This window comes from Sphingomonas asaccharolytica NBRC 15499, assembly GCF_001598355.1.
Lineage (GTDB): Bacteria > Pseudomonadota > Alphaproteobacteria > Sphingomonadales > Sphingomonadaceae > Sphingomonas > Sphingomonas asaccharolytica.
On record NZ_BCYU01000018.1, the window covers coordinates 1 to 57,074 of the forward strand.

The following is a 57,074-nucleotide window of genomic DNA, read 5'->3' on the forward strand; positions in this document are numbered from 1 at the left end:
CGGCGCGGCCGCCAATGCAGCGGCGGGTGCCGGTGGCAACATCACTTTCCCCGGCGCGCTGACGCCGGGCGAGAACAAGGTGGCTCCGGCCAGCAACGGCGCGGTTCCCGTCCGCTAAATCCATTTCGTTTTAATCGCCCGCGCGGACTTTTTGTTCGCGCGGGCGGAGTCGCGTGCTTGCGGCACGCCCCCATTCCAAGCTAGGCGATGATTCCCATGGCGCGGTTTATTTTCATTACCGGCGGCGTGGTCTCCTCGCTGGGCAAAGGTTTGATGGCGGCTTCCCTGGCTGCCCTCCTTCAGGCACGCGGATATCGCGTCCGCATCCGGAAGTTCGATCCCTATCTCAACGTCGATCCGGGCACGATGAGCCCCTATCAGCACGGTGAGGTCTATGTGACGGACGACGGGGCGGAAACCGACCTCGATCTCGGCCATTACGAACGCTTCACCGGCGTCGCCGCGCGGCAGTCGGATAACGTCACCTCGGGCCGGATCTATCAGCAGATCATCCAGCGCGAGCGGCGCGGCGATTATCTTGGCGCCACGGTCCAGGTAATCCCGCACGTCACCGACGCGATCAAGGCGTTCGCGCTGGCCGAGACCGACGATTTGGATTTCGTACTGTGCGAAATCGGCGGCACGGTCGGCGACATCGAATCTCTGCCGTTCATCGAGGCGATCCGCCAGATCCGCAACGATTTGGGGCGCGGCAATTCGGTCAGCATCCACGTCACGTTGGTGCCGTACATCGCCGCTGCCGGCGAGCTGAAGACCAAGCCGACCCAGCATAGCGTGCGCGAGCTGGCGGCGTTGGGCGTGCAGCCCGACGTGCTGGTGTGCCGCTGCGAGCAGCCATTGCCCGCGAGCGAGCGCGCCAAGATCGCGCTGTTCTGTAACGTGCCCAAGGAAGCCGTCATTCCGGCGCTCGACGCCAAGAGCATCTACGCCGTGCCGGTTCAATATCATGAGGAAGGGCTCGACGACGCGGTCCTCAACGCCTTCGGGATCGAGCCCGAAGCCCGGCCCGATCTCGCGCGATGGACCGACATCATGGACCGCCTGACCAACCCGGAAGGGGAGGTGACGGTCGGCGTGGTCGGCAAATATGTCGGCCTGCAGGACGCGTACAAGTCGCTCAACGAGGCACTGGTTCATGGCGGCATCGCCAACCGGGTCAAGGTCAACGTTCGCTGGATCGACGCCGAATTGTTCGAACATGCCGATAGCGACGTCACGGCTAGCCTCGAACCCTGCCATGCCATCCTGGTCCCCGGCGCGTTCGGAGAGCGCGGCGCGGAAGGCAAGATCGCCTCGGTCAAGTTCGCGCGCGAACGCAATGTCCCCTATTTCGGCATTTGTTTCGGCATGCAGATGGCCTGTATCGAAGGCGCGCGGAACCTGGCGGGGATCGCAAAGGCCTCATCGACCGAATTCGGTCCGACCGAGGAACCGGTGGTCGGCATCATCACCGAATGGATGTCGGCCGAAGGCGTCCAGAAGCGCGAGGCCGGTGGCGATCTGGGCGGCACGATGCGGCTCGGCGCCTATGACGCCAAGCTCGACGGCAACAGCGTGGTCTCATCGATCTACGGCTCGACGGACATCAGCGAGCGCCACCGCCATCGCTACGAGGTCAATACCGGCTATCGCGAGCCGCTCGAGAAAGGCGGCCTGGTGTTCAGCGGCATGTCGCCCGACGGCATGCTGCCCGAGATCGTCGAGCGCCCCGACCACCCCTGGTTCGTCGGCGTCCAGTTCCATCCCGAGCTGAAGTCCAAGCCGTTCGACCCGCACCCCTTGTTCGCAAGCTTCATTGCGGCGGCGGTGCGGCAGAGCCGGTTGGTCTAACGGTCACGGCTTCTCGGCCTCGCCCTGCGTCATCACGGTCAGCGCGCCGGGGCGGATGCGGAATTCGAGTGGGGAGTCCATCCGCTTCAATTCGCCGTCCAGCGCGATTTCGATCGACCCGCTGCTCGAGCTGACGGTCAGCGTCTCGCACTCGCCGAGCGTCTCAAAATCGAGCGAGCGTTCGGCGCGTCCGACCAGCGCACGCATGGCGAACCAGATCAGTGCGGCGCGCCGGCGATGGGCGACGGCATAGACTGACAATTTGCCGTCGGTCAGGCTGCCGCGCTTGCCGACCTCGCCACGATCGAGCGAATAGACGTTGTTGCCGACGAACAGCAGCGGCGTGACGATCGCGCGCTCGCCCTTGCCCCAATCGAGCCGCAAGCGGTGATGCGGCAACCGCTCGAGCACGGCGAAGGCTGCAGGCAATGTCGACAGCCATTTGGGCCAGCCCTTGGCACGCTGCAGCCCTTCGCGCTTGCGCACCAACAACGGGTAGAGCCCGATCGACGCGTTGTTGACGAAGACATGGCCGTTGACCTCGCCGACATCGATCTGCGCGGGCTGGCCATTCGCCGCGACGTCGGCCGCCTCGTTCAGATCGGCCGGGATGCCGAGGTCGCGCGCCAGATGGTTAAGCGTGCCGAGCGGCAGCAGACCTAGTTCGGTATCGCTCCCCGCCAGCACCTGCGCCGCACCCGCGGCGGTGCCGTCGCCACCGGCGACGATCACCCGGCCGGATTTCGCGGCAGCCTCGATCGCGTCCGGAAGCTGTTTGCCGTCCAGCAAGCGGATGTCAGGCGTGGTGCCAGCGGCCGTGAACGCCTGTTCGAGCGCCTCGGACAGCCCGTCGCCCATTTTGGCCGCGGTACCGCCGCTGCGGTTTACGATAACGGTCATGATGGTCATTGATGCGGCGTAGCAGCGTAGGGCCGCGGGTCGAAGCGCTAAGGCAAGAAAAAGGCGCCCGGACCTGTCGGCCCGGACGCCCATCGGCGCTTTCGAGGGAGCGATAAAGCGCCGGTCGGTTAAGCCGCCTTGGTTTCATCGGCAGCCGGACTGGTCTCGATCGCGGCGAGCGGGGCGCCCGTCTTGATCGCGATGGTCTGCGGCTTCAGCGCCTCCGGCACTTCGCGCACCAGGTCGACGGTCAGCAGACCGTCATTGATCCGCGCATCGTCGACCCGGATGAAGTCGGCGAGTTCGAAGCGGCGCTCGAAGCTGCGCGTCGCGATGCCGAGGTGAAGATAGGCCGACTGGTCGGCGTCCTTGTCCTTCTTGCCCTTCACGGTCAGCAGGTTCTGCTGCGCGATGATCTCGATCTCGTCGCGGCGGAAACCGGCGACTGCGATCGTGATGCGGTAATGATCCTCGGCGATCCGCTCGAGGTTGAAGGGCGGGTAATTGTCCCCACCAGTTTGCCGCGCCGAGGCTTCGAGCATGTCGAACAAGCGATCGAAACCGATCGTCGAGCGGCGGTAGGGAGTAAGGTCGAACTGTCGCATTTAATCATCCTCCATTGAGCGATGTCACATCGACGCGACCCCGGATGGGCGTCGCGTCATCGCATATCTGGGGCGTTCCGGCGCCGGTTCAAGAGCGGCCAGAGGACAAAATACCCTTATCTTTCAAGGGCGATAAAGTTTGGCTTGCGTGGCTGGTCAGACGATCTTGCTTTTAATCCCAGCAACTCGGTGGGGATTAAGGCGTTAATCGATCGTCTAGGGGATTACCGAATCATGCTCGCAGCGTTTCCGCTCCTGCTTGCCGCCGCATCGCCACAAAGCGTCGCGCTCGCCGACAACGCCGCTCGCCCGGCAGCGCCGGTCGTCGCGCCAGACGATACCGCCGCCAACGCGCCCGCACCAGCGCTTGAGCCCCAAGCCGATCCGCAAGCCGCGCCGACGCCAGGGGGTGACATCGTCGTCACCGCACGGCGCCGGTCGGAGCGCTTGCAGACGGTGCCGCTGGCCGTGGCGGTGCTGAGCGGCGAGACGCTGGCCAATGCCGGGGCATTCAACGTCAACCGGCTCCAGCAATTCCAGCCCGCGCTGCAATTCTATTCGAGCAATCCACGCAATTCGGCGATCAACATCCGCGGTCTCGGCGCTCCGTTCGGCCTGACCAATGACGGCATCGAACAGGGCGTCGGTCTCTATATTGACCAGGTTTATATCGGCCGCGTCGGTGCCTCGACCTTCGACTTCGTCGACATCGACCGCGTCGAGGTGCTGCGCGGGCCGCAGGGCACGCTGTACGGCAAGAACACCACTGCCGGCGCGGTCAACATCACCACCAAGAAGCCTAGCCTCACCTCGCCCGAAGCGACGTTCGAGGTCAGCGCCGGCAATTATGGCTTGGTCCAGCTGAAAGCCTCTGCCTCGGCGCCGATCGCCGACGACAAGCTCGGCGTGCGCCTATCGACCTCGGTGACTAAGCGCGGCGGCTCGATCTACGACACCGCGATCGACAAGAACCTGCAGAAGCAGGACAATTTCAGCGTGCGCGGGCAGTTGCTATGGCAGGCGACGTCCAATCTCGATTTCAATTTTTCGGCCGATTTCAGCCTGCAGAACCCCTATTGCTGCGTCCAATATTACGCGCGGACAGGGGCGACGCAGCGGCCGCTCAACCGCCAATATGCCGCGCTTGCCGCCGCTTTCGGCTACAAGCCGCCGAGCTTCGACCCATTCGACCGCGTCACCGATCTCGATGCCTCGATCAACTCGCGACAGGAGGTCGGCGGCGCGTCGCTGGTCGGCAATTGGGATGTCGGCGGCGCGACGATCACCTCGGTGACCGCCTGGCGCTATTGGGACTGGCAGCCAGCCAACGACCGCGATTTCGTCGGCTTGCCGATCACCACCGTGTCGCAGAATCCGTCGCAACAGAAGCAATGGTCGCAGGAATTGCGGATCTCCTCGAACGGCGATCGCAAGCTGAACTATACGCTGGGCGCCTTCTTCTTCGATCAGACGATCGATACGCAAGGCTCGCAGGTGCAGGGCCCCGCGGCGAGTCGGTGGCTGCTCAATCCCGGCAACGTACCGGTCGGATCGAGCGGTTGTGCGACGCCGACGGCCAATGCGTGCAACCCGCTGGTGTTGGATGGGCTGACCTCGACCAATTCGATCCATTTCAGCAATCAGAGCTTCGCGGTGTTCGGCAAGCTCAATTGGGAGGCGGCGCCTGGTTTCCATATCCAGCCCGGTCTGCGCGTCAATTACGACAAGAAATCAGGCTTTTACGAGTCGGTCGTCAGCATCCACAACGCGCAATACAATTTCGTCGCGACGGCGGATAATGTCGCGACCTTGTTGAAGAACGGTACAGCGCTCGCCGACCAGCTCAACACTTTGGCGCCGCAGCGCTACAGGCCGAAATTCAGCGCCTGGAACCTGTCAGGCGATCTGACTTTGTCCTACGACTTCTCCAAGGACATTCACGGCTATGCGACTTATGCGCGCAGCTTCAAATCGGGCGGGATCAACCTGTCCGGGTTGCCGCTCAATTCCACCAATACCGGCGTCGATCTGGCGACCCAGACGGTGAAGCCGGAGAAGGAAAATCACTTCGAGCTCGGGTTGAAGACGCAGTTCCTCGACCGTCGCCTGACGTTCAATCTCGCGGCGTTCTGGACCGACATAAAAGATTATCAGGCGACGGTGAATAATGGCCAGACCACCGTCATTCGTGGGTATCTGGCCAATGCGGCACGGGTTCGCGTGCGCGGAGTCGAGTTCGACTCGTCGTTCCGGCCCAGCCCGCGGTTGAGCCTGTACACCAACGGCGCCTTCAACGATGCCAAGTACGTCCGCTTCCGCAATGCGCCATGTCCGCCCGAATTGTCCGGCGGCAATGTGGCGTTGCCCGGGCAAACGCCGGCGGCTCCCGGCACGCCTGGCCTCAGCCCGCTGGTGTGCGATATTTCGGGATCGATCCTGCCGGGCATTTCGAAATGGTCGTTCTCGTTCGGCGGCGAAGTGAACGCGCCGGTTAGCGGCGGCCAAGTCTATCTTGGCTATGACGGCAGCTATCGCTCGAAATTCTCGTCCAACCCGTCGCGCTCGCTCTACACTGACATCAACGGCTATTCGCTGTCCAACTTCCGGCTCGGCTTCCGCAAGGACAAGTGGAACCTGTATGGCTGGGTGCGCAACGCGTTCGACCAGCATTATTTCGAACTGTTGAGCACGCAATCGGGCAGCACGGGATTGATTGTAGGCCAGCCGGGCGACCCGCGGACTTATGGCGGGACGTTCCGGATTAGTTTTTGATCGAAGCGTCGCCCCAGCGAACTTACCGTCACCCCAGCGAAAGAGCATCGGGTTGAGCACGCCCCGCATGCTCAAGGATCGTCCGCGGGACGATCCGGGCCGATGTTGGTCTCAGGCAGTGGCCTCCTCGTGAGGTGCCAGCTTTCGCTGGCATGACGGAAGAGGCGGCATGACGGCGTGAGGGCAGGCGGGGCGCCGGTCGACGAAAGGACGCCGGTCGGCGAAGCCGCCGTCGCTCGGGCCGCGTTGCGGCCCGGCGGCCGTTTGGGGCGATGCGCTTCGCGCACCGGCTCACAGCTTCGCTGCTCGCCTTCGCCCCAAAACAAACGCCCGGGCCGTTTCCGACCCGGGCGCCTGCGTGACGATTGCTCGTCAGCCCCCTTGTAACTTCCGCCCGCACGCCTCTTTTAAGGCGGAGCTGGAAGCGATCCCCGAACCACGGCCATTGACCTGCGTTTCGCGAAGCAAACTGCTAAGCGGCGGCTGGGGTCTTGTCATCGCCAAACAACGGGTCGCCGCACGATTGCGGCAGGCGTGTGTCGAATCCGCCACAGCGTCGCCTTGGTTGCCAGTAATCGCGATACACCCTAGGCACCCGACATTCCGGGGGCGGATCGCGAGGCCTGATTGATTCTCCTGTCGAGCTACGAACGCCTGATCGCCAGCCGCTATCTGCTGCCGGGCAAGGGCGAGCGATTCATCGTCCTTGTCGCCGGGTTCAGCCTTGGCGCGGTCATGCTCGGGGTCGCGGCCCTGGTCATCGTGATGAGCGTGATGAACGGCTTTCGCGCCGAATTGTTCGACAAGATCGTCGGACTGAACGGCCATGCCGTGATCCAGGGTTATGGCGGCCGGCCGCTCAACGACTGGCGCCAATTGCTCGAGCGGGCCAAGGCGACGCCGGGCGTCACCAGCGCGGTGCCGATGATCGAACAGCCGCTGATGATGACCAATAATGGCCGCGCGGAGGCGATCATCCTGCGCGGGCTGACCGTCCCCGATATTCGCGGTAACTCGACGATCGCCGGTCATGTCATCGCCGGTGATCTCAACAACGTGACTGCTGGCAGCAACCGAATCGCAATCGGATCGCGGCTGGCCGAGACGCTGGGCGTCGATATCGGCAGCCAGGTCACGATCTGGAACCCGGCAGGGCAGTCGACGCCATTCGGGACGGTCCCGCGAATGGTGTCGTACACGGTCGGCGCGATCTTCGAGATTGGCGTCTACGATTACGACAAGGCCTATGTTGTCATGCCGATGGAGGACGCGCAGACCTTGTTGCTGCTCGACCCCGACACGGTGGGGATGGTCGAGATCAATACGAGGGACGCCGATCAGGTCGGCCCGATCCTGGCGCCGCTGCGCGCGTCGCTTGGCCAGACCGCCGCGGTCAGCGACTGGCGCCAGATGAACGCGCAATTGTTCGAGGCGCTGGCGATCGAACAAGTGTCGATGTTCGTCATCCTGTGCATCATCATCCTGGTCGCGGCGTTCAACATCGCCTCATCGCTGATCATGCTGGTCCGCGCCAAGACGCGCGACATCGCGATCCTGCGCACGATGGGCGCGCCACGCGCCGCGATGGTCAGAATCTTCATCACCGTCGGTACGACGATCGGCATCCTCGGCACAATCGCGGGGCTGATCCTTGGATTCGTCTTGCTCTATTTCCGCCAGCCGATCGTCGACCTGGTACAGAAACTGTCCGGGCAGAATCTGTGGGACCCCTCGATCCGCTTCCTGACCGAACTGCCGTCCAAACCCAATCCGGTTGAGATTGCGATGGTCGTCGCGATCACCTTGCTGCTGACCTTCCTCGCAACGCTGTATCCGGCATCGCGTGCCGCCAGCACCGATCCAGTCCAGGTGCTTCGCTATGAGTGAGGCCGTGCTCGCCACTACCGGCCTGACCCGCAGCTTCGAGCAAGGCGGGGAGACTATCCACGTCCTGCGCGGCGTGAATTTGTCGATCGCTCCGGGCGAGATCGTCGCGTTGCTCGGTCCTTCGGGATCGGGCAAGTCGACCTTGCTGCAGGCAGTCGGCTTGCTCGAAGGCGGGTTCGGCGGATCGATCCGCATCACCGGCGTCGAAGCCGCGCAGATGAGCAGTTCGGAGCGCACCGCGACGCGCCGCGACATGCTGGGGTTCATCTATCAATTCCACCACTTGCTGCCCGACTTCAATGCGATCGAGAACGTCGTGCTGCCGCAATTGGTGAAGGGGACCTCGCGCGCCGATGCGGATGCGCGAGCCAGCGAGCTGCTGACGACGCTCGGCCTAGGCCACCGCCTGACGCATCGGCCAAGCCAATTGTCGGGCGGCGAGCAGCAGCGTGTCGCGGTCGCCCGAGCGCTCGCCAATCGGCCCGCCTTGATCCTGGCCGACGAACCCACCGGCAATCTCGATGAGGCGACCGCGGAGATCGTGTTCGGCGAATTCCTGCGGCTGGTGCGTCAGGAAGGATCGGCGGCGGTGGTGGCGACGCATAACGAGCGGCTGGCCGCGCGGATGGACCGCGTCCTGCGCCTGCACGACGGGCATTTGAGCTAAGTCAGGGATTACGACGGTCAGGTGAGCGAACAAAGGACTTCCAGCGACGCCTGGCGCTTGACGCCGACCTTGATCGGCAACCACGTCACCTTGTCACCGATGACACGCGCCGACCGGGACGGCATTCTGGCGGCCTTGGCGACGGGTCTCGAAAGCGCGTTCCACACGACCGTGCCCAACCCTGAGACGATCAACGCCTGGTACGAGCGGATCGAGCGCGAACAGGCGGTCGGTCGCGCGATGCCGTTCACCGTCCGCGATGCCGCCGGAGAGATCGCCGGCGTCACGCGCTTCCTGCGCATGGCGAAGCAGCACCGCCGGGTCGAGATCGGCGGCACGGTCTATGCTCCGCGCGTCCAGCGCACCGGGCTCAATACCGAGGCGAAGATGTTGCTGCTGACTCACGCATTCGAGGCGCTCGGCTGCTTTTGCGTCCAGATCCGCACCGATTTCCTCAATCGCCAATCGCGCGCGGCGATCGAGCGGCTGGGCGCGCGGATGGACGGGGTGATCCGCGGCCATCTCATCCTCAACGATGGCCATTATCGCGACAGCGTGCTCTATTCGATCCTCGAACATGAATGGCCTGGGGTGAAGCGCAACATCGCCGCCTTGATGGCCCGATATGAGGGGAAGGGCGCATGACCGCGATCACCGAGTTTCACGTCAAGGCGGCAGATGGCAGCGACGCCGACCTCTCGGCCTATGCCGGCAAGGTCCTGCTGGTCGTCAACGTCGCCTCGAAATGCGGCTTCACGCCGCAATATGAAGGGCTGGAGTCGCTCCATCGTAGATACGCCGATCGCGGGTTCGCGGTGTTGGGCTTTCCCTGCAACCAATTCGGCGCGCAGGAGCCCGGCGACGCGGAGGAAATCGCGAAATTCTGCTCGCTGACCTATGATGTAACCTTCCCGGTCTTCGCCAAGATCGACGTCAACGGCTCGGGCGCCGACCCGCTTTACGGCGAGCTCAAGAACCAGGCGCCCGGGTTCCTCGGCACCGAGGGCATCAAATGGAACTTCACCAAGTTCCTGGTCGGCCGCGACGGCCAGGTGGTCGAACGCTACGCGCCGATCACCAAGCCCGAAGAGATCGCGGCGGACATCGAAAAGCTGCTCTGAGCGCGCTGCCCGTCGAAAGTTGTGGGTAAGCTCGCCGCCGGGGTGGCCAAGGCGGGGCGGGCGACCTAGGTTGGCCACATGCCCCATTCCGGCTTCGTGCCCCTCCGGATCTTTTCGTCTTATACGATGCTCGACGGCGCGATCGAGCCCAAGGCGATCGCCAAGCGCGCGCGCGAGCTGGGCTTTCCCGCCGCTGCGGTGACTGATCGCAACGGTTTGTTCGCGGCGATGTCATTCTCGGGCGCGGCCGCGGATGCCGGGGTGCAGCCGATCATCGGCACGATGCTGGGAGTGGCGCGGCCCGATCTGCCTGATGGCCAGCCGGTGCAGACCGACTGGATCGCGCTCTACGCCCAGGACGAAGCGGGCTATCTCAATCTCTGTCGGTTGGTCAGCGAGGCGCATCTCGGGCGGCCGCTCGACCTCGATCCGCATGTCGATCTCGCCACGCTCGAAGCCAATTCGGCAGGGCTGATCGCACTGACCGCGGGCGGCGAGGGCGGTGTCGCCCGGCTGTTCGCGGAAGATCAGCCGGACGGCGCCAACGCCTATGTCGATCGGCTGCAGGCGATCTTCGGCGACCGCCTGTATATCGAGATCGCACGCCGCTTCGAACCGGTCGAAGCCAAGGCCGAAGCCGAGCTGCTCGAACTGGCTTACGCCCGCAACCTCCCGATCGTCGCGACCAATCCGTGCTGCTTTGCCGACGAAGAATTCCTCGAGGCGCATGATGCGATGCTGTGCATCGCCAATTCCTCCTACGTCGCCAGCGACGATCGGCCCAAGAGCTCGCCCGACGCGTGGATGAAACCAGCCAAGGACATGCGGGCCTTGTTCGCCGATTTGCCCGAGGCGATCGCCAATACTCTGGTCGTGGCGCAACGCTGCGCGGTGGCGGCGCCCAAGCGCAAGCCGATCCTGCCCAGTCTTGCCGGCGACCGCGATGGCGAGGCGACGGCATTGCGTGAGGCAGCGCGTGAAGGGCTACGGAAACGCCTCGATCGCATCGTCGAGCTCGGCAATGCGGGAGAGGGCGATTGGCAGCAGCCCTATCGCGATCGCCTCGAATTCGAGCTCGACGTCATCATCCAGATGGGGTTTCCGGGCTATTTCCTGATCGTCGCCGACTTTATCCAATGGGCCAAGGCGCACGACATCCCGGTCGGGCCGGGCCGCGGTTCGGGCGCCGGCTCGGTGGTCGCCTGGGCGCTGACCATCACCGACCTCGATCCGATCAAGCTCGGTCTGCTGTTCGAACGCTTCCTCAACCCGGAACGCGTGTCGATGCCCGACTTCGACATCGATTTCTGCGAAACGCGGCGTGGCGAAGTGATCCGCTACGTCCAGGCCAAATATGGCCGCGACCAGGTCGCGCAGATCATCACCTTCGGGACGATGAAGGCGCGCGCGGTGCTCAAGGATACCGGGCGCGTGCTCCAGATGAGCTATGGCCAGGTCGATCGCCTCGCCAAGCTGGTTCCCAATCTGCCGACCGATCCCTGGACGCTCGACCGCGCGCTCAACGGCGTCAGCGAACTCGCCGCCGAATATCGCGGCGACAAGGACGTCCGCCACTTGTTCGACTTGGCGATGAAGCTCGAAGGCCTGCCGCGGCACAGCTCGACTCACGCCGCCGGCGTGGTGATCGGCGACCGCCCGCTCGCCGACCTCGTCCCGCTCTATCGCGATCCGCGATCGGACATGCCGGTCACCCAGTTCGATATGAAATATGTCGAGGGTGCCGGGCTAGTGAAGTTCGACTTTCTCGGCCTCAAGACCTTGTCGGTGCTCAAGAAGGCGGTGCAATTGCTCGCCAAGCGCGGCATCGCCTGCGACCTCGACGCGCTGACCTGGGACGACGAGGGCGTCTACAAACTCCTCCAGAAGGGCGACACGGTCGGCGTGTTCCAGCTGGAATCGGAAGGCATGCGGCGCACGCTGAGCGCGGTGCGGCCGTCGAATTTCGGCGACATCATCGCGCTCGTCTCGCTCTACCGCCCGGGCCCGATGGATAACATCCCATCGTTCGGCCGGCGCAAGAACGGGCAGGAGCCGATCACCTATCCGCATCCGCTGCTCGAGCCGATCCTGGCCGAGACCTATGGCATCTTCGTCTATCAGGAACAGGTGATGCAGGCCGCCCAGGTGCTGGCCGGCTATTCGCTCGGCGGCGCCGATTTGCTGCGCCGTGCGATGGGCAAGAAGAACCAGGCCGAGATGGACGCCCAGCGCGCGACGTTCGTCGAGGGCTGCGCGACGCACAACCAGATCGACGCGGCCAAGGCCAACGAGCTGTTCGACTTGATCGACAAGTTTGCGGGCTATGGCTTCAACAAATCTCACGCCGCCGCCTATGCGTTGCTGGCGTACCAGACCGGCTGGCTGAAGGCACATCACCCGCATGAATTCTATGCCGCGTCGATGTGCTACGACATCCATCTGACCGATAAGCTCGCGATCTTCGTCGACGACATGCGGCGACTGGACGTCGCCATTCTGCCGCCGGATGTGAACCGGAGCCTTGCCGAGTTCGACGTTCAGCCAACCGACGACGGGCTGGCCGTCCGCTATGCGCTCGCCGGCCTCAAATCCGTCGGCGAAGGCGCGATGGAGAAATTGGTCGAGGAGCGCGACGCATCCGGGCCGTTCGACAGCCTCGACGCTTTCGCCCACCGCGTCGACCCCCGCCTGCTCAATAAACGCCAGCTCGAAACACTCGCGGCGGCCGGGGCATTCGACGCGATCGATGCCAACCGCGCCGGCATCTTCGCCTGCGCCGAAACGATCCTGGCGACCGCGGCGCGCGTCCACGACCAGAAGAATAGCGGGCAGGGCGGCCTGTTCGGTGAGAGCGAGGCCTCGGGCACGCATATCAAGCTGCCGCAGTCGGCGCGCTGGAGCCTGGCCGAGCGGATGGAGCAGGAAAAGGAAGCGTTCGGCTTCTATTTCTCTGCGCATCCGGTCGATCGTTTTTCCCAACTCGCACGGATGCATGGTGCGCGACGCTATGCCGATCTCGGCGATTTGCAGATTCCGGAAAGCGGCCGCGCCGGCGCGGTGATGGCGGCGATGGTCGAAGACACGCGCTGGCGCACCTCGGCCAAGGGGCGGCGTTATCTGGTGGCGACCTTGTCGGACCCGTCAGGCCAGTTCGTCGCGACCTGTTTCGACGATTCGGTCGCAACCGACTTGGAGGAAGCGGCGCGCAACGGCGGCTGCGGCCTGATCACGGTCGAGCTCGACCGCCGCGCGGGCGAGGAACAGCCGCGCGTCACGGTCAAGCGCATCCAGCCGTTCGACGACCTGGCCAGCGCAACACGGATGTATCTCGATATCGAGATCGAGGATGCAGTCGCGATCTCGGCGATCGGCGCGTTATTGTCAGAAGCGCGCGGCGCGCGCGGCGAAGCCCGACTCGTCGTTCCGTTGCCGGCAGGCGGGACGGCAACCATCCTGATCGGGCGCGATTTCCTTCTCGATCCCGAACTTGCCGACCGCATCGCGACGATTCCCGGCGTGCGATCGGCCGAGGTCGCAATCGCGCCGCCGCAACGGCTTGCATTGGTTGGTTAGAGAGCGCGGACACGGCCCCTAGACTTCGACCGCTTCGGGCGGAATAACGCTCTTCAAACATAGAGTATGGAGAGTGGGATGCAGATGGGTGCGATGCAGGATTTCGAGCTGCGCGTGATGCGGCTGCTCGACCATGTCGCTCGCGAGCATCCCACCCGCGAGATCGTGACGCGCTGGGCCGATGGACGCGAGACGCGCAACGACTGGGCTGGCATCCATCGTAACGCGCGCAAGCTCGCCCAGCGACTGGAGAAATGGGGCATCAAGCCAGGTGATCGCGTCGCCACGCTGGCGATGAACCACGAGCATCATCTGACGTCATGGTATGGTGCGATGGGGATGGGCGGCGTGATCCATACGATCAATCCGCGGCTGTTCGACGAGCAATTGGTCTACATCGCCAACCACGCCGAAGATCGCGTGCTGTTCTACGACAAGCAGTTCCAGCCGTTGGTCGACCGGCTCAAGCCGCATTGGACCTCGATCGAGCGCTACGTCGCGTTCGATGACCTCGGCCCCGATGGATTTCAGGCGCAGCTCGATGGCGAGGACGGCGATTATGCCTGGCACGAGGGACCGGAACGCGATCCGTGCATGATCTGCTACACCAGCGGCACCACGGGCAACCCCAAGGGCGTGTTGTACGAGCATCGCTCGACCGTGCTCCACGCGATGCATGCCGCCGAGCCCTGGGTGATGGGGCTGTCGGCGTCGGACGTCATCTTGCCGATCGTGCCGATGTTCCATGCCGCGGCCTGGGGACTGCCGTTTGCCGGTGCGCTGGCGGGCACCAAGTTCGTTTATTCGCAGACCAACGACGCGGCCGTTTTGTGCGGACTGATGAACAGCGAGAAGGTGACGATCGGCAGCGGAGTGCCGACCGTATGGCTGGCGATGTTCCAGCATATGGACGCGACCGGAGAGGAACCGCGCTTCCTGCGTCAGATCACGGTCGGCGGCTCTGCCGCGCCGCGCGCGATGCTCGCGCGGTTCATGGACATGGGGATCAAGCCGCTTCACCTCTGGGGCATGACCGAGACCTCGCCGATCGCGACCGCGCTGGCGCCCGGGCCGGATTGGCGCGACCTCACGCGCGACGAGCAACTCGACGTGGTCTGCAAGCAGGGGTCGATCCCGTTCGGGGTCGAATTGCGGATCGTCGACGACGCGGGCACCGAATTGCCGCGCGACGGCGAGACGTCGGGCCGGCTGCAAATCCGCGGGCCCTGGGTGGTCAAACGTTACTTCAAGGCCGAGCAGGACGCGGTCGATGCCGGAGGCTGGTTCGACACCGGCGATGTCGCGGTACTTCATCCGAACGGCACGATGCAGATCACCGACCGGTCCAAGGACGTGATCAAGTCGGGCGGCGAGTGGATTAGCTCGGTCGAGCTCGAGAACGCGGCGGTCGGTTGCCCCGGCGTCGGCGAAGCGGCGGCGATCGGCGTGTATCATCCCAAATGGGACGAACGCCCGCTGCTGCTCGTCGTCCGCAAGCCGGGCAGCGCGGTGACCCCGCAGGAAATCACTCAGCATCTGACCCAGCATGTCGCCAAATGGTGGCTGCCGGACGAGATCCTGTTCGTCGACGATCTGCCGCATACCGCGACGGGCAAATTGCTCAAGACCGTGCTCCGAGACCAATATAAGGACTATAAGCTGGCGACGGCGGCGTAGGGTTTTTGCGTAAAATGACGACCTTCGACTCCGCCACGTTCGTTGCTCATTGGCGCGATGCCTGGAATGCGCATGATCTTGACGCCGTTCTGGTGCATTTCCATGACGACGCGGCCTTCACCTCGCCTGTTGCCGCCAGCTTGTTGCCAGAGACCGGGGGTGTCATCCGTGGCAAAGCCGCCCTTCGCGCCTATTGGGAGGAGGGGCTCCGTCGCATTCCCGATCTGCACTTTACCATCGAAGCAGTGTTCGCGGGCATCGATACGCTGGTGATCCAGTACATCAACCAGAAAGGCGTCAGCGTCTCCGAGGTCCTGATTTTCGATGCGGGACTGGTACGCGAAGGGCACGGCACCTATCCGATGGATATCGATAATCCGGCGGGAGCTAACGGCTAACGCTTTTGCCGCGCGCCCGCGTGACGAAGTTGCTTCGCGTCGCCTCATCGCACGGTGTAACCGGCCCGCAAACGCCGTGGCGCATGTTGAGCGCGGGTCGCGGACGGTGGCTTTCTGTCGGCTTGCCTTTGCTCCCGTTGCGCGGCAGGCTGCGCTGAATGGACATGGTGACGACCGGCTCCGCTGGTGAGAATGGCGTGACGCTGGCGGCCCGGCCCGAGGCGCTGCGGCTTGCCCCGCACGAGACCGCTGTCGTCGTGATCGACATGCAGAACGCTTATGCGAGCGAGGGCGGCTATGTCGATCTCGCCGGGTTCGACATTTCGGGCGCGGCAGGCGTCATCGGCAAGATCGCTACCGTGCTCGACACCGCGCGCAAGGCGGGCGTCCAGATCGTGTTCCTGCAGAATGGCTGGGATGCCGAATACCAGGAGGCCGGCGGACCGGGATCGCCCAATTGGCACAAATCCAATGCCTTGAAGACGATGCGCGCGCGACCCGAGCTTTCCGGCCAATTGCTTGCGCGCGGTGGGTGGGATTATGACCTGGTCGATGCGCTCAAGCCGCAGCCCAGCGACATCTCGCTTCACAAGACGCGCTACTCAGCCTTCTTCAATTCTCAGCTCGATTCGACGCTGCGGGCGCGTGGCATTCGCAACATCGTGTTCGTCGGCATCGCCACCAATGTCTGCGTCGAAAGCACACTGCGCGACGGCTTCCACCTGGAATATTTCGGGGTGATGCTGGAGGACGCGACCCATCACCTAGGCCCGCCAATGATGCAGGAAGCGACCGTCTACAATGTCGAGAAATTCTTCGGTTGGGTTTCCACGACAGCCGATTTCTGCGGCAGTTTCGGCCAGCTTGCCCAAACAGATAACAAGGATTGACGTCATGGCGTTCGAGCCCATCAACCCGCCGCAATTCCCGGCCCCTATCGCGCCGTATTCGGCCGGGGCGAAGGCGGGCAATATTGTTTACGTCTCAGGTGTGCTGGCGCTGGGCGAGGGCGGGACCGTCCTCCACGTCGGTGACGCCGCCGAGCAGACCCGGCATGTGCTCAAGGTGATCAAGGTCACGCTCGAAGCGGCCGGCGCGACGATGGCCGACATCGCGATGAACCATATCTTCCTCAAAAACCTGGACGATTATCCGGTCTTCAATCAGGTCTATGCCGAGTATTTCCCGGGCAACAAGCCCGCGCGTTATTGCATCAAGGCCGAGCTGGTGAAGCCCGAATGCCTGGTCGAGATCGCCAGCGTGGCGCATATCGGCTGATGGCGTCCCACCACCCGTCATCCCAGCGAACGCTGGAATCTCCAGCGACGACGCGACACCCCCGCCTCAACAAGACCCCAGCTTTCGCTGGGGTGGCGGAAAAGGGGCTGAATGCCTGAGGCCAGCGGCCCGTATTACGAGGAACACGGCGCGCCCGATGCCCCGCCGGTGATCCTGTCCTCGGGCCTGGGCGGGTCGGCAAGCTATTGGGCGCCCAATATTCCCGCGCTTGCCGAGCATTTCCGGGTAATCGCCTATGACCATCGCGGCACCGGGCGGAGCGACCGCGCCTTGCCGGCGCGAGTGTCGGTCGACGACTTCGCCGACGATATCCTGATGCTGATGGACGCGCTGGGCCTCGATCGCACCCATTTGATCGGTCACGCGGCGGGAGGCGTCGCGGGGCTCGCGCTTGCGCTCAAGGCGCCCGAACGGCTGGATCGCCTCGTCGTGGTCAATGGCTGGGCCAGCCCGGATCCGCATTTCCTGCGCTGCTTCGAAATCCGGCTCGCGTTGCTGCGGTTGGCTGGCCCCAGGGCATATCTGCGCGCGCAGCCGATCTTTCTTTACCCGCCGGACTGGGTGTCGAGGCACGATGAAGACATCGACACCGAATTGCCGCACCAGATGGAGACCTTTCCCGGCACGGACACGATGGAAAAGCGCATCCTCGCGCTCGGATCGTTCGATATCGCCGATCGGCTGGGCGAGGTTGCCACGCGGACGCTGGTGATCGCCAGTCAGGACGACATGCTGGTGCCGCCGCGCGCGGGTGAGGCGCTGGCGATAGGAATCGCTAAATCGGGGATCGGTCGGCCGGCTTATGGCGGCCACGCGGTCAACGTCACCGATGCGGACAATTTCAACGGTTTTCTGGTCGACTGGATGACGGGCGTGATGCCCCAATAGGAGTGAGTGCGATGCAGGTCGGCGTTTTCGTGCCCATCAACAACAATGGCTGGCTGATCAGCGAGAACGCGCCGCAATACATGCCGTCGTTCGACCTCAACAAGACGATCGCGCAATCGGCGGAGAAGCATGGGCTCGATTTCCTGCTGTCAATGATCAAGCTCCGTGGATTCGGCGGCAAGACCGAATTCTGGGAGTACGGCCTGGAGAGCTTCACGCTGATGGCCGGGCTCGCCGCGGTCACCGAGAAGATCAAGATCTACGCGACGTGCCCGACCCTGGTCATCCCGCCCGCCTTCGCCGCGCGAATGTGCAACACGATCGATTCGATCAGCCATGGCCGGTTCGGGCTCAACCTGATCACCGGGTGGCAGCGGCCAGAATACAGCCAGATGGGTTTGTGGCCCGGAGACGAGCATTTCCGCAATCGATACAAGATGCTCGATGAATATGCTCATATTCTGCGCGAGCTGTGGGCAACCGGGCGGAGCGACTTCAAGGGCGACTATTACCAGATGGACGATTGTCTCGTCCGGCCCAAGCCTGACGGCGACATAAAGATCATCTGCGCGGGGTCGTCGGACGAGGGCCTCGCCTTCTCCGCCAAATGGGCGGACTATGCCTTTTGTCTCGGCAAGGGCGTCAATACGCCGACCGCCTTCGCTTCCAATAACGACCGGCTGGCGGCCGCCACCGCCCAGACCGGGCGCGACGTGTCGGTGTTCGTCCTGGTGATGATCATCGCCGCCGACACCGACGAGGAAGCGATGGCGAAGTGGAAATCGTACAATGACGGTGTCGATATCGCCGCGATCCGCTGGCTGATGGATCAAGGTGCCGCCGACAAGCACAATACAACCACCAACGTCCGCCAGCTCGCGGCGCCCGAAGGTGCGGTCAATATCAATATGGGAACCCTGGTCGGCAGCCATGCCAGCATCGCGCGGATGCTCGACGAAATGGCGGAGGTGCCGAACACCGGCGGCGTGCTGCTGACGTTCGACGATTTCGTCCAGGGGGTCGAGGATTTCGGGACCAAGATCCAGCCGCTGATGAAGAGCCGGCGGCGCTAGCTGATCAGAACAGCTCGCCCTGCGGTCCGCGCGGCGGGTGGAACAGGTCGCTGCGCACCCTGAGCCACTCGCGGTTGAGCCCGTGCTTCTTCATCGCGATCTGAAAGCGTGTGCGGAGCAGATCGGCCCAGGGGCCTGAGCCGCGCATGCGGGTGAAGAAATTCGGGTCGTTGTCGCGGCCGTCGCGCAACGAGTTGATGATCGCCATCACCTTGCCCGCGCGATCGGGGAAATGCGTGTCGAGCCAGGCGCGGAACAGCGGTGCCACTTCGTGGGGCAGGCGGACGGGCAGATAAGTGATCGTCCGCGCTCCGCTTTCCGCCGCGCGCTCCACGATATGTTCGATCTCGTGATCGGTGATCGCCGGGATGACGGGGGCGATCGATACAACGGTGGGGATGCCGGCATCGGCCAGCCGCCGCACCGCAGTCAGCCGGCGTTCGGGGTGCGGCGCGCGCGGCTCGACCGTGCGCGCGACCTTGGCGTCGAGCGACGTCACCGACAGCGCGACCGCCGCCAGCCCCTTGGCCGCCATCGGCGCGAGCAGGTCGATGTCGCGCACCACGCGGTCGGACTTGGTGGTGATGGTCAGCGGATGATCGGTTTCCGCCAGTACCTCGATACAGCCGCGCGTGATCTTCCACTCCGCCTCGATTGGTTGATAAGGGTCGGTGTTGGTCCCGAACGCGATCGGCCGGCAGCTATAACCCGGCTTCATCAATTCGGCGCGGAGCAGCTCGCCCGCGCTGGGCTTGGCGAACAGCTTCGATTCGAAGTCGAGCCCCGGCGACAGATCCAGATAGGCGTGCGTCGGCCGCGCGAAACAATAGATGCAGCCATGCTCGCAGCCGCGATACGGGTTGATCGATCGGTCGAACCCGATGTCGGGCGACTGGTTGCGCGTGATGATCGCGCGCGGGGTCTCGACCGTGACGCTCGTCCTGAGCGGGGGAAGGGCGCCGTCCACATCCTCCAGCGCATCGAGCCAATCGCCATCGGCGAGCCGCTCGGGCAGACTGAAGCGGCTACTTTCGCGATTGACCGTCGCGCCGCGGACCGGACGAGCTTTTGCCATTGCCGCAATCTACGCCGCACTATAGAACATATCAAGAACGATGGAGAGATGAGATGGCGAAACTCAATTATGTCGAACTGCCGGTCCAGGACGTCGCGAACACCAAGGCGTTCTTCGCGGCTGCGTTCGGCTGGGATTTCACCGATTTCGGTCCGACCTATGCGGCGACGATGAGCGGCGGGACCGATCTCGGGCTGCAAGGCAACCGCGCCGACTGGACCGCAGCGCCACTGGCAGTGATCCAGGTCGACGATCTCGAAGCGACCGAGGGCGCGGTGAAGGCAGCGGGCGGAACGATCACCCAGCCGATCTTCGCCTTTCCGGGCGGCCGCCGGTTCCATTTCCGCGATCCGAATGGCAATGAGCTGGCGGCGATGCAGGTGGAGTCGCACTGAACGGCCTTGCGGCCGCTCAGGCGGGCTTTAGGATCGTCGCACGCAATCAGGGGACAGACATATGTGGGGCAAGATTTTGGCTGTCGCGGTGGCGATGGCCGTTTCCGCGCCGGCCTTGGCTGCGGATCGGATTATCGACGTGAGCAGCGTCGACGGAGTCGCTGCGCTGCTGCGCGAGGCGGGTTACAAAGCGGAGATCAAGACCGGCAAAGACGGCGACCCCTATATCCAGAGTGCAACGGGCGGAAACGATTTTCAGATCCTGTTCTACGGTTGCAAGAACAAGGTTGGCTGCGACTCGTTCGATTTCTACAGCTGGTTCAAAAAGGAACCGTTCTTCTCCGCCGAAATGGCGAATGATTGGAACGCCAATCACCGTTTCCTGAAGGTCGCGATTGATTCGGACGGCGATCTGTCCGAATATGCCTACATCTCCACCGTCGGCAAAATGACCTACGATAATTTCAAGGATTATGTCGCCTGGTACGGCTCGACCGATGGCGAGTTGGTCAAGTTCGTCGACGAGCGGCGCAAGGCGGCGGCACCGACCGCGGCGAAATAGCTATCGCTCCAGCAACCGCGGCATCAGTTCGACGAAGTTGCAGGGGCGGAAGCGGCTGTCGAGCTGGTCCCTGAGGATCAAGTCCCAGGCGTCCCTGACTGCGCCGGTCGAGCCGGGGAGGGCGAAGATGTAAGTCCCGCCGGCGACGCAGGCGCAGGCGCGCGATTGGATCGTCGAGGTGCCGATCGTCTGATAGCTCAGCCAGCGGAACAGCTCGCCAAAACCAGGGATCATCTTCTCGGCGACCGCCTCGACCGCCTCGGGCGTGACGTCTCGCCCGGTCACACCGGTACCGCCGGTGGTGAGGATGACGTCGATTTCGGGATCCTGGATCCACTGAGCGAGGCGCTCAATAATCGAATCGAGATCGTCGCGCTCGATCGTGCGGGCGGCGAGAACGTGATCGGCGCTCGTCAGCCGCTCGACCAGCGTGTCGCCCGATTTGTCTTCAGTAGGTCCGCGCGTATCGGAAACGGTTAGCACCGCGATCCTGACGGGTACGAACTTTCGGCTTTCATCGATGGGCATGCCCCACCTTAGTCGTCCGTATTGAGCCTGTCGAAGCAGATTGGGGCTTACCGCGGTTCGAAATCGCTCAGGGCGACCGGATAGTTACCGGCTCGACGTCAGCCTGACCGCGTTCGGCCCAGGCAAGCCCGGGAATTTCGGCCACATGCCCTGCGCCAGTGCCTCGCGGCTCGGCGATTTCAGCCGGCCGTCCTTGCCCTCGTACATCCAGTAATTGCGCAGCACCGTGGTCACGTAACCGCGCGTTTCCCAATACGGAATCGATTCGATGTAGAGCAGCGGATCGCCGCCATCCTTGACGATGCCGTTCCATTCCATGACCGGTACCGGCCCGGCATTATAAGCGGCGATCACCTTGGGCAGATAGCCGCCGGTGAAGCTCTGGTCGCGCAACCGCTCGAGCGTGCGCTGGCCGACCGCCATGTTGACCGACGGCAGCGACAGTGCGCCGCGATCGACGGTGATGCCGCGTTCGCGGGCATAGTCGACCGCGGCAGCGGGCATGATCTGCATCAGGCCATAGGCGCCTGCCGGGCTGATCACGTCCTTGCGGAAGCGTGATTCCTGGAGCGCATGGGCGTAAACCAGCGCCTTGTCGACCGTCCAACCGCCGGCCGGCGCCCATTTCGGCGCGGGGAAGCGCGCGATGGTCGGCGCCTTGGTTCCCTCGGGGCAGTTATTGCCCAGCCACATCACCGTCTCGGGCAGATTGAGCGTCTCGGTCAGGCGCACCAGCGAGGCATATTCGTCCTTGGGACCGATCTTCGCCTGCTGCTTGAGAACGTCGTCGGCCAGACCGGTTTCGCCGATCTCGACCAAAGCGGCGGCGACGCGGACATTGGGGCGGTTCTGCAATTTGGCCCAATCGGCGAGCATCAGCTCGTCCGGGACCGGGGGCTTTTCCTTGATGCCCAGCTGCTGGCGCGCGAGCATGCCGTAAAAGGTCTCGTCGAGCTGAGCGGCGTTCTTGAGCCGTGCCTCGACCAATTGCGGCCGGCCGCACTTCATGTCGGCGCGTGCCGCCCAATAGAGCCCGGCAGCCCGCAATTCGACATCGCTCGCCCGCGCCGCAACGTTGACGAAGGCGCGCGCCGCCTCGGTGCAGTCGCCTTGGCGCCAGGCGGCGAGTCCGCCGACCCATTCGCCCTGGACTGCCCAGTCGCCGACGCCAACGCGAGCCTTGGCCGCCATCATCCGGGCATTGGTGTCGTCGCCCTGAAGATAATAGATCCAGGCGACGCGTTGCTGCCACTCTATCTGGGCATCGGGCGTGAGGCCGGTCGCCGATTCGAGCAATGCCTGCGCCCCGGCGCCGTCATCGCTCTTGATCAGCGGCTGCATCTTGAGCGCGAGTTCGGCCGCGGCGAGGTCGTATTTGGTCGCCTTGGCGCGACCTCGGGTCGAGGCGCCATTGGCCCATATCAGGCGCTGCTGATAGGGAAGCGTCGGCGCGACCACGCCGCGCGCGGCGAGGATGCGGGCGATGCTAAGCGCCTCCGGCAGTTCGGGCGCCGCGGTGACCACGGCAAGCAGCGGATCGTTCTCGGCCTTGGGCGAGCCCTTGGCGGTATAGAGTTCGGCAAGCGCGATCGAATGGAGTGGACCTGGCTTCATCGCGGTCAGCTGTAACTGGGCATCGTTCCAGCGCTTTTCGTGGATAGCCTTGAACACCGCAGCGTATCCGGTGCGCTGATCGGAATCGAGTTGGGTGGGAATCCCGCGCGCCATCGTCGTGGATGCAGGTGGCTCGCCGGCGGCAAAAGCGGGCAGCGCAGGTGCGAACACCAGCGCCGAAGCGACGAGAAAACGCACGACTTTCACTCAAATCCCCCCATCAACAATCTGAGGTCCTTCCAGGCATCGGCTTTGGCGACAGGCTTCTCCAACAGGAAGCGAGGATGAAAGCTGGCCACAACCTCACTTGTCCCCCCGTCATGGTTAACCTTGCGTAAACTTGCACGTGCATTGGCGACGTCCAACCCCGTGATGGCACGGCTCGCCGCATTACCTAGCGCGAGGACGCGTTTCGGACGCGCGAGCGAGAGATGATGGCGGATCAGGGCCTCGAGCTTTTGCCCGGCTTCTTCGCTCACACGGCCAGCCGGTGGGCGCTTTACCGACAGCGCCGCGAGATAGATTGACTGACGGTCGCGGCCGATCGCCGCGAGCATGCGGTCGAACAGCGCACCGGCATTGCCCGACAGCAATAAACCGGCAGCGTCATCCTCGCGATCGGGCATGTCGACGACGATCATCAGCCCGCTCGCTACATCGCCTTGCGTGCCAAGCGCCTGGCCCGGCCAGCCCGCCTCGGGAGCAGCTGCGCCAATCCGCCACGCGGTGAATTCGTCCAACGTCGCCGGCAGCGTCGGCGCTGCGACGGCGGTTTCCGCCACTTGGCCCGGCAGCCGCTCGACGACGGGTGGAACCGCGGCACGCGCAAGCCAGTCGCGTGGCAAATCGTCGATCTCGCAATCGACTCCCGCGTCGCGCCACCATTCGAGCGCACTGGCGATACTTGCCCGCCAATCGTGATTCTGGTCAGCCCCCATAGCTGTCGGCATAGAGTCCCACCTTGACCGCGGGGTCAATTCGTTGGCACCGCATTCGCCGACAGACCGTTGTCGTCGTACGATGACTGGTCTCCAGAGGGTCCCAACGGGAGGAAAAGGGATGAGCGAACGCGAGTCGATGCCGTACGACGTGGTGATCGTCGGCGCTGGGCCGGCGGGCCTGTCGGCGGCGATCCGCCTGAAGCAGCTCGCGGCCGAAAAGGGTGCAGAGATTTCGGTCTGCGTGCTCGAAAAGGGCTCCGAGGTGGGTGCGCACATCCTGTCGGGCGCGGTGGTCGACCCGCGCAGCCTCGACGAACTGATCCCCGATTGGCGCGACAAGGGATGCCCGATGGCCGAGACGCCGGTCACGGATAACCAGCATTGGGTGCTGACCAAGAAGAAGCGGTTCGGGATGCCGCATCTGTTCACGCCCGGCTTCATGCACAACAAGGGCACCTATACCGGCAGTCTGGGCAATCTCTGCCGCTGGCTGGCGGGGCAGGCCGAGGAGCTCGGCGTCGAAATCTTCCCCGGCTTCGCCGCCGCCGAGATCCTCTACAGCGACGACGGCACGGTGAAAGGGGTCGCCACCGGCGATATGGGCGTCGCACGCGACGGTTCGCACAAGCCCGATTACCAACCGGGCCTCGAACTGCACGCCAAATACACGTTCCTCTCTGAAGGTGCGCGTGGGCATCTGACCCGTCAATTGGTCGACCGTTTCGATTTGCGCGCCGATTGCGAGCCGCAGGTCTATGGCCTCGGCATCAAGGAATTGTGGGACATAGATCCTGAACTGCATGAGCCCGGCCGCGTCATTCACACCCAAGGTTGGCCGCTAAGCGAAAGCGGCACCAATGGCGGCGGCTTCCTCTACCATCAGGCGAACGGGCAGGTCGCGCTGGGGTTCGTGACCTGGCTCAATTATTCCAATCCCTATGTCTCGCCGTTCCAGGAAATGCAGCGCTGGAAGACGCATCCGGCGATCGCCGAGATCCTGAAGGGCGCCAAGCGCGTCTCCTACGGCGCGCGCGCGATCTCGGATGGTGGCTATCAATCCGTGCCCAAGCTGGTGATGCCGGGCGCCGCGCTGATCGGCGACAGCGCCGGCTTCCTCAACGTGCCGCGGATCAAGGGCACGCATACCGCGATGAAGTCGGCGATGATGGCGGCCGAAGCGGCGTTCGATGCGGTCCAGGCAGGGCGCGAGGGCGACGAGCTGGCCGCCTACCCGCAGGCCTATGACAAGAGCTGGGTGAAGAAGGAGTTGTCGGTCGTCCGCAACGTGCTTCCGCTGGTGGAGAAGCATGGCGATTTCATCGGCACGATCCTGGCGGGCATCAACATGTGGGTCGAGAGCTTCGGCATCAAAATGCCGTTCACGATGAAGCACCACCCCGATCATACGACTTTGTGGCGCAAGGATCTGGTCACGCCGATCGACTATCCCAAGCCCGACGGCGTGCTGACCTTCGACCGCCTGTCCTCCGTGTTCCTGTCAAACACCAATCATGAGGAGGATCAGCCGGTCCATCTGACGCTCAAGGATCCGGACATCCCGGTTGAGTATGATTTGCCGATGTTTGACGAGCCGGCGCAGCGTTATTGCCCAGCAGGCGTTTACGAGATCGTCGGCCAGGAGGAAGGCAATCCGCGCTTCGTGATCAACGCGCAGAATTGCGTCCACTGCAAGACGTGCGACATCAAGGACCCGACCCAGAATATCGTCTGGGTCGTGCCGGAGGGCGGCGGAGGACCGAACTATCCCAATATGTAAGCCCGCTTTTGTCGCCTGCGCCGCACTGACGTCAGCGTTCGCGCCGGCGAGCGCGCAGGCCGACGATTATGGCGCGTTCGGCCGTGCGCGGATCGCGGCGGCGAACGGCAATGTCGGCGTGGCGGCGCAGCAATATGGCATCGCGCTGACCAATGCTCCCGGCGATCCGACCGTCGCCAACCGCGCTTTCCGCCAGGCGATGGCGGCGGGCGACCTGGCGCTCGCGCGTCGTGCGGTGACAGCTTTGGGTGCCGACGCGCCGAACGATGCCAAGCTACTGCTCCTCGCCGACGCGCTGAAGAGCGGTAGCCCCTCGGCCGTCGACAAGGCATTGACATCGCTCGACAAGACGCCGTTCGATTTCTTTGTGCCCGCGGTGCGGGCCTGGCAGGAATTCGGCCGCGGCAGTGATCCCACCGCAGGGCTGGCGGCGACCGAGCGCACCGGCGCGATCCGCCATATCCTGCTCGAACAGCGCGCGTTGATCCTGATCGCGCGGAACGATATTCCGGGTGCCGCAAAAGGGCTGTCGGCGGAGTTGCGCGGCAGCAGCGGCGGTCTCGACTTGCGCTATTCGGCGGCGGAATTGCTGATGGGGCAAGGCAATGACGCTATCGCAGCCGACCTGCTCAGCGGCCCCGATCCCGAAGTGGCGACGGTGCGGAGTCACCTTCGTGCGGTCAAGGCGACGCCGATGATCGGTATCGCACGGCTCTACACGCGCCTTGCCGCCGATCTGACCGATCCCGGCACGACCCCGATCGCGATCACACTGGCGCGCTCGGCGCTGATCCTCGATCCCGATGACGGCCGCGCCCGCCTGTTGCTCGCTGCGGCGCTAGAGCGGCAGGGTGCACATGAGCGTGCGCTGACCGTATTGGGCGAGATCGCGCCGAACACGGCCTTTCACGTGCTCGCCCAGTCTATCCGTGTCGAGGTGCTGCGCGCCAAGGGCGATATGCCCGGGGCGATCGCCACGGCCAAGGCGCTAGCCGAGGCGCCCGACGGCGATGCCGACAGCGCCGAGCATTACGGCAACATGCTGCTGATTGCGAACCGTCCGCTCGAGGCCGCCGTGGCGTATGAGAAGGCGCGCGACCGGCTGGGCGACGATGCCGGCTGGTCGGTCTGGCTGCAGATTGGCTCGGCGTATGACAAGGCTGGCCGTTGGGAACTGGCACGAGCCGCGCTCGAACGGGCGGTGGCATTGGGGCCCGATCATGCGGTCGCGCTCAATTATTACGGCTATTCGCTGATCGAGCATGGCGGCGACGCGACCCGCGCGCTGGCGATGCTCGAAAAGGCCAATGCCCTGGCGCCGAACCAGCCCGCTATCGCCGATTCGCTTGGCTGGGCCTATTTTCGGCGGGGTGAGCCCGACCGCGCGCTGCCCCTGCTCGAATCGGCCGGTGCCGCGGCCCCCGCCGATGCCGAGATCGCCGAGCACCTGGGTGACGTCTATTGGGCGGTCGGACGCCGGTATGAGGCGCGGTACGCCTGGAAAGCGGCGCGCGTGGTGGCGACTCCCGGCGCGACGACGCGGCTCGACGCCAAGATCCTCAACGGCCCGGCCGCGACGCGTTCGTGATCATCGTCGAGGCGGCGCCGGCCAAGATCAATTTGGCCCTCCATGTTCGCGCGCGGCGAGCGGACGGCTATCACGAGATCGAGACATTGTTCGTGTTCCTGCGCGATGGCGACTCCGTATCGGTCGAGGAGAGCGATCGGGATCATTTTACGCTGACCGGTCCGTTCGCGGGCACGCTGAGGGGTGAGGGCAACAATCTCGTCCTGGCGGCGCGCGATGCGTTTGCCAGGGCGTACGGGCTGCTGCCCCCGCTCGCGATCACGCTCGACAAGCATTTGCCGGTCGCATCGGGCATCGGGGGCGGGTCGGCCGATGCTGCCGCCATGTTGCGCGCGCTGGCGCGGTTGAAGGGGATTGATCCGACCGCACTGGCAGAGGTCGCGCTGGAACTGGGATCGGACGTTCCCGCATGCCTGCTCGGGAAGAGCGCGGCGGGTGAAGGAAGAGGCGAAAAACTCCAACCGGTCAATGGGCTTAGCGGCATCGCGGTTCTATTGGTGAACCCCGGAGTAGCGGTTTCGACTGCCGCCGTCTTCCGAGGTTGGGATGGCATTGACCGTGGGCCTCTACTCCCCCGTCACCCCGGCCTTGTGCCGGGGTCCACTGTGCCACCAACCCTCGGCGCCGAGGCTGTGCTGCACGGTGGATGCCGGGACGAGCCCGGCATGACGGATTGGGTTGGTGTTGCCGTCGAGGGTCGCAACGATCTCGAAGCTCCGGCGCGAGCGATTGCCCCTGCGATCGGAGCCGTGATCGACCTGCTCGCAGCCCAAAGCGGCGTCACGCTCGCCCGCATGTCCGGATCAGGCGCCACCTGCTTCGCTTTGTTCGACAGCGACGAAGCGAGAAGCGCCGCGCGCCACGCAATTACCGCCGCCCAACCCAACTGGTGGTGTCTCGAATCGACACTCGCGTAACACATTGGCGTGCCAGTCCGGGACCGCCCGCCGGCACTTAACCATCGTCCTCCGCCGGAATCCTCAACTGGCCCCCAACTTGCTGAGTGATCGCCACGCAGGTCCGTCTCCACGCCGCGCCCGCGCATGGTCTCCGGCCACAACCGGACGTCATCGGTCGTGGGAGCGGCTTCGGCCGCTCCCCGACTCACCCAATTTCAGCAATAGTCTTGCGTAAACGGGGCTTCCCGCGACATAGGCGGTCGCGCCATGACCCACACATTCGATAAATCGAAACTCCCCAGCCGCCATGTCTCGGTCGGCCCGGAGCGCGCCCCGCACCGCAGCTATTATTATGCCATGGGCCTGACCGAGGAGGAGATTGCGCGCCCATTCGTCGCGCTCGCCTCTGCCGGCAACGATTCGGCACCCTGCAACACCACGCTCGACGCGCAGGCCGACGCCGCGCGGCGCGGGGTGGAGCAGGGCGGTGGCATGCCGCGCCGCTTCAACACGATCACCGTTACCGATGGCATCGCCATGGGGCATCAGGGGATGAAGGCCTCTTTGGTCAGCCGTGAGGTCATCGCCGATTCGGTCGAGCTGTCGGTGCGCGGCCATTGCTATGACGCGCTGGTCGGCTTCGCCGGATGCGACAAGTCGCTGCCCGGGATGATGATGGCGATGCTCCGCCTCAATATCCCGTCGATCTTCGTTTATGGCGGGTCGATCCTGCCCGGCCGCTTCCACGACCGTGACGTCACGGTGAAGGACGTGTTCGAGGTTGTCGGCCGGTATGCCGCCGGCAATTGCCCGCTGTCGGAGGTGCACGAGCTCGAACGCGTTGCTTGTCCGGGGCATGGCGCGTGCGGCGGCCAATATACCGCCAATACCATGGCCTGTGTCGGCGAAGCGATCGGATTATCCTTGCCGAACAGCAATATGGTGCCGGCTCCTTACACCACGCGCGAACAGATCGCGGTGTCGGCGGGTGCCCAGGTGATGGAATTGCTGGCCAAGAATATCCGCCCGCGGGACATCTGCACCCGGCAGGCGTTCGGGAATGCCGCGCGGATCGTCGCGGCGACGGGCGGATCGACCAACGGCGCGCTCCATCTGCCGGCGATGGCGCATGAGGCGGGGATCGAGTTCGACCTGTTCGACGTCGCCGAGATCTTCAAGACCACGCCTTATTGCGCTGACCTCCAGCCCGGCGGCCAATATGTCGCGCGCGACATGTACGATGCCGGCGGCGTCTATATGCTGATGAAGACCTTGCTGACCGAAGGCTTCCTGCATGGCGACTGCCTGACGGTGACCGGCAAGACGCTGGGCGAAAATATCGACCAGGTCACCTGGAATCCCGACCAAAAGGTCATCTATGACGCCAAGACGCCGATCACGCCGACCGGCGGCGTTGTCGGCCTGCGCGGCTCGCTGGCGCCCGACGGCGCGATCGTGAAGGTCGCCGGCCTCCATCATCTGCAATTCGCCGGGCCGGCGAGGGTGTTCGATTGCGAGGAAGAATGTTTCGCCGCGGTCGAGGCGCGCCGGATCAACGAAGGCGAGGTCGTCGTCATCCGCTACGAAGGGCCCAAGGGCGGTCCGGGCATGCGCGAGATGCTATCGACGACCGCTGCTTTATACGGCCAGGGCATGGGCGAGAAGGTCGCGCTGATCACCGACGGACGCTTTTCGGGCGCGACGCGCGGTTTCTGCATCGGCCATGTTGGGCCTGAGGCTGCCGAGTGCGGCCCGATCGCGCTGGTCGAGGACGGCGATATGATCCGCATCGATGCCGAGGCGGGGACGATCGACCTCGATGTCGCGGAGGATGTGCTCGCTGAGCGGCGCAAGGCGTGGAAAGCGCGTGTGTCCGATTATGGGTCGGGCGCTTTGTGGCGCTATGCGCAGAATGTCGGCCCTGCCTATAAGGGCGCCGTTACCCATCCTGGAGCGGCGGCCGAAACTCATGTCTATGCGGATATCTAGCGCTCTGGCGATTGGGTTGGTTGTCACTGCTTGTTCGGCCGACCCGCGATCGTCGGCCGGCAACGGCAATAGCGAATTCGACAATGCGCTCGCCCAGGCGAGCTCGGACGCCGAGGACGATGGTCGCATCGTCTGCGCGCCTGCCGGCAATGCCGCTTTCTCGCGCCAATGCACGCTCGATCGCGTTCAATCGACCGAGGGGCTGATCCTGACCGTCCACAAGCCCGACGGCGGGTTCCGTCGCCTGTTGGTGGTGAAGGACGGGCGCGGTGTGGTCGCGGCCGACGGTGCCGAGGCGGCCAAGGTCACGATCGTCGCCGATCATCAGATCGAAGTGGCGATCGGCGGCGATCGCTTCCGTTTGCCCGCGACGATGAAGGGCAAGGACGCTAATAGCGCCAAATGATTCCGACTGAAGGTTTACCGATCGTCACCGCCGCCACGATGCGCGCGGCGGAGGAAGCGGTGTTTGCTGGCGGGGTGCCGCAATCCGAATTGATGGAGTGCGCCGGGGCTGCCGTCGCACGCGAGGCGGCCCGCTTTGCGATGGGGCGGCCAGCGCTCGTGCTTGCCGGGCCAGGCAATAATGGCGGCGATGCCTGGGTCGCCGCCCGCCTGCTGCGCGACGGCGGGCATGACGTCATGGTTGCCGCGCTTGGTGAGGCAAAGGAAGGCGCTGCCGCCACGATGCGCGCCAAATGGGCCGGTAAGGTTGTCGACCTTGCCGATGCGCCGGCGCGACCGATCGTCGTCGACGGGTTATTTGGAACGGGCCTGACTCGTCCACTGGCGCCAGATGTCGTCGGCCAATTGCAGCGGTTGGTAGCCGCGGCCCAGTTTACCCTCGCGATCGATCTGCCCTCGGGCATGGATACCGATCATGGCCGCGATCTGGGGGCGGCCGGCGCGACGGTGACGCTAGCGCTGGGCGCGCTCAAGCCGTCACATCTGCTCGGCGAAGGGCTTGGCCGCTGCGGCCATCTCCTGCTTGCCGATATCGGCATTCCGACCGCTACGCACTGGCGGACGGTTGCGATGCCTCGACTGAGCGAACCCGGGCCGCGCAGCCACAAATATACTCGCGGCCTGGTGGTCATCCTGGAAGGGCACATGCCCGGTGCCGCGAGGCTCGCGTCGAACGCGGCGCTTCATGGTGGCGCCGGCTATGTCGTGCGGGTCGGCGAAGATGACGGCCAGGGACCGAATGCGGTCGTCCATCGACCAATCACCGAGTTCGACAAGCTGCTCGACGACGATCGCGCGGGGGCGGTGGTGATCGGTCCAGGGCTGGGACATGAAGAAGACATGAGGGGGAAGCTGGACGCGGCGATCGCCTCGGCGCGTCCGCTGGTGCTCGACGGCGATGCGCTTAGCCTGATCGGGCGCGATGTCGGCCGATTGAGCGGCCGCGCTGCACCGACCTGCCTGACCCCGCATAGCGGCGAGTTCGACCGGATGTTCGGTGAGGGAAGGGGGAGCAAGATCGATCGCACACTCGCGGCCGCGGCTGAAGCCGGAGCGGTCATCGTGCACAAGGGCGCGGACACGGTCATTGCGACGCCTCAGGGCGATATACGGGTCTATGCTGGCGGATCGCCCTGGTTGTCGACGGCGGGCACCGGCGACGTGCTCGCCGGCCTGCTCGGTGCGCGACTGGCCGGAGGCGTGGCGCCACTCGCGGCGGCTGAAGCGGCCGTCTGGCTTCATGGCCGCGCCGGGCAGCTCGCCGGTCCGGCTTTTGCTGCTGACGACCTGATCCCATGCTTGCCGCGCGCGATCGCGGAGTGCCTGCGATGACCATCGACACGATCATTCGCGTCGCCGCGCGCGGCGAGGGCGTCACCGCGGATGGACGTCATGCCGCGCTGGCGGCGCCGGGCGATGTGCTCAACGCCGATGGCTCGATCACGCCTGGTCCGCATCACCAGGCGCCGCCTTGCCGTCACTTCCCGACCTGTGGCGGGTGCCAGCTCCAGCACCTTGACGATGCGAGCTATGCGGCGTTCATCACCGACCGGATTGCGGGTGCGCTCGCCGCGCACGAGCTGGAAACCGATATCCGCGCGCCGATCGTCTCGCCGCCCAAGGCGCGGCGCCGGGCCTCGCTCCACGCCGAGGCCAAAGGCGGGCGGATAAGATTGGGGTTCGCCGAGGCTGGTAGTCACGCGATCGTCGATATTCAGGAATGTCATATACTTGCGCCGGAATTATTCGCCTTGGTGGCACCATTGCGCAAGCTGCTGGCGCGGCTGGGACTGAAACGCCGCCGGGCCGACATTCAGATGACGTCATGCGATCAGGGTGTGGAAGTGCTGATCGGTGCGAGCTTCGACGGGCTCGAAGCGGCAGAGGCGATCATCGCCTTTTGCCAGGAGCATGACGTTGCACGCTTCGCGACCGACGACGGCATGGGACCCGAGACGCGGTGGGAGCCCGACCCGGTCACCATCACCTTAGGCGGAGTCGCCGTGCCGTTCCCGCCGGGCAGCTTCCTCCAGGCGACGCACGACGGCGAAGCGGCGCTGATCGCCGCGGTGCGAGAAGCGGTCGGGCAGGCCGGCACGATCGCGGACCTGTTCGCCGGGCTCGGCACCTTCGCGCTCTCGCTGGCCCCGGCGCGGGTCTATGCGGCGGAAGCGGGGCGTGACGCCATAATGTCGTTGAAAGCAGCCGCCGGGCGTGCGGGACGACAGGTGTTCGCCGACCATCGCGATCTCTATCGCCGCCCGCTCACCGTCGAGGAACTCGGCCGCTTCGGTGCGGTCGTGCTCGACCCGCCGCGCGCAGGAGCGCGCGACCAAGCAGCTGGCCTGGCGCAAGCGGCGACACCGGTCATCGCGTATGTTTCATGTAATCCCAGTAGCTTCGCGCGCGATGCTCATATCATTTGCGAAGGCGGCTACCGCCTCGATTGGATACAACCGGTCGGCCAATTCCGCTGGTCGACCCATGTCGAGCTTGCGGCGCGGTTCAGCCGCTGATCTCCAGTTTCGGTCTTAAATTTACGCCTCCCCGGCGGAAGCCGGGGCTTAGTTTCGCGCCATGGAGAGCATCCCGCCGTCGAGGACACGTCGCGACTGGGCCCCGGCCTTCGCCGGGGAAGCGTTGAGCTGAATGATCAGGCCTCCGGATAGTCCGCGCGCAGGAAATAGAGACCGTCGGGCGGCGCATTGAACCCGAGAGCGGTGCGATCCGCGGCATCGAGCGCGGCCTTCAGATCGCCTTTCGACCATTTGCCCTGGCCGACCAGTTCCAGACACCCGACCATCGACCGCACCTGGTGATGGAGGAACGACCACGCCGAGGCGAAGACACTGATCCGCGCGCCGTCGCGGACGACGTCGAGGCGGTCGAGCGTCTTGAGCGGGCTGTCCGACTGGCAATGCGCCGATCGGAAGGTGGTGAAGTCATGCCGCCCGACCAGTATTTGCGCGGCATCGTGCATCGCGTCGGCGTCGAGCTCCTGCGGGACCCGCCACGCCAGCCCCTTTTCCCAGGTCAGCGGCGCGCGGCGGCAGATGACGCGATATTCGTAATGCCGGGCGAGGCATGAGAAACGGGCGTGCCAGTCGTCGGGCACGACCTCGCAGTCGAGGATCGCCACTGGGTCGGGCCGCAACCGTGCGTTGAGCGCCTCCATCAACCGGAACGGGGTGATCGTTCGGATGACGTCAAGGTGCGCGCGCATGCCCAGCGCGTGGACGCCAGCATCGGTACGCCCGGCGGCATGCACGGTGACATCGTCCTGCACGATCTCCTTTGCGGCGCGCTCGATCGCGGCTTGCACGCTGGGACCGTGATCCTGTCGCTGCCAGCCCATGAAAGGGCGTCCGTCATATTCGACTGTCAACGCGAACCGCGTCACAAACGTGTGCCTATGTCGATGAAAAAGCCGCGTAAAAGCTCGTTTGACGTCATGACGCCACGTCCCGCGCGTTGCACCGCGAGCGGACGGATCGCGCCTTTGGCGCAGGCGATGGTCAACTGGCCGTCGAGAACGTCACCGGGCGCGCCGGACAACTCCATGACGGCGGCGCTGAGTACCTTGATGCGCTCGCCGGCATGTTCGAAATAGGCGCCCGGCGCTGGGTTGAATGCGCGGATCTGGCGTTCGACGTCGATGGCGGAATGGGTGAAGTCGATCCGCGCCTCAGCCTTGTCGATCTTTGACGCATAGGTGACGCCGTCCTCCGGCTGTGCACGCGGCGGGAAGGCGGGGATGTCGCCGAGCACGCGCACCATCAACCGTGCGCCTATCGCCGCCAGTTCGGCCGAGAGGATGCCTGACGTCTTGCCATCGATCGGCGTTCGCTCCTCGAGCAGCACCGGTCCGGTATCGAGCCCGGCCTCCATCTGCATGATCCCGACCCCGGTTTCGACATCCCCAGCCAGGATCGCGCGCTGGATCGGCGCGGCGCCACGCCAGCGCGGCAGCAGCGAGCCGTGGACGTTGAGACAGCCGAGCCGCGGGGCGTCTAGCACCGCTTGCGGCAGGATCAGCCCATAAGCCGCCACCACCGCGACATCGGCTGCCAGTGCTGCGAAGGCCTCGGTCGCACCCGGTTCCTTCCGAAACGACAGCGGCGTGCGCACCTCGATCCCCAGCGTCTCGGCGCGCGCCTGGACCGGCGAGGGGGTCAGCGCCTTGCCCCGCCGCCCACCCGCGCGCGGCGGCTGGCTGTACGCCGCCACGACGTCGTGACCGGCGTCGATCAGGGCATCGAGCACCGGAACGGCAAAATCGGGGGTTCCCATGAAGACGATCCGCATGGGGTCGGCCTTTCGCCCCTTGGCAGGGGGGCACGCAACCCCCTATTTGTTCCCCATGGCATCGCAGGAAATCGAAGCGCTGACTCAGGCGCTGGCCCGGCTCCCCGGACTCGGCCCCCGTTCGGCGCGCCGCGCGGTGCTCCATCTGCTCAAGAAGCGAGAGGCGGCGCTGGGGCCGTTGCTCGCCGCGCTGGAGGCGGTGGACCAGAAGCTCGCCACCTGCTCGACCTGCGGCAATGTCGATACCAGCGATCCGTGCGCGGTGTGCGCCGATCCGCGCCGCGACCAGCGGTCCTTGTGCGTGGTCGAGGAAGTCGCCGATCTCTGGGCGCTCGAACGCTCGCGGTTATTCCCCGGGCGCTATCACGTGCTGGGCGGTCGGCTATCGGCGCTCGACGGCGTGCGGCCGGAGGATCTGGCGATCGCTAAGCTGGTTGGGCGGGTCGAAGCGGGCGGGATCGACGAAGTCGTGCTGGCGATGAACGCCACGCTCGAAGGGCAGACCACGGCGCACTACATCGCCGAGCGGATCGAGCGATTTCCGGTACGGCTCACGCAATTGGCCCACGGCTTGCCAGTCGGCGGCGAGCTCGATTATCTCGATGAGGGGACGCTCGCCCAGGCGATGCGCGCGCGGCGGCCGGTAGGCTGATCGCGCTTCAGCGCACGCGCTTGACGTAGATGCGGCCGCCATCGCGGCGCTCGGTCTGGAAATTGGGCACCCCCTCGATCAGGTCGGCGAGACGTTTATAACCATAATTGCGCGCGTCGAAGCTCGAGCGGTTGCCCGCCCGTTCGCCGAGTTCGGACAGGTTGACGAACCCGCGTTCGTCGCGCTTCACCGCGTCATAGGCATCGACCAGCAATTTGAGCAGTTCCGGGTCGACATCGGCCTTGCCATTGCCGGCGGCGGCGTGGCTGCCATTGACGGTTTCCGGGGCAGGGGCCTGGCGGAGCGCGGTGACGTCGATGTACCGGGTACAAGCTTGCCGGAACGATTCGGGCGTCTTCGACGTGCCGAACCCGTAGACGGGCAGGCCATCCTGCCGGATCCGCATCGCCAGCGGCATGAAATCCGAATCCGACGACATGATGCCGAAGCCGTGGACCCGGCCGCGATAGAGCAGGTCCATCGCGTCGATCGTCATCTTCATGTCGGTCGCGTTCTTGCCCTTGGTCAGGTCGAATTGCTGCTGCGGCTCGATTCCGTAGCGGACCGTCTGATCGCGCCAGCCCTTGAGCGCAGGCTTCGACCAATTGCCGTAGACGCGGCGGATGTTGACGGTGCCGAGCTCGGCAAGGATCGTCAGCACCGGGTCGAGCGTGCTGGAGGACGCGTTGTCGGCGTCGATCAGCAGGGCGATGTTGCGGCCATGAGTCTCGTCGGTCATGGCGCCGGTGTAGCGGGCGCGATGCGGCCAGCGCAATCACGCCCGCACGGGTAAAGCTATTGGGCAGCCGGCCGGCCACGCAACGCGTCGAGGCTCCACGATCCGGCCCCCGCCGCAGCGAAGAAAAGGAAGACGAAGGCGTAGAGCATTGCCGGCTCACCACCATTGACCACTGGGAAGAAGCTCTTGGGGGCGTGTGCCATGAAATAGGCGACCGCCATCATGCCCGACAAAATGAACGCGACCGGCCGCGTGAACAGGCCGAGCAGGAACAGCCCGCCGCCGACCAGTTCGAGCGTACCGGCGGCGTAGAGCAATGGATTGAGCGGCATGGGGAAGGGCGGGATGCCGAAGAACTTGGATACGCCGTGCTGCATGAAGCCGAGCGCGGTGACGATACGCAGCAGCGATTGGAGTTGGGACGACCAACTGGCGGGAATGGGCATCGATGATCTCCTGTTCGTTACGTGATCGATCTAGAACCTATCACGATCACCGACCAGCCACGCGACGGAAACGCTCTGTTACTTTTTGCCGTTATTATTTGGTCGCATCGGTGGAGAGGGATAGCTGACCTCCATCACTTCATATTCCTTTTCGCCCGCGGGCAAGGTCACGCGGCGCAGGTCGCCGACCGCGGCTCCCCGCAAGGCGCGGGCAAGCGGGGCGCTCCAGCCGATCAGGCCTTTGCTCGCGTCGGTCTCGTCATCACCGACCAGGGTCAGGATGCGCTGATTATCGTCCTCGTCGGCGATAGTGATCGTGCAGCCGAACCAGGCGCGACTGGTGTCGGGTTGTTGCGCCGGATCGACCACCTTCGCCGCCTTCATCCGCTTCGACAGCCAACCCAGTCGCCGGTCGATCTCGCGCAGCCTTTTGCGGCCGTAGATATAATCGCCATTTTCCGAGCGGTCGCCATTGCCGGCCGCCCAGGCGATCGTCTCGACGAGCTTCGGGCGTTCCTCGGCGAAGAGTTGCTCATATTCCGCGCGTAACGCGGCGAAGCCTGCAGGGGTGATGTAATTGGGGCGGTCGTTCACTGAGCCTCGATAGCCCCATCCGTCATCCCAGCGAAAGCTGGGATCTCATGCGGGGGCGCACTGCGGCTTGAGACCCCAGCTTTCGCTGGGGTGACGAGCAGGCCTGGAAGACGATCCTTAGCCCGGCCGCTTGTTGCCGATATACCAACTCAACCGCGCATTGCCGGTGGACAGCGCGCGCTGCGGATTGATCAAATCATAGACTACCGCGTTTTCGAGCACGTGCTGAACGTAGCGCTTGGTCTCGTCGAACGGGATCGCCTCGATCCAGTCGATCCAGTCGACGGTGCCGGTGCGCGGGTCGCCGTTAGCCGCCAGCCATTTGTTCACATTGCCGGCGCCGGCATTGTAAGCGGCGATTGCCAGCGGGTAGCTGCCATATTGATTATAGAGGCGCTGGAAATAGGCGGTGCCCAGCTGGATGTTATAATCGGTGCTGCTGAGCAACATGCCCTGATCCCAGGCGAGGCCGAGCTTGCTTGCTTGTTCGCGCGCGGTGCCGTTCATCAGCTGCATCATGCCGCGCGCGCCGGCGCGGCTGATCAGCGAGCGGTCGAACTGGCTTTCCTGACGCATGATGGCATGCGCCATCGTCCAGCTCGATGCTGACGACGCCGGGATATTGACCGTCGGAAATCCCGACCGGCTATAATCGGTGACGCCGTTCAGCAGCGCGCTCCGCCCGACCATCACCGAGAGGTCGGGGCGCCCGAGCGTGCGGGCCAATTCGTCGGCCAGCACGTGATCGTCGACAGTGCTCGCGAGGTTGGCGATCTGGCGCAGGAAGAGGCTCTGGTCCTCATGCGCGCCGACCGTGCCGAGAAACTGCGCCGCGCGAACCACTTCGTTATTGTAGAAAGCGGAGCGTTCGGCTGGCGGGATTGGCGGGGGCGTCGGCTCGGCTGGGGCCAATAGCGGCTGGCCGAGGCGCTCGGCCGCCAATTGGCCGTAGAATTGATCGCCATAGCGCGCCGCGGCGGTGAGGTTGCGAGTCGCTTCATCGCTCTGCCGGGCAGCCTGGGCGGCGCGTCCAGCCCAATAGAAGCCCTTCGCCTTGAGCGCGGTCGATCGCGAGCCGCCGGTATAGCGGACGAACATGCCGATCGCGTCGGAGGGACGCCCCAACCGCTTGAGCGCGGTTTGCCCGGCGAGCCAGACCAGGTCGGTATAGGGGTCGCGCTCGGCCAGCGGGCGGAGCGCGATGTCGGTGCCGGTAGGATAGGCGTCGTCGACCTGGCTCGCGATATTGTACGCGGTCGAATAGTCGCCCGCTTCGACGGCAGCACGGGCATTGCGCAGCAGCAGGTCGAACCAGCGATCGACATCGAGCGGTTTGCTGGACAAATTGTGCGGCCGGGCCAGCAGCGCGCGCGCCGATCCGGCGGCGCCTGTATTGGTCAGCCAGATCGCCTTGTCCGCCAGATAGCCGGGATCGCCTGCGCCGATCGAATCGGCATTGCCGGCATCGGGCGCATTGGTGCGGAGCGCGAGCCGTGCCGCGAACAGCGGACGCCGCGCGGCGCTGGTCAGCGCGAGCTGGCGCGCCGCAGCGGCGGTCTGGCCCTGCCACAGCAACTGATCCATCCGCACATCCTGGTCCTTCGGCAGCAGCGCATCGGGCCAGGTCGTCAGCACCTTGCTCTCGTCCGTCGGCGACAGGCTGCCCTGAGCCCAGGCATTGCGGGCGGCAGTCCGCGCGTCGTCGATCGAACCGGTCGCGGTCAGCGCCTCGGCGAAGCGCACCCAGGAGGTGCCGGTTTGCGGCGGATAAACCCTGAAGAAGGCGACCGCGGTCGACGGCGACCAGCCCGGCATGGCCAGCGACGCTTCGGCGGCGCGGCGCATCGCGACGTCGCCCGGCCATCCCGGATGCGCGAGCAGGAACCGGGCATAGCTTTCGAACGGCGCGCTATTGGTCTGCCTGAGCGAGCGCCATTCGGTGATCGCGGCCGACAAGGCGCTGACCGACCTGGGGTCGGCGCTTGGTGCGCCCATCAGTTTGGACTTGGCCCATTCGAGCTGGTCCTGGAATGCCACACCCGTCGCCGCCATCCCCGAAAGGGCGGCGGCGGCAACCCCGCTTTTCAACCACGACGCAAGCATGTGGACACGATATGCTGTCGCGCCCTATCTGTCAGGATATAAAACAACGAAAAACGGCGGATTGCCGCCGCGCGGGAGCGTTTAAGCATGTTTTCGGGATCGATCCCCGCCCTGATCACGCCGTTTGCGGCGGATGGCGCCTTCTCCGAGGACGCCTATCGCGAACTCGTCGAGTGGCAAATTACCGAGGGGTCGGCCGGATTGGTACCCGTCGGGACGACCGGCGAGGCGGCGACGCTGACGGCCGACGAGCATTTCTATGCGGTGCGGGTCTGTGTCGAACAGACCAATCGCCGCGTGCCCGTGCTGGCCGGCGCAGGCTCGAACGACACCCGCGTAGCGATCGCCAATGTCCATGCCGCCAAGGCCGCCGGCGCCGATGCCGCGCTGATGGTGCCGCCTTATTACAACCGGCCGAGCCAGGAAGGCATCTTCCGCCATTTCGAGGCGATCGCGCGCGAAACGCCGCTGCCGATCGTGCTTTACAACGTGCCGGGGCGCACGGTGACCGACATCCAGCCGGCGACCATGGCGCGCATCGTCAAGGCGTTTCCGCAAGTCTTCATCGGCGTGAAGGATGCGACCGGCAATCTCGGCCGGGCGACCGAGCAACGGCTGGGCTGCGGCACGGATTTCGTCCAGCTGTCAGGCAATGACGAGACCGCGCTGGCGTTCAACGCGATGGGCGGGGTCGGGTGCATCTCCGTCACCGCCAATGTCGCGCCGCGCTTGTGCGCTGAGTTCCAGGCCGCCTGGGCTGCGGGTGATCACGCCACCGCGCTGGCGCTCCACGATCGGCTCTATCCGCTGCACGTCGCGATGTTCACCGATGCTTCGCCCGGGCCGGTCAAATATGCATTGGGCAAGATCAAGCCCGGCTGGCCGATGCATCTCCGGCTGCCGATGACCGAGCCGAACGACGCCAGTCGCGCTGCAGTCGACGCGGCGATGGCGATAGCAGGGCTCTGAATAAAGAATGATGGTTTCGACGCCGCGTCCGGCGTGACACGGACGCGGCGCCAGGATGGGGCAGCGGCCGCTACCCCAGCCAAGTCGATCAGGCAGCGACGGCGATCAGCTCGGGCTTGATCACCCGGCTGCGGCTGCCGTCGATCGCCACCGGCACGTCACCGGCGACGGTCGCGCGGCGCAGCGTCCGGCGCTGCGGCCCGAAATCGGCGATCGCGCGGTGCTGGGTCGCGCGATTGTCCCAGATCGCCACGTCGTTCGGCTTCCAGCGCCAGCGCACGGTATTCTCGGGCTTGGTAATGTGATCCTGCAGGACCGAGAAGAGCCGCTGCGAATCCGCCGAATTCAGCCCGACGAACTGCTTCACGAAATGGCCAAGCAACAGCGCGCGCTCGCCCGATTCCGGATGGACGCGGACAACCGGGTGTTCGGTTTCATAGACGGTCGACGCGAATACCTTGCGGTGCTCCTCGACCCGCTTGCGGTCGGCCTCGCCGAACGTCCCAGCATAATCGTAGAGATTGGTGTGCAGCGCCCAGAGGCCGTCGACCAGCGTGCGCAGGCTCACGGGCAATTCCTGATAGGCTGTGACGCCATTGGCCCAGAGCGTGTCGCCGCCGGCTTCGGGAATGGTAATCGCGCGCAGAATCGACGCTTCGGGATAGGCATCGACGAACGTCACGTCGGTATGCCAGCTCGATGCCGCATAGCCTTCCTTCGAATCGAGCTCGAGCAGATACTTGCTGCCGTCGACGACCGGCACGGTCGGGTGCGCGATCGGCTTGCCGAATTTCTCCGCGAACGCCTCCTGCGCGGCGTCGTCGAGATGATCCTGATCGCGGAAGAAGATCACCTTGTGGCGCACCAGCGCGGCGCGGATCGCGGCGATGGCGACCTGATCGAGATCGCCGGACAGCTTCACGCCGCGGATTTCGGCGCCGATCCGGCCCGCGACCGGCACGATGTCGAGCAGGGCGTCGGCGTCCCGCGCATTCACGAATTCATGGGTAAGATTGGTCATGGCACGTCTCCTTCGGGGTTGATGGGGTCATTCGGCCGGGGCGAGAGCTGGCCCCTGGGCGTCCAGCGCGCGGCGGACTTCGGCATGCGCTGCCTCGTCGAGCGGAAAGCCGCTGACGAGCCAGGCGGAAAAGGCGTGGGCGATGGCGGGACCGATCGCGAAGACGGTCGCCAGGCCCTGCAAGGTGGCCGGGCTGTTGACCGCCTTGGGGTCGAAGCCGAGCCATGACACGAGCGGCAGGGCGATGCCGATCGCGACCGCGGTGGCGGCCTTGCCGGCCAGGCTGAACACCGAGAAATAGAGCCCGGTGCGATCCTCGCCATGGTCGAGCCGGTGCTTGTCGGCGACGTCGGCGACGATCGAGCGAAGCATGAGATTGCCCGATCCCTGGGCCAGCCCCTGCGCCAAGGTCAGCGCGAGCAACAGGCCGAAGCGGTCCGGCGTCACCAGCAGCAGGCCCAGATTGACGATCACCTGTACGATCTCGCCAGTGACCGCGGTGCGATGCTTGCCCAGGCGATAGCCGATCTTGAGCCAGATCGGGCCGGCCAACACCCCGAACACGAACTGGAACAGGAACAATCCCGCCGCCCAATCCGGCCGGTGCATGAAAAAGCTGACATAGAAAACGATCAGCGAGGCTCGGATGTTCTGGCCGAGCGTCACCGCGAAATCGGAGCCGAGCACGCGCAGCAGCAACGGGTCGGCGAGCACGGTGCGGATTGCTTGACCGATCGGACGGCGGCGCGTCGGTGCGTCAGGCTGCGGCTGTTCGGGAAAAGCGGTCAGCGTGAGCGCAAGCCCGGGCAGGATCGTCGCCAGCACCAGCCCACCCATCAGCGCGAGTTTCAGCTTGCCGTCGCCCGGCCGCCATTGATCGGCGATCGTTGGTAAAATCAGGGTCAGTAACAGCGCTGACGCGGTCACCACGGTCTGGAACGTCGCGATCCGCGTGCGCTCGTGATAGCGGCCCGAAATCTCGCCCGACCAGGCGAGCAGCGGAATCTGGATCGCGGTCCAGCCGAGATAGAAGACAAACAACGTCGCCGCGAGATAGGCCACCGAGACTTGGCCCTGCGGAAAGAACAGGAACGCTGCCGCGAGCGCGAATAGCAGGCCGCCCCCCGCGATCCATGGGCGACGTCGGCCGAAACGGGTGCGGGTGCGATCGCTCAGCGTGCCGACCAGCGGATCGAGCAACGCGTCCCACAGCCGGCCGACCAGGAAGATCAGGCCGATCGCGCCGAGCGACAGGCCATGGTCCTGGACATAGATCGGCGGCAGATAGACCGCGAGCGGCAGTCCGGCCGCGGCGACCGGCACCGCGACGGCCGACAAGGCGATCAGGCGCCACGCCGTGGGCCGGTCCGACTGCGACTTGTCGGTCGTGGCGGTGAAGTGCAGGAGTCGCGGTGGGAACAGGCTAGCCATGGTTCACCTCACAATTTGATGCGGAGCGTGGCGCCGACCGTCCGCGGATCGCCGAGCAATGCCGTGATCAGACCGGTGTTGGCGGCTGCAAGCGTCTGGAAATATTTGCTGTTCGTGAGATTGCGGGCCCAGACCGAGAGGTCCCAGCGGCCGCTTTCCGGGCGCACCCCAAGGCGTGCGTTGAGTACGCTGTAGCCGGGCACCTGGGCGTAGCGCGAATTGGTCGATGACGTGTTCAGCGACGAGCGATGCGCGAAATCGGCATGGCCGTAGAGCTGGAGCGACTGGTCGGCGATGCCGCCGATCGGTTGGGCAATATCGGCCCCCAGCGTGTAGGTGAACTTGGGAACGCCGGCGAGCGGCTTGCCGCTTAGATTCTGGATCGATCCTTGGTCGAGCCGCTCGGGTGCCTGCGGCGCGTTGGGGTAATCGATATAGACGGCATCGGTATAGGAAGCGGAGGCGTTGAGGCTGACCAGGCGGGTCGGCGCGAAGATGAGATCGGCTTCCGCGCCGCGCGAACGTACACTCGGAATGTTGGAGATATATTGGCGATAGCTGAGCCCGCCCGGCGTCTGCTCGGTGATCGCGGTCTGGTAATCGGATATGTCGGTCCAGAAGGCGGCGAGGTTCGCGGTCAGCCGCTTGTCGAGCGCTTGCGCTTTCAGCCCGACTTCATAGGCATTGACCCGCTCGGGTCGCACATCGGGGGTGACGCCGGCCGGAAGCGACGTGAGGTTGAGGCCGCCGGACTTCGATCCGCGCGAATATGTGGCGTAGATCAGCGCGTCAGGCGCGATCTTGTACGACAGATTGACCAGCAGTGAGAGGCTGTCATCGGTGAAGCGGGTCGAATAGGACGTGACCGGGTTGAACTGGTTGCGGATCGCGACCACCGCGGCGCCGGCTACTGGCGACAGCGTCGAGGGGTCGGTGCCCGCGATCCAGAACTGGTTGTACGCGCCTTCCTTCTTCTCGTGGGTGTAACGCAATCCAAGCGTCAGTTTGAGCCGACTGCTCGCGTTCCAGGTCGCCTGGCCGAACAGGGCGGTGCTGTGGGTCGTCGGCGTCGAGGTCGAATCCGCCTCGAAGCCGTTGAGCGCGGCATTGGCGACCGCTGCGGCGGTGGTCGGGAGATACCAGTTCGGCGCCGCCGACCCATAAGCGACTGCGCCATTTCCCTTGATGATCTGCCAAAAATAGTAAGCGCCGATGACGTAATCGATGCGATTGTCGCCCTTCGACGCCAGCCGCACTTCCTGGCTGAACTGGCGCTGGAGATTGGCTTGCTGCGACTTCGTGACCACGGGCAGAGCCGTGGCGTCGCCGTCATTGGCTGGATCCCAATCCCACCAGCGATAGGCAGTGATGGAGGTCAAGGCGGCACCGCCAAGGTCCCAGTCGACCTGGCCCGACGCGCCATAGCTCTTCATGTTGGCCTGGTAGCGGCTGTCGGAATCGCCGAGCCGCGCGAAGGGCGTGAAGGGCAGGGGCGTGTAGCCGGCCCGGCTGGTGCGATTGAGGAAATTGTTGGCGATCGGTGTACCGTCGTCATAGGTCCCGAAGAAACCCGACAGGATTTGAAGCACATGGTGCTGCTTCTGGTGCGAATAATCGCCGATCAGCTTGATCGAAAGGCGGTCGCTGGGCTTGATCAGCAGCTGCCCGCGTAAGCTGAAATTATAATAATTGGCCGAATCGCTGCCGTCATGGACGTTGGTCAGGAAGCCATCGCGTTTTGTGTCGGCGATGCTCAGTCGCGCTGCGACGACATCGCCGATCAGCGCGCCGGAGGCGGAAGCGCGAAACTGGCGATAGCCGTAGTCGCCGAATGATGACTCGGCCGACAGCTCGGGGTCGAAGCCCGGCGCGCGCGTGGAGATGTTGATCGCGCCGGCAGTCGTGTTCTTGCCGAACAGCGTCCCCTGGGGGCCGCGCAGCACTTCGACTTGCTGCAGGTCGACCAGGTCGAATTGCGACTGGCCGACGCGACCATAATAGACATTGTCGATATAGATGCCGACGCTGTTCTCCAGCCCGTCATTGGTCAGCGCGACGTTCGACCCGAGGCCGCGGATGTTCACGTTGGTGTTGCGGGGGTTGAAACTGAACACTTGCAGGCTGGGAACGAGCTGCTGGATTTGCGCCAGCGAGTAATTGCCGGTCGCGGCGAGCGCCTTGTCGTCGACCACGCTGAGCGCGATCGGCACGTCCTGCGCGCTTTCGGCTCGGCGCCGCGCGGTAACGACGATGTCGCCGGCGGCCGCGGCGTCGGGACTGGCGGCTGGATCGGACTCCACCGGTTTGTCGTCGGCAGTGGCCAGCGACACCTTGTCGGCGGCCAGAGCGGGCAAGGGGAATGAAGACGCAATCGCCGCGGCGCTCAGGGTCGTCAGGAAAAGATACTTGGTCATCAGGCGAAAGGATCCCCTTTGCCGCAGGCAGCCGCCTCCGGCCGCGCCCTCGCAGGGCACGTGCGTTCGTTGGAATTCGGGCGTGCGCCGCCGGCGGTGCCGGTCAGCGTGGTCGTCAGGCGATCAGGAGCAGTCGATCAGCCGATCGGACAATTGGAGTCATGACATCGCATCGTTTCATTCCCTTCACTCGGGGACAACGAAGCCGGGCGTCACGCAGCCCTGCATCGCGCTTTAGCCGTTGGTTACGCGGAGCAAGCTGCATCCCATCAAAAGCCGCGGGCCTGACGGTGGCATTCGCCAGAGGGACGGCCATTTCCCTCTCGATCCGTTATTCCCATCATCTTGATAGGATATAAAACGGTCAATGTAGATGCGCTAGTCGGTGCTAAAGCTGGGGTTTGGCGGTCGTACGACTTTGCGCTTTCGGTCCGGCAGCGAGTCGGCGCGGTCGCCAGGCGACGGGCAAGGTCTTTCATTCGCGCTCGCGGGCGTTAGGCTCGCCCCAACATAGCGAGGGGGCCATCATGAACCTGCTGACGCGTCATCTGACCGGAATCACCGACTTTCAGGGGCGCGAGAATCGGCAGCCGTTCTGGCTGTGGATCCTGATCGTCTATGGCGCGCAGATGGTCGTTTCGATGGTCGCGATGATCCCGATCATGTCGAACATGTTCGAAAGCATTGTTCCGCTGGCCCAAAACGACCCCCACGCGCTCGACAAACATCCCGAAATCATGGCGCGCATCATCGGCTCGATGATGCAGCAGATGATGGTGTTCATCCTGATCGCGGCGGTGCTGTTCTTCATCCTCGTCGCCGCGGCAGCGGTGCGGCGATTGCACGATGGTGGTCGCTCGGGCTGGTGGATCGCACCGTATTTCGCGTCGCAATTGGTCACGCCCTTCGTCATGGCGTCGGTGTTCCCGCGCTATATCGCGGTGATGGCGGCGGTGAAGCCCGGGAGCCCGCCCGATCTGACGGCACCCGCCTTTCAGCAGGCGTCGCAGTCGATGGCGCTGTTCTCGCTGGTCAACTTGGTCGGCTTCATCTTCATGGTGGTGCTGATCGTGTTCCTAGTCTTGCCGGGAACGGTCGGGCCCAACCGCTTTGGCGACGATCCGCTAAACCCGCCGTTCCGCTAGACCTTTCTTTCAGGCGCCGCTCGGCCTACATCGCCCGGCCCATGGCCCGTCCCAAGCCCCTCACGTTCGACAAGCAGAAGATCGTCGCCGAGAACCGGCGCGCGCGGTTCGACTATGCCATTGAGCAGACATTCGAGGCGGGGATCGCGCTGACCGGAACCGAAGTGAAGAGCCTACGCTCGGGCGAAGGATCGATCGCCGAAAGCTATGCCGAAGTGTTGGCGGACGGCGGTGTCTGGCTGGTCAATTCGAACATTCCCGAATTCAGCCATGGCAACCGCTTCAATCATGAGCCCAAGCGGCCGCGCAAATTGCTGCTCAATGCGCGCGAGATCAACAAGCTGCATGGCGCGGTGGCGCGCGACGGCATGACGCTCGTGCCCCTCACAGTCTATTTCAACGCGCGCGGCCGGGCCAAGGTCGAGCTGGCCCTGGCCAAGGGCCGCAAGGCACACGACAAGCGCGAACACATCAAGGAGCGCGAGTGGAAGCGCGACGCCGGCCGGATCATGCGGGACCACGGCTGACGCGATTGACTAGGCGTGTCACCGCCCTAGAACACGCCCTATCAATAAGGAGGAACATGATCGCTCCGGCCTGCCGCGCGAGCGTCCGCTCCTCCACTTCGGAAAGGACCGTCCCCAGATGAAACCCTTCGCGTTCGCACTTCTTGCGGCGACGGCGCTCGGCGCCGCGGCGTTTACTCAGCAGACCGTCGCCGCGTCGTCGGGCAAGCCCACCTTCGGCACGTTCGGCATGGACGAAGCCGGCATGGACAAGTCCGTCGCGCCAGGGGACAGCTTCTACAATTACGCCAACGGCACCTGGGCGAAGAACACGCCGATCCCGTCGGACAAGTCGAATTACGGCGCGTTCAACCTGCTCGCCGATCTGTCCGAATCGCGGACCAAGGGCATTCTCGAAAAAGCCGCGACGGATCCCAATTCGAAGATCGGCACCGCCTACGCGACCTTTCTCGACACCGGATCGATCGAGGCGAAGGGCCTAGCGCCGATCAAACCGTGGCTCAATCGTATCAAGTCGACCGACAAGGCCGGCTATGCGACATTACTGGCCGAAGCGTCGATGGGCGGGATCGGCGGTCCGTTCGGTGCCGGCGTCGGCCAGGACGACAAGGCGCCCGAAACCTATATCCTTGGTCTCCGCCAGGGCGGCCTGGGCTTGCCCGACCGCGATTATTACAGCGATCCCAAATTCGCCGACGCCAAGGCGGGATATCAGGCGCATATCGCCAAGATGCTGACGCTGGCGGGCGAGGCCAATGCCGATGCCCGCGCCAAGGCGATCGTCGATCTGGAAACGCAGATCGCCGCGGTCAGCTGGTCGCGGATCGACAGCCGCGACGCCAACAAACGCTACAACAAGATGTCGGTCGCCGCTCTCCAGGCGAAGGCGCCGGGCTTTGACTTCCCCACCTATTTCAAGGGGATCGGCGCTCCGGTAGATACATTGCTGGTGGCACAACCCTCGGCGATCACTGGGATCGTCAAGCTGGTCTCGGACGCGCCGATGACGGTGCTGCAGGATCAGCTGATCATCCGCAGCCTCGACAATTATGCCGACGTGTTGCCCAAGGCGTTCGACGAGGAGAATTTCAACTTCTTCGGCAAGACGCTGTCGGGCACGCCCGAGCAGCAAGCGCGCTGGAAGCGCGGCGTGGAATTCACCACCAACGCGATTGAGGACGACGTCTCCAAGCTCTACGTCCAGCAATATTTCCCGCCGGCGACCAAGGCGGCGGCCGACCAGCTGGTCAAGAACATCATCGCCGCGATGAACGCGCGGATCGACAAGCTCGATTGGATGTCGGCCGAAACCAAGGTCAAGGCGCATGCCAAGCTCGCGGCGTTCCGCCCCAAGATCGGCTATCCGTCGCAATGGCGCGATTACGGCACGCTCAAGATCGCGAAGGGCGATGCGTTCGGTAACGAATGGCGCGCCAACGAATGGGGCCGCAAGGACAATATCGCTCATCTCGGCAAGCCGCTGCAGCGCTGGGAATGGGGCATGACCCCGATGGAAGTGAACGCTTATGCCAATTTCGGCATGGTCGAGATCGTCTTCCCCGCTGCGATACTGCAGCCGCCGTTCTTCGATCCCAATGCCGACCCCGCGGTCAATTATGGCGGGATCGGCGCGGTGATCGGGCACGAGATGAGCCACCATTTCGACGATCAAGGCGCCAAATACGACAAGAGCGGCCAGCTCACCGACTGGTGGACGCCCGCCGATGTCGCGGCGTTCAAAACGCGCACCGACGCGCTGGCGGCGGAATATGACCAATACGAGCCGCTGCCGGGCCAGCATGTCCAGGGCAAGCTGACCCTTGGCGAGAATGTCGCCGATCTCGCCGGCCTTACCGTCGCCTATGACGCCTATCACAAGGCGCTGGGTGGCAAGACCGCGCCGATGATCAATGGTTATTCGGGCGACGAGCGCTTCTATCTCGGCTGGGCGCAGGTGTGGCGCCGCAGCTATCGCGAGCCGGAATTGCTCAAGCGCCTGCGCACCGATCCGCATGCCCCGTCGGAAGCGCGCGCGAGCATCGTCCGCAATATGGACCCATGGTACGCCGCGTTCAAAGTCCAGCCTGGACAGAAATTGTATCTCGCACCGGCCGACCGCGTCCGCATCTGGTAGGCGGCCAGCGCTGACAATCGACGCCGCCGCCGAGGGCATATCTCGTCGGCGGCGTCGCTGCGATCAGCAGCAGTTCATCGGCGCGCATCTATAGGTATTTTTTGGCGCGGTTCGGTGCTTTCAACGCGCGAAACCTTGTTGTAGGCAAAATCATGGCTCATCCGCGTACCACGTTCATCCTTCTCGCTTGCGCCGCGACCTTGCTCGGCGCGCGCGTTTCGGCGTTCCAGTCGGGCGGGAACGAGACTCTGAGCGTCGATGCTGACCATCTCGAAATCCAGGACAAGGTGCAGCGCGCCCTGGCGCTGGGCAATGTGCGCGCGCGCCAGGGAGCGATGACGGTGACGTCGGACCGGGCCGAGGTCCTGTATTCGTCGAGCCTCGTCAGTTCGAGCGGAGCGCCGCCGGAAATCTCGCAGATTCGCGCGTCGGGCAATGTAGTCGTGACGCGGCCTGGCGAGAAGGCGACGGGTTCCTATGCGATCTACGATCTCAACAAGCGCATTATCACGATGATCGGCAACGTCGTGCTGAATCGCGGCGCCAACGTGGTTCGCGGCGGACGGTTGGTGATCAACCTCAACACCAACGGCGCGTCGCTCGATTCCGGCGGGAAGGTCGGCACGAGCAAATCGGGCGGCCGGGTGACCGGCGTGTTCTCGGTTCCCAAGCGCAATACCGACGCTCCGGCGACACCTACTACCCCCAGCCCGAGCACACCTGACAAGAAATAGCATCGGATGATGCGGCGGAGAGGCGCCGGCGCAGGTCGGGCATTCCCGACGATGCTTGACCTACCTAGCCACCGCGCCACAAGGGGCTGATGGCTTCCCGACCCGTTCCAAACGATGCACGCGCCCCCGGTCAGCGGCAGGCACTGATCGTCGCGGCGACGTGCGGCGCGGGGGCGGCGCTGATCGCGCTGATGATTCTTCACAATTTCGCCATCGCGGGGGGATTCGCCGCCGCCATGCTGTTGCTGGTCGGCGCCGTTATCGTCTGGTCGCGGTTCGCGCCGGCGGCGTCCGACATGCCCGGCGAAACCGATTGGAGCGTGGCACGCGCGCTGGCGGCGGCGAGCGACGACGCGATTGCGGTCACCGACCGGGCAGGGCGGCTGATCTGCGCCAATGAGCGCTATCGCGCACGCTTTGGCGGCTATCCGACCCCGCCCGGCCTGCCGCTCGACGACAATGGCCCGGGCGAGCTGGCGGCGGCGGGACGAATCGCGTGGCGCGACGGGTCGGCCGAGCTCGATCGCATCACAACTCGCGGTGCGCCGCTCGCCGTGGCGATCGAGCGCGCCGGCGACAGCGAGGACATGCTGGTCTGGCGCTTTCATGAGGCGCAGGGGCTCGATCTCGCTACCAACGTTCAGTCGATCATCGCCGGGCCGACCGGCGACCGGCTGGCCGCCGCCGGAATCATGGCCGCGCTGATCGCGCCCGACGGACGCCTGCTCGCCGCTAATCGCGTGCTGCGCGAACGGTCGATGGGGCACGAGGAAAGCGTCGTCGTCGGCCGCGACTTCGCGCGCTTCCTGATCGCCGACAACAAGGGCCAGGTGCGGTTCGAGCGAGAGGGCCCGCGTGGTGCGCCGCTCCGCATCCTGCAGATCCCGTTCCTCGACGGCGAGGACGCGCCGATCCTGGTCGTGTTGCTCGACGAGGAGGAGCATGGCCAGCCGGCGATCGGCGGATCGGCCGCGGCGCATGTCAAAAGCCTGATCTCGCTGCTCCCCGTCGGGCTCGCTTTGGTCGACCGCGATGGGCGGTTCGTCCAGATGAACGATCCGTTCGTTCGCGCCGCGCAGGTCGATCAGGCGCAGCCGCCCCTCTATCCGGGCGACCTGGTGGTGCGCGAGGACAAAGCGGCAGTGGCCGACGCGATCCGCCGCTTCGCCAATGGCGCGACGCATTCGATGGACATGGCGATCCGGCTGAAGGACCATCCCGACGAACCGGTCGCGCTGACCATTGCCGGCGCGCGCGGGTTGGGCGATGCCGCGGTGCTGCTGAGCCTCAAGGACAATGGCGAAGAGACCCGGCTCAAGCGCGAAGTCGCGCAGGCGACCAAGATGCAGGCGGTCGGCCAGCTCGCCGGCGGCGTCGCGCACGATTTCAACAATATCCTGACCGCCATCATCGGCCATTGCGACCTGATGCTGATGCGCCATTCGCCCGGCGACAGCGATTATGACGACATCCAGCAGATCAAGGCGAATTCCAACCGGGCGGCCAGCCTGACCCGCCAATTGCTCGCCTTTTCGCGCCAGCAGACGTTGCGGCCGCAAGTGCTGCAACTGCCCGATGTGATCTCGGAAGTATCGCAATTGCTCAAGCGCCTGCTCGGCGAGACGGTGAAGCTCGAAGTGCGGCACGGTCGCAACCTGGGCGCGGTGCGCGCCGACCCCGGACAACTCGAGCAGGTCGTCGTCAATCTGGCGGTCAACGCGCGCGACGCGATGCTGTCCAAGGATCCCAACGGAGGCGGGACGCTGACGATCACATCGCGCGCGGTCAGCGCGGCGGAGGTCCGCAAGATGGGATCCGACATCCTGCCGATCGCCGATTATTCGGCGCTCGAGATGAGCGACACCGGCACCGGCATTCCGCCCGAAATCCTCGGCAAGATCTTCGAACCGTTCTTCACCACCAAGGAAATCGGCAAGGGAACGGGGCTGGGTCTATCGACCGTCTATGGCATCGTCAAACAATCCGGCGGCTATATCTTCGCCGATTCCAAACCGGGCCAGGGCGCGACCTTCTCGATCTATTTCCCCGTCCACGCCGCCGAGGCGCCGAAGATCGCCAAAATCATTGCCAAGGAAAAGCCGGTCGATCTTTGGGGGACCGGCCTGATCCTGCTGGTCGAGGATGAGGACATGGTCCGCGCGGTCGCCGAGCGCGCGCTGACGCGGCAGGGCTATACCGTGCTGACCGCCGAGAATGGCGAAGCGGCGCTCGAATTGCTGGCACGCGGCGAAAAGCCCGATCTGCTGATTTCGGATGTCGTGATGCCGTCGATGGACGGCCCGACGATGGTGCGTCACGCCCGCGAGCGCTATCCCGATCTACCGATCCTGTTCATGTCGGGCTATGCTGAGGAACAGCTTAGGAAGTCGATCGATCTCGATAACGTCGCGTTTCTGCCCAAGCCGTTTTCGGTGCAACAGCTCGCCGAAGCGGCGCGCGACATGCTGGCGCCGCCGGTGGGGCAATGATCGAGCGTAACTCCCGGAATCGGGATCATCGCGCTGGCTCGGCGGACGAAATGTTGCCCTACGGAACGCCAGGCATGGCGTCCGGCAGCGACCGAGTCTAAGGCGAGTCATGGCGTCGCCGCAGCGCATCCTTATCGTCGAGGACGAACCTCTGATCGCCATGCTGCTCGAGGATTTCCTCGAGGCATTGAACAAGACGCACGTCGCGACGTGCGACAGCGTGACCTCGGCGCTCGCGGTAATCGACGCCGAACATCCCGATGCGGCGATCCTGGACGTCAATCTGTCGGGCGGCGAGAAGAGCTGGCCGGTCGCCGATGCACTGGCGGAGCGCAACATTCCCTTCGTCCTGTCGACCGGCGGCGGGGAAGACACGCCGGCCCATGCCGCCCGCCCGCGGCTGGTCAAACCCTATACGATGGAAAACGTCGCCAAGGCGCTCGCGGAACTCTGACCGCGACGGTCGCGCCGTCGACTATCGTGGATCAAGCGATGCGGTCGGGAATTTCCGCCGCGTCGGCGTCGAGCGAGGCTTGCGGGGCGACCGCTTCCCAAGGGAACACGAACCAGTCCTTTCGCTCGTCGCGGTCGATCACTTCGGCGCGATAATCGACTTGTTCGCGCGACCGCTTGTTGTCGAGCAAGGTCGCGAAGCGGACATGGTCGCGCGCTGCCCCCGCGGTGGCCAGCGCGGCGCGCAGCTTGCCGATCGTCGCGCCCGAATCATTGATATCGTCGACGAACAGCAGTCGCTCGCCGTCGCGCGTGCGCGCCGCCAGCTTGATCAGCGGCGCGTCGGAGAAATCCTCGACGCGCGACGAATGGTCGACCGACAGCATCGGCAGGCCGGTTGCATGGCTGAGATAGACCGCCGGCGCCAGCCCGCCGCGGCCGATCCCGATGATGAAGCTGGGAAGCCACCCGCTCTCCGCGATTTCGGCGGCGAGCATCTTCACCTGCGCCTCGAATATGTCATGCGGGATCGGGGTGAAGACCGGCATTAGCGTTGCTCCGCGACATAGGCGTCGAGCGCGGCGGTGTGGCGGGCCACCTCGTCGTCGCTCAGGAACGATCCCAGGAAGGAATTGCGCGCGAGGGTGACGAGCGCGTCCTTGCCAAGCCCGCGCGCCGCCGCGGCCTGACGATAATTCTCGCCGATATAGCCACCGAAATAGGCGGGGTCGTCCGAATTGATCGTCGCGCGCAGCCCGAGGTCGAGCATGCGGTCGATCGGATGGGCGCCTATCGAGGCGACGTTGCACAATTTGACGTTGGACAACGGGCAGACGGTCAACGTCATGCCCGTGCGCGCCAGCCGCGCGGTCAGTACCGGATCCTCCAGGCTGCGATTACCATGGTCGAGCCGGTCGATCGCGAGCAGGTCGAGCGCCTGATAGACATAATCGGGCGGGCCTTCCTCACCGGCATGGGCGACCAGCCGCAGCCCTTTTTCGCGCGCCGCGGCAAAGACCCGCGCGAACTTTTCGGGCGGGTGGCCGACTTCAGACGAATCGAGCCCGACCCCGGCGATGCGATCGAGCCAGGGTTCGGCCTGGCCAAGCGTGTCGAACGCCGCTTCCTCGCTCAAGTGGCGTAGGAAGCAGAGGATCAGTTTCGACGTCAGGCCATGTCTGGCTTCCGCCTCAGCCATCCCCGCGAGCAATCCCTCGATCGCGGTGCCGAAGGGGATGCCGCGATCGGTGTGTGTCTGGGGATCGAAGAAGATTTCGGCATGAACTACTCCGTCCGCAGCGGCTCGGTCGAAATAGGCGAGGGCGAGATCGCGGAAATCCACTTCGGTCCGAAGCACGTTGGCGCCGGTATAATAGATGTCGAGAAAGTCCTGCAGGTTGGAAAAACTGTAGGCGGCCCGCACTTCATCGACTGACTTGAACGGAATCTCGACCCCGTTGCGCTCAGCCAGCGCGAACATCAGCTCGGGCTCCAGGCTGCCTTCGATATGAAGGTGGAGCTCGGCCTTGGGCAGGCCGGCGATAAAGGCGTCGAGGTCGCTCTGCATGGGCAAACCATGAAGCGGGGCAGGGCCCCGGGCAAGAAATATCGGGAAAGCACCATTTCGGTGCGAAAAAAATTCATGTTCCGCTATTGTTCCATAAGAACAAATGCGATACATGCTCTCCAACACGATTGAACGCCGACACTATCCCGGCTAGCGCGGAGGCCTTCTCAATGGCAGCTTCTCTGAAAGTTATCGACGGCATGGCATCGCAAAATACCGACCGGCAAAAAGCACTCGAAGCTGCACTGGCTCAGATCGATCGCGCGTTCGGTAAGGGCTCGGCGATGCGGCTGGGATCCAAAGAGGCCATGCAGGTCGAATCGATCTCGACCGGCAGCCTGGGCCTCGACATCGCGCTCGGCGTCGGCGGCTTGCCGCGCGGTCGCGTGATCGAAGTGTACGGACCGGAAAGCTCGGGCAAGACGACGCTCGCGCTTCATGTCATCGCCGAAGCGCAGCGTGGCGGCGGCACGGCGGCATTCGTCGATGCCGAGCATGCGCTCGATCCGGTCTATGCCAAGAAACTGGGCGTCAATATCGACGAGCTGATCGTGTCGCAACCCGATACCGGCGAGCAGGCGCTAGAAATCGTAGATACGCTGGTGCGGTCGAACGCGATCGATGTGCTGGTGGTCGACTCGGTCGCTGCCTTGGTGCCGCGCGCCGAAATCGAGGGTGAGATGGGCGACAGCCATGTCGGGCTTCAGGCCCGGTTGATGTCGCAGTCGCTGCGCAAGCTGACCGGATCGATCAGCCGCTCGCGCTGCATGGTGATCTTTATCAACCAGCTGCGCATGAAGATCGGCGTGATGTACGGCAATCCCGAGACGACGACGGGCGGCAACGCGCTGAAATTCTACGCCTCGGTCCGCCTCGACATTCGCCGCACCGGCCAGATCAAGGATCGCGACGATATCGTCGGCAACACTACCCGGGTGAAGGTCGTCAAGAACAAGGTCGCGCCGCCGTTCAAGCAGGTCGAATTCGACATCATGTACGGTGAGGGCATTTCCAAGATCGGCGAAATCCTCGATCTCGGCGTCAAGGCCGGGCTGGTCGAGAAATCGGGCGCCTGGTTCAGCTACGATTCGATCCGCATCGGTCAGGGTCGCGAGAACTCCAAGAACTACCTCAAGGAGAATCCCGACGTCGCCGAACGCCTCGAACGGGCTATCCGCAATCGTACGGCGGAAGTCGCCGAAGAGATGATGGTCGGCGGTCTGGACGACAACGGCGGCGACGACGAACTCTGATACCCAATTTCGAGACGGCGCGGAAAAAGTTTGCTGCAATGCAACCAACTCGCAGTTGTTTCGTTACCGGCACAACCCCAGCGGCGATTCCCCCTCCGCCGCAACTCCCGGAAAGGCCCGCCCGCGTCGGCGGGCCTTTCATATTTCGGGCTTCCGCGCGCCGATATTATTGGGCTCTCGTTCGCCGAGGTGCATAGATCGCCATGGATAATCCATCGCGCGGCAGCCGGGTTGAACGGGGAGGGCCGAATGACATTGGCGTATGACTGGGCAGGGCGCGTCGGCGACACCTGGGCGGATCAATGGCGCCGCACCGATTTGAGCTTCGCCAATTTGTCGCCCCATCTCAATGCAGCGATTCTCGACGCTGCGCCGGAGACCGGCACCGCGGTCGATATTGGCTGCGGCGCAGGCGGCACCGCGATCGCGCTAGCCGCCGCTCGCCCGGCTCTAACGGTGCTCGGGATCGATCTCTCTCGGAACCTCGTCGAAACAGCGCGGGAGCGGGGCGCGGCTTATCCCAACCTCCGCTTCGAGGTCGGAGACGCAAGCGAGTTGGGTGGCATCACCGCCGACCTTCTGTTCTCGCGCCATGGTGTCATGTTCTTCGACGATCCCATCGCCGCCTTCGCCAGGTTGCGGTGTGCGGTAGCCGCCGACGCGCATCTGGTCTTCTCCTGCTTTCGCGACGTGACGCTCAACGCCTGGGCGATCGAGACCGGGGCTGCGGTGACTGGCACAGCGCCGCAAAAACCCGGAACGTCGCCGGGCCCCTTCGCCTTCGCGGACGCCGACCACGTCCACTCCATTCTGCAAGCGAGCGGCTGGGCGGGCGACGAGCAGCCGATCGATTATTCCTATCGGGCAGGCGAGGGGGAGCAGGCGGTCGACGAGGCGCTCGCCTTTTTCAGTCGGATCGGACCTGCGGCAGCACGGCTTCGTGAGCTTGATGGCGCGGCCCAGGAAGCCGGTCGCGAGCGGTTACGCGGCGTCTTGGTGGCTCACCTCCGCAACGATGCGGTGGATTTCCCGGCCTCGGCGTGGATATGGTCGTGCCGGCCCGCCTGAGAACTTCATAACTAGGGCCGGGGAGGAACATCGTGACGCTGATCGTCCATCACCTCAACAATTCGCGGTCGCAGCGCATCCTGTGGATGCTCGAGGAGCTCGGGCTACCCTATGAGATCAAATATTATCAGCGCGATGCCAAGACGATGCTGGCGCCGCCCGCACTGCGCAAAGTGCATCCGCTCGGTAAATCGCCCGTTCTCGAGGATGACGGCAGGATGATCGTCGAGACGGGAGCGATCTGCGAATATCTGGTCGAGAAAGGCGACGGCCGGCTCGGGCCGCCCGCGCATCGCGACGACGTGCTGCGCTACCGTCAGTTCCTGCATTATGCCGAAGGGTCGATGATGCCGCCGTTGCTGGTGATGCTCGTGGTCAATCGCATCCCGCTGATGGGCAAGGCCGCGGCCAAGCGCATCCAGCCGATGATCGACGTCCATCTCGATTATGTCGAAAGCGAGTTGGAGCAGCGCCCCTGGTTCGCCG

General features: G+C 64.6%; 50 protein-coding genes (1 of these 50 running past the window's edge). 33 read left to right on the top strand and 17 right to left on the bottom strand.

Annotation, left to right across the window (positions count from 1 at the left end; genetic code table 11):
• Positions 1–216 precede the first annotated feature (216 nt).
• Entirely contained in the window at positions 217–1,851 is a 1,635-nt protein-coding gene (pyrG, locus tag SAS01S_RS06915) for a CTP synthase (RefSeq protein ID WP_066806637.1), read from the top strand.
• A 3-nt stretch (positions 1,852–1,854) separates the two neighbouring features.
• On the opposite strand, the gene SAS01S_RS06920 is transcribed toward pyrG, so the two are convergent.
• Entirely contained in the window at positions 1,855–2,751 is an 897-nt protein-coding gene (locus tag SAS01S_RS06920) for a diacylglycerol/lipid kinase family protein (RefSeq protein WP_169804910.1), read from the bottom strand.
• Between the two features lie 128 nt (positions 2,752–2,879).
• Positions 2,880–3,356, bottom strand: coding sequence for an Hsp20 family protein (locus SAS01S_RS06925; RefSeq protein WP_066806546.1), 477 nt, complete (start codon positions 3,354–3,356; stop codon positions 2,880–2,882).
• 234 nt (positions 3,357–3,590) lie between these two features.
• Between SAS01S_RS06925 and SAS01S_RS06930 the strand changes: the two genes are divergently transcribed.
• From SAS01S_RS06930 to rutA, 12 genes are all read left to right on the top strand, one after another.
• Positions 3,591–6,128: a TonB-dependent receptor gene (locus SAS01S_RS06930; RefSeq protein ID WP_066806548.1), complete on the top strand. Its 2,538-nt coding sequence runs from the start codon at positions 3,591–3,593 to the stop codon at positions 6,126–6,128.
• Positions 6,129–6,758: 630 nt separating this feature from the next.
• On the top strand, positions 6,759–8,015 hold the full coding sequence (locus tag SAS01S_RS06935) for a lipoprotein-releasing ABC transporter permease subunit (protein ID WP_066806639.1): 1,257 nt from the start codon (positions 6,759–6,761) through the stop codon (positions 8,013–8,015).
• Positions 8,008–8,682 carry an ABC transporter ATP-binding protein gene (locus tag SAS01S_RS06940; RefSeq protein WP_066806550.1) on the top strand — a complete coding sequence of 225 codons (675 nt, stop codon included), beginning with the start codon at positions 8,008–8,010 and terminating at the stop codon, positions 8,680–8,682. The genes SAS01S_RS06935 and SAS01S_RS06940 overlap by 8 nt, the downstream gene beginning before the upstream one ends.
• A gap of 21 nt (positions 8,683–8,703) precedes the next feature.
• Complete coding sequence (locus tag SAS01S_RS06945; RefSeq protein WP_245656773.1) at positions 8,704–9,327, top strand: GNAT family N-acetyltransferase; 624 nt, start codon at positions 8,704–8,706, stop codon at positions 9,325–9,327.
• A complete protein-coding gene (locus SAS01S_RS06950; protein WP_066806554.1) occupies positions 9,324–9,803 on the top strand; it encodes a glutathione peroxidase in 480 nt (159 codons plus the stop codon). The genes SAS01S_RS06945 and SAS01S_RS06950 overlap by 4 nt, the downstream gene beginning before the upstream one ends.
• 78 nt (positions 9,804–9,881) lie before the next feature.
• On the top strand, positions 9,882–13,376 hold the full coding sequence (gene dnaE / locus SAS01S_RS06955) for a DNA polymerase III subunit alpha (protein WP_066806556.1): 3,495 nt from the start codon (positions 9,882–9,884) through the stop codon (positions 13,374–13,376).
• A 78-nt stretch (positions 13,377–13,454) separates the two neighbouring features.
• The gene (locus SAS01S_RS06960; RefSeq protein ID WP_439646835.1) at positions 13,455–15,053 is read left to right on the top strand and encodes a long-chain fatty acid--CoA ligase; all 1,599 of its coding nucleotides are present in this window, start codon (positions 13,455–13,457) and stop codon (positions 15,051–15,053) included.
• Positions 15,054–15,067: 14 nt separating this feature from the next.
• The gene (locus tag SAS01S_RS06965; RefSeq protein WP_066806558.1) at positions 15,068–15,451 is read left to right on the top strand and encodes a nuclear transport factor 2 family protein; all 384 of its coding nucleotides are present in this window, start codon (positions 15,068–15,070) and stop codon (positions 15,449–15,451) included.
• A 158-nt stretch (positions 15,452–15,609) separates the two neighbouring features.
• Complete coding sequence (gene rutB / locus SAS01S_RS06970) at positions 15,610–16,341, top strand: pyrimidine utilization protein B (RefSeq protein ID WP_066806559.1); 732 nt, start codon at positions 15,610–15,612, stop codon at positions 16,339–16,341.
• 4 nt (positions 16,342–16,345) lie between these two features.
• On the top strand, positions 16,346–16,729 hold the full coding sequence (gene rutC / locus SAS01S_RS06975; protein ID WP_066806560.1) for a pyrimidine utilization protein C: 384 nt from the start codon (positions 16,346–16,348) through the stop codon (positions 16,727–16,729).
• A 111-nt stretch (positions 16,730–16,840) separates the two neighbouring features.
• Positions 16,841–17,638 (top strand): pyrimidine utilization protein D, encoded by a 798-nt coding sequence (gene rutD, locus SAS01S_RS06980; protein WP_066806562.1) that lies wholly within the window; start codon positions 16,841–16,843, stop codon positions 17,636–17,638.
• An 11-nt stretch (positions 17,639–17,649) separates the two neighbouring features.
• The gene (gene rutA, locus SAS01S_RS06985; protein WP_066806643.1) at positions 17,650–18,711 is read left to right on the top strand and encodes a pyrimidine utilization protein A; all 1,062 of its coding nucleotides are present in this window, start codon (positions 17,650–17,652) and stop codon (positions 18,709–18,711) included.
• Between the two features lie 4 nt (positions 18,712–18,715).
• On the opposite strand, the gene SAS01S_RS06990 is transcribed toward rutA, so the two are convergent.
• Positions 18,716–19,786, bottom strand: a complete 1,071-nt coding sequence (locus SAS01S_RS06990) for a PA0069 family radical SAM protein (RefSeq protein ID WP_066806564.1) — start codon at positions 19,784–19,786, stop codon at positions 18,716–18,718.
• Between the two features lie 53 nt (positions 19,787–19,839).
• Here SAS01S_RS06990 and SAS01S_RS06995 point away from each other — a divergent pair, with 53 nt between their 5' ends.
• Positions 19,840–20,181: a VOC family protein gene (locus SAS01S_RS06995; protein ID WP_066806566.1), complete on the top strand. Its 342-nt coding sequence runs from the start codon at positions 19,840–19,842 to the stop codon at positions 20,179–20,181.
• A 61-nt stretch (positions 20,182–20,242) separates the two neighbouring features.
• The gene (locus tag SAS01S_RS07000; RefSeq protein ID WP_066806568.1) at positions 20,243–20,743 is read left to right on the top strand and encodes a YbjN domain-containing protein; all 501 of its coding nucleotides are present in this window, start codon (positions 20,243–20,245) and stop codon (positions 20,741–20,743) included.
• Here SAS01S_RS07000 and moaB read toward each other — a convergent pair whose 3' ends face one another.
• From moaB to SAS01S_RS07015, 3 genes are all read right to left on the bottom strand, one after another.
• Positions 20,744–21,271 (bottom strand): molybdenum cofactor biosynthesis protein B, encoded by a 528-nt coding sequence (moaB, locus tag SAS01S_RS07005; protein WP_066806570.1) that lies wholly within the window; start codon positions 21,269–21,271, stop codon positions 20,744–20,746.
• Positions 21,272–21,355: 84 nt separating this feature from the next.
• Positions 21,356–23,092, bottom strand: a complete 1,737-nt coding sequence (locus SAS01S_RS07010) for a lytic transglycosylase domain-containing protein (protein ID WP_066806572.1) — start codon at positions 23,090–23,092, stop codon at positions 21,356–21,358.
• The gene (locus SAS01S_RS07015) at positions 23,089–23,835 is read right to left on the bottom strand and encodes a uracil-DNA glycosylase (RefSeq protein ID WP_245656774.1); all 747 of its coding nucleotides are present in this window, start codon (positions 23,833–23,835) and stop codon (positions 23,089–23,091) included. The genes SAS01S_RS07010 and SAS01S_RS07015 overlap by 4 nt, the downstream gene beginning before the upstream one ends.
• Positions 23,836–23,944: 109 nt before the next feature.
• Between SAS01S_RS07015 and SAS01S_RS07020 the strand changes: the two genes are divergently transcribed.
• The 7 genes from SAS01S_RS07020 to SAS01S_RS07050 all read left to right on the top strand — a co-directional run bounded on the left by SAS01S_RS07020 (position 23,945) and on the right by SAS01S_RS07050 (position 33,060).
• Complete coding sequence (locus SAS01S_RS07020; RefSeq protein WP_066806574.1) at positions 23,945–25,603, top strand: electron transfer flavoprotein-ubiquinone oxidoreductase; 1,659 nt, start codon at positions 23,945–23,947, stop codon at positions 25,601–25,603.
• A 118-nt stretch (positions 25,604–25,721) separates the two neighbouring features.
• Positions 25,722–27,191 (top strand): tetratricopeptide repeat protein, encoded by a 1,470-nt coding sequence (locus SAS01S_RS07025; RefSeq protein WP_066806576.1) that lies wholly within the window; start codon positions 25,722–25,724, stop codon positions 27,189–27,191.
• Positions 27,191–28,108 carry a 4-(cytidine 5'-diphospho)-2-C-methyl-D-erythritol kinase gene (locus tag SAS01S_RS07030; protein WP_066806647.1) on the top strand — a complete coding sequence of 306 codons (918 nt, stop codon included), beginning with the start codon at positions 27,191–27,193 and terminating at the stop codon, positions 28,106–28,108. The genes SAS01S_RS07025 and SAS01S_RS07030 overlap by 1 nt, the downstream gene beginning before the upstream one ends.
• A gap of 249 nt (positions 28,109–28,357) precedes the next feature.
• Positions 28,358–30,079, top strand: a complete 1,722-nt coding sequence (gene ilvD / locus SAS01S_RS07035) for a dihydroxy-acid dehydratase (RefSeq protein WP_066806577.1) — start codon at positions 28,358–28,360, stop codon at positions 30,077–30,079.
• Between the two features lie 16 nt (positions 30,080–30,095).
• Entirely contained in the window at positions 30,096–30,485 is a 390-nt protein-coding gene (locus SAS01S_RS07040) for a hypothetical protein (protein ID WP_245656775.1), read from the top strand.
• The gene (locus SAS01S_RS07045) at positions 30,482–31,876 is read left to right on the top strand and encodes an NAD(P)H-hydrate dehydratase (RefSeq protein WP_066806580.1); all 1,395 of its coding nucleotides are present in this window, start codon (positions 30,482–30,484) and stop codon (positions 31,874–31,876) included. Before SAS01S_RS07040 ends, SAS01S_RS07045 begins: the two co-directional genes overlap by 4 nt.
• The gene (locus SAS01S_RS07050) at positions 31,873–33,060 is read left to right on the top strand and encodes a class I SAM-dependent RNA methyltransferase (protein ID WP_066806651.1); all 1,188 of its coding nucleotides are present in this window, start codon (positions 31,873–31,875) and stop codon (positions 33,058–33,060) included. Before SAS01S_RS07045 ends, SAS01S_RS07050 begins: the two co-directional genes overlap by 4 nt.
• Positions 33,061–33,197: 137 nt before the next feature.
• On the opposite strand, the gene truA is transcribed toward SAS01S_RS07050, so the two are convergent.
• Entirely contained in the window at positions 33,198–33,944 is a 747-nt protein-coding gene (gene truA, locus SAS01S_RS07055; protein WP_066806582.1) for a tRNA pseudouridine(38-40) synthase TruA, read from the bottom strand.
• Positions 33,941–34,849 (bottom strand): methionyl-tRNA formyltransferase, encoded by a 909-nt coding sequence (gene fmt / locus SAS01S_RS07060; protein ID WP_066806584.1) that lies wholly within the window; start codon positions 34,847–34,849, stop codon positions 33,941–33,943. The genes truA and fmt overlap by 4 nt, the downstream gene beginning before the upstream one ends.
• A 55-nt stretch (positions 34,850–34,904) precedes the next feature.
• Here fmt and recR point away from each other — a divergent pair, with 55 nt between their 5' ends.
• Positions 34,905–35,501 carry a recombination mediator RecR gene (gene recR, locus SAS01S_RS07065; protein WP_066806585.1) on the top strand — a complete coding sequence of 199 codons (597 nt, stop codon included), beginning with the start codon at positions 34,905–34,907 and terminating at the stop codon, positions 35,499–35,501.
• Between the two features lie 7 nt (positions 35,502–35,508).
• Here recR and SAS01S_RS07070 read toward each other — a convergent pair whose 3' ends face one another.
• From SAS01S_RS07070 to SAS01S_RS07085, 4 genes are all read right to left on the bottom strand, one after another.
• Positions 35,509–36,240, bottom strand: a complete 732-nt coding sequence (locus SAS01S_RS07070; protein ID WP_066806586.1) for an NYN domain-containing protein — start codon at positions 36,238–36,240, stop codon at positions 35,509–35,511.
• A gap of 56 nt (positions 36,241–36,296) precedes the next feature.
• Positions 36,297–36,686, bottom strand: coding sequence for a DoxX family protein (locus SAS01S_RS07075; protein WP_066806587.1), 390 nt, complete (start codon positions 36,684–36,686; stop codon positions 36,297–36,299).
• A 78-nt stretch (positions 36,687–36,764) separates the two neighbouring features.
• Positions 36,765–37,280: a transcription elongation factor GreB gene (greB, locus tag SAS01S_RS07080; protein ID WP_066806589.1), complete on the bottom strand. Its 516-nt coding sequence runs from the start codon at positions 37,278–37,280 to the stop codon at positions 36,765–36,767.
• A gap of 117 nt (positions 37,281–37,397) precedes the next feature.
• Positions 37,398–39,317 (bottom strand): lytic transglycosylase domain-containing protein, encoded by a 1,920-nt coding sequence (locus tag SAS01S_RS07085; protein ID WP_369405719.1) that lies wholly within the window; start codon positions 39,315–39,317, stop codon positions 37,398–37,400.
• A gap of 153 nt (positions 39,318–39,470) precedes the next feature.
• Here SAS01S_RS07085 and dapA point away from each other — a divergent pair, with 153 nt between their 5' ends.
• Positions 39,471–40,352: a 4-hydroxy-tetrahydrodipicolinate synthase gene (dapA, locus tag SAS01S_RS07090; RefSeq protein WP_066806594.1), complete on the top strand. Its 882-nt coding sequence runs from the start codon at positions 39,471–39,473 to the stop codon at positions 40,350–40,352.
• Between the two features lie 88 nt (positions 40,353–40,440).
• Here the strand turns inward: dapA and SAS01S_RS07095 are convergent, their stop codons facing one another.
• The 3 genes from SAS01S_RS07095 to SAS01S_RS07105 are packed head-to-tail and all read right to left on the bottom strand — an operon-like array spanning position 40,441 to position 45,218.
• Entirely contained in the window at positions 40,441–41,373 is a 933-nt protein-coding gene (locus tag SAS01S_RS07095; RefSeq protein WP_066806596.1) for a TauD/TfdA dioxygenase family protein, read from the bottom strand.
• 27 nt (positions 41,374–41,400) lie between these two features.
• A complete protein-coding gene (locus tag SAS01S_RS07100; RefSeq protein WP_066806599.1) occupies positions 41,401–42,804 on the bottom strand; it encodes an MFS transporter in 1,404 nt (467 codons plus the stop codon).
• 8 nt (positions 42,805–42,812) lie between these two features.
• Positions 42,813–45,218: a TonB-dependent receptor gene (locus SAS01S_RS07105; protein ID WP_066806601.1), complete on the bottom strand. Its 2,406-nt coding sequence runs from the start codon at positions 45,216–45,218 to the stop codon at positions 42,813–42,815.
• Between the two features lie 527 nt (positions 45,219–45,745).
• On the opposite strand from SAS01S_RS07105, the gene SAS01S_RS07110 reads away from it, so the two are divergent.
• The 6 genes from SAS01S_RS07110 to SAS01S_RS07135 all read left to right on the top strand — a co-directional run bounded on the left by SAS01S_RS07110 (position 45,746) and on the right by SAS01S_RS07135 (position 52,701).
• Positions 45,746–46,363: a DUF805 domain-containing protein gene (locus tag SAS01S_RS07110; protein ID WP_066806603.1), complete on the top strand. Its 618-nt coding sequence runs from the start codon at positions 45,746–45,748 to the stop codon at positions 46,361–46,363.
• Positions 46,364–46,404: 41 nt separating this feature from the next.
• Complete coding sequence (gene smpB, locus SAS01S_RS07115; RefSeq protein ID WP_066806604.1) at positions 46,405–46,890, top strand: SsrA-binding protein SmpB; 486 nt, start codon at positions 46,405–46,407, stop codon at positions 46,888–46,890.
• A gap of 118 nt (positions 46,891–47,008) precedes the next feature.
• Complete coding sequence (locus SAS01S_RS07120) at positions 47,009–49,024, top strand: M13 family metallopeptidase (protein WP_066806605.1); 2,016 nt, start codon at positions 47,009–47,011, stop codon at positions 49,022–49,024.
• A gap of 152 nt (positions 49,025–49,176) precedes the next feature.
• Positions 49,177–49,758, top strand: a complete 582-nt coding sequence (locus SAS01S_RS07125) for an LptA/OstA family protein (RefSeq protein WP_066806606.1) — start codon at positions 49,177–49,179, stop codon at positions 49,756–49,758.
• 89 nt (positions 49,759–49,847) lie between these two features.
• Positions 49,848–52,247 (top strand): hybrid sensor histidine kinase/response regulator, encoded by a 2,400-nt coding sequence (locus tag SAS01S_RS07130; protein ID WP_066806607.1) that lies wholly within the window; start codon positions 49,848–49,850, stop codon positions 52,245–52,247.
• A 109-nt stretch (positions 52,248–52,356) separates the two neighbouring features.
• A complete protein-coding gene (locus SAS01S_RS07135; protein ID WP_066806608.1) occupies positions 52,357–52,701 on the top strand; it encodes a response regulator in 345 nt (114 codons plus the stop codon).
• Between the two features lie 31 nt (positions 52,702–52,732).
• Here the strand turns inward: SAS01S_RS07135 and SAS01S_RS07140 are convergent, their stop codons facing one another.
• Positions 52,733–53,248, bottom strand: a complete 516-nt coding sequence (locus SAS01S_RS07140) for a phosphoribosyltransferase (RefSeq protein WP_066806610.1) — start codon at positions 53,246–53,248, stop codon at positions 52,733–52,735.
• Entirely contained in the window at positions 53,248–54,267 is a 1,020-nt protein-coding gene (locus tag SAS01S_RS07145; protein ID WP_066806611.1) for an adenosine deaminase, read from the bottom strand. The genes SAS01S_RS07140 and SAS01S_RS07145 overlap by 1 nt, the downstream gene beginning before the upstream one ends.
• 170 nt (positions 54,268–54,437) lie before the next feature.
• Here SAS01S_RS07145 and recA point away from each other — a divergent pair, with 170 nt between their 5' ends.
• From recA to SAS01S_RS07160, 3 genes are all read left to right on the top strand, one after another.
• On the top strand, positions 54,438–55,520 hold the full coding sequence (gene recA / locus SAS01S_RS07150; RefSeq protein ID WP_066806614.1) for a recombinase RecA: 1,083 nt from the start codon (positions 54,438–54,440) through the stop codon (positions 55,518–55,520).
• A 249-nt stretch (positions 55,521–55,769) separates the two neighbouring features.
• Positions 55,770–56,588, top strand: a complete 819-nt coding sequence (locus SAS01S_RS07155; RefSeq protein ID WP_066806616.1) for a class I SAM-dependent methyltransferase — start codon at positions 55,770–55,772, stop codon at positions 56,586–56,588.
• A gap of 32 nt (positions 56,589–56,620) precedes the next feature.
• Positions 56,621–57,074: the 5' portion of a glutathione S-transferase family protein gene (locus SAS01S_RS07160; RefSeq protein ID WP_066806618.1), read on the top strand. It continues 173 nt past the right edge of the window; the window shows 454 of its 627 coding nt (coding positions 1–454); its start codon is at positions 56,621–56,623; its stop codon lies off the right edge, out of view.

What these genes read in the sequence shown, in the direction of transcription:
- pyrG (WP_066806637.1), top strand. Translation starts at nt 217, where the DNA reads ATGGCGCGGTTTATTTTCATTACCGGCGGCGTGGTCTCCTCGCTGGGC.
- SAS01S_RS06920 (WP_169804910.1), bottom strand. Translation starts at nt 2,751, where the DNA reads ATGACCGTTATCGTAAACCGCAGCGGCGGTACCGCGGCCAAAATGGGC.
- SAS01S_RS06925 (WP_066806546.1), bottom strand. Translation starts at nt 3,356, where the DNA reads ATGCGACAGTTCGACCTTACTCCCTACCGCCGCTCGACGATCGGTTTC.
- SAS01S_RS06930 (WP_066806548.1), top strand. Translation starts at nt 3,591, where the DNA reads ATGCTCGCAGCGTTTCCGCTCCTGCTTGCCGCCGCATCGCCACAAAGC.
- SAS01S_RS06940 (WP_066806550.1), top strand. Translation starts at nt 8,008, where the DNA reads ATGAGTGAGGCCGTGCTCGCCACTACCGGCCTGACCCGCAGCTTCGAG.
- SAS01S_RS06950 (WP_066806554.1), top strand. Translation starts at nt 9,324, where the DNA reads ATGACCGCGATCACCGAGTTTCACGTCAAGGCGGCAGATGGCAGCGAC.
- dnaE (WP_066806556.1), top strand. Translation starts at nt 9,882, where the DNA reads ATGCCCCATTCCGGCTTCGTGCCCCTCCGGATCTTTTCGTCTTATACG.
- SAS01S_RS06960 (WP_439646835.1), top strand. Translation starts at nt 13,455, where the DNA reads ATGCAGATGGGTGCGATGCAGGATTTCGAGCTGCGCGTGATGCGGCTG.
- SAS01S_RS06965 (WP_066806558.1), top strand. Translation starts at nt 15,068, where the DNA reads ATGACGACCTTCGACTCCGCCACGTTCGTTGCTCATTGGCGCGATGCC.
- rutB (WP_066806559.1), top strand. Translation starts at nt 15,610, where the DNA reads ATGGACATGGTGACGACCGGCTCCGCTGGTGAGAATGGCGTGACGCTG.
- rutC (WP_066806560.1), top strand. Translation starts at nt 16,346, where the DNA reads ATGGCGTTCGAGCCCATCAACCCGCCGCAATTCCCGGCCCCTATCGCG.
- rutD (WP_066806562.1), top strand. Translation starts at nt 16,841, where the DNA reads ATGCCTGAGGCCAGCGGCCCGTATTACGAGGAACACGGCGCGCCCGAT.
- rutA (WP_066806643.1), top strand. Translation starts at nt 17,650, where the DNA reads ATGCAGGTCGGCGTTTTCGTGCCCATCAACAACAATGGCTGGCTGATC.
- SAS01S_RS06990 (WP_066806564.1), bottom strand. Translation starts at nt 19,786, where the DNA reads ATGGCAAAAGCTCGTCCGGTCCGCGGCGCGACGGTCAATCGCGAAAGT.
- SAS01S_RS06995 (WP_066806566.1), top strand. Translation starts at nt 19,840, where the DNA reads ATGGCGAAACTCAATTATGTCGAACTGCCGGTCCAGGACGTCGCGAAC.
- SAS01S_RS07000 (WP_066806568.1), top strand. Translation starts at nt 20,243, where the DNA reads ATGTGGGGCAAGATTTTGGCTGTCGCGGTGGCGATGGCCGTTTCCGCG.
- moaB (WP_066806570.1), bottom strand. Translation starts at nt 21,271, where the DNA reads ATGCCCATCGATGAAAGCCGAAAGTTCGTACCCGTCAGGATCGCGGTG.
- SAS01S_RS07015 (WP_245656774.1), bottom strand. Translation starts at nt 23,835, where the DNA reads ATGCCGACAGCTATGGGGGCTGACCAGAATCACGATTGGCGGGCAAGT.
- SAS01S_RS07020 (WP_066806574.1), top strand. Translation starts at nt 23,945, where the DNA reads ATGAGCGAACGCGAGTCGATGCCGTACGACGTGGTGATCGTCGGCGCT.
- ilvD (WP_066806577.1), top strand. Translation starts at nt 28,358, where the DNA reads ATGACCCACACATTCGATAAATCGAAACTCCCCAGCCGCCATGTCTCG.
- SAS01S_RS07045 (WP_066806580.1), top strand. Translation starts at nt 30,482, where the DNA reads ATGATTCCGACTGAAGGTTTACCGATCGTCACCGCCGCCACGATGCGC.
- SAS01S_RS07050 (WP_066806651.1), top strand. Translation starts at nt 31,873, where the DNA reads ATGACCATCGACACGATCATTCGCGTCGCCGCGCGCGGCGAGGGCGTC.
- fmt (WP_066806584.1), bottom strand. Translation starts at nt 34,849, where the DNA reads ATGCGGATCGTCTTCATGGGAACCCCCGATTTTGCCGTTCCGGTGCTC.
- recR (WP_066806585.1), top strand. Translation starts at nt 34,905, where the DNA reads ATGGCATCGCAGGAAATCGAAGCGCTGACTCAGGCGCTGGCCCGGCTC.
- SAS01S_RS07070 (WP_066806586.1), bottom strand. Translation starts at nt 36,240, where the DNA reads ATGACCGACGAGACTCATGGCCGCAACATCGCCCTGCTGATCGACGCC.
- SAS01S_RS07075 (WP_066806587.1), bottom strand. Translation starts at nt 36,686, where the DNA reads ATGCCCATTCCCGCCAGTTGGTCGTCCCAACTCCAATCGCTGCTGCGT.
- dapA (WP_066806594.1), top strand. Translation starts at nt 39,471, where the DNA reads ATGTTTTCGGGATCGATCCCCGCCCTGATCACGCCGTTTGCGGCGGAT.
- SAS01S_RS07095 (WP_066806596.1), bottom strand. Translation starts at nt 41,373, where the DNA reads ATGACCAATCTTACCCATGAATTCGTGAATGCGCGGGACGCCGACGCC.
- SAS01S_RS07100 (WP_066806599.1), bottom strand. Translation starts at nt 42,804, where the DNA reads ATGGCTAGCCTGTTCCCACCGCGACTCCTGCACTTCACCGCCACGACC.
- SAS01S_RS07105 (WP_066806601.1), bottom strand. Translation starts at nt 45,218, where the DNA reads ATGACCAAGTATCTTTTCCTGACGACCCTGAGCGCCGCGGCGATTGCG.
- SAS01S_RS07110 (WP_066806603.1), top strand. Translation starts at nt 45,746, where the DNA reads ATGAACCTGCTGACGCGTCATCTGACCGGAATCACCGACTTTCAGGGG.
- smpB (WP_066806604.1), top strand. Translation starts at nt 46,405, where the DNA reads ATGGCCCGTCCCAAGCCCCTCACGTTCGACAAGCAGAAGATCGTCGCC.
- SAS01S_RS07120 (WP_066806605.1), top strand. Translation starts at nt 47,009, where the DNA reads ATGAAACCCTTCGCGTTCGCACTTCTTGCGGCGACGGCGCTCGGCGCC.
- SAS01S_RS07125 (WP_066806606.1), top strand. Translation starts at nt 49,177, where the DNA reads ATGGCTCATCCGCGTACCACGTTCATCCTTCTCGCTTGCGCCGCGACC.
- SAS01S_RS07130 (WP_066806607.1), top strand. Translation starts at nt 49,848, where the DNA reads ATGGCTTCCCGACCCGTTCCAAACGATGCACGCGCCCCCGGTCAGCGG.
- SAS01S_RS07135 (WP_066806608.1), top strand. Translation starts at nt 52,357, where the DNA reads ATGGCGTCGCCGCAGCGCATCCTTATCGTCGAGGACGAACCTCTGATC.
- SAS01S_RS07140 (WP_066806610.1), bottom strand. Translation starts at nt 53,248, where the DNA reads ATGCCGGTCTTCACCCCGATCCCGCATGACATATTCGAGGCGCAGGTG.
- SAS01S_RS07145 (WP_066806611.1), bottom strand. Translation starts at nt 54,267, where the DNA reads ATGCAGAGCGACCTCGACGCCTTTATCGCCGGCCTGCCCAAGGCCGAG.
- recA (WP_066806614.1), top strand. Translation starts at nt 54,438, where the DNA reads ATGGCAGCTTCTCTGAAAGTTATCGACGGCATGGCATCGCAAAATACC.
- SAS01S_RS07155 (WP_066806616.1), top strand. Translation starts at nt 55,770, where the DNA reads ATGACATTGGCGTATGACTGGGCAGGGCGCGTCGGCGACACCTGGGCG.